The following is a 47,585-nucleotide window of genomic DNA, read 5'->3' on the forward strand; positions in this document are numbered from 1 at the left end:
CCACCATCCAGGATGCCCGCCGAAAGAGACCGCTTGAAGGCGAGCACCGACAGCATTCCCTCCTCGATGGTGCCCTTGGCAACGAAATTGACGATCTGCACCGGTCGCGTCTGGCCCATGCGGTGGATGCGCCCGATGCGCTGCTCCAGCAGCGCCGGGTTCCACGGCAGGTCCATGTTCACCAGCGTCGAGGCGTGTTGCAGGTTCAGTCCCGCCGCGCCCGCATCAGTGGAAAGGAAGACGCGGCAGTCCAGATCGTCACGAAAGCGGTCCACCAGTGCCGGGCGCCTTTCCGATGGGACGCCGCCATGGAAACTGACGTAGCCGATGCCGCGCTCTTCCAGCCTGCGGATGACGATATCGTGCGTGCGCGTCCACTGACTGAACACGACCGCCTTGGCGTCCGGCTGCACGAGAAGGCCGTCTAGCAACGCCGCCAGTTCGTCGGCCTTGACGCCGTGGTCGGTTTCCTGATCCAGCAGATAAGTGCTGTTGCAGGACATGCGCATGTTCTGCAGCGCGCAGGTTAGCCGCCGTTGGTCCGTGTCCGACAGAAACTTCATCCGCCGCCAGCGCGCGACGATCTTTGCCACGATGTCGGCGTTCTCCTGGTGATGCACCATCTGCAACTCGGTCATCGGCACCAGCAGGTTCTGATCGGTGCGCCTGGGCAGCTGCGTCAGGACCTCGGAACGACGCCGGCGGATCAGGATGGGCGCGAGCGTCTGGCCGATCTTTTCCAGCCCGGTGTAGCCGGTGACGCGGCCGAACTCGTCCTTGACCTGATGCTCGTGCAGCAGCTTCCAGGTAGGCCCCAGCCGGTACTGGTCGACGAACTGCACGATCGAGATCAGCTCCTCGAGCTTGTTCTCGAGCGGCGTACCGGTGAGCACAAGGGCGTACGGACTGTCGATGCGCTTCAATGCCCGCGCGGCGATCGTATTCCAGTTCTTGATGCGCTGCGCCTCGTCGACGATCACCAGTTCCGGCACCCACGCGGCGATCAGGTCGAGATCGGGCTTGAGCTTTTCGTAGTTGGTGATCTTGCAGAAGTCATCGGCGCTGAAATCCTTCTGCCGCTGCGCCCGACCGCCGGCCATGACCCGCGCCGCACGGCCAGAAAAGCGGCTGATCTCACTTTGCCACTGGTACTTGAGCGAAGTCGGGCACACCACCAGCACACGCGAGACGCCGAATTGCCGCGCCAGGATTTCCATCGCCGCGATGGCCTGGATGGTCTTGCCCAAGCCCATCTCGTCGCCGATCAGTGCGCGGCCGGCGCGCACAGCGAACAGGGCGCCTTCGGCCTGATAGGGATATAGAGGTGCCTGCAGCAGCTTCTTGAGCTTCCGGTCTGACGCGCCGCGCGGGAACAGGCTGTCGAGCACCTGCGCCCGGCGCGCCGCATCGCGACGGCCGGCGACGAAGTCGAGCGCATCGTCGCAGGCGCGCACTTCGTGGCCGCTCTTCGCCGCCGTCGCGAGGAAGCGCTCCAAGTCGCCGAAGCGGTCCGCCGGTAGCACGCCACCGCGCGAGGCGTCGAAAAGCCTCGAAGCCGCTTTCGAAACGGCCGACGGGCAATCCGATCCGGCGCGGAAGTACACCGCGCGCGCACCGTCATTCCGAAGATAGATCTCAGAAAACGCCGGCCGCCACCCTCGGGCAAACGCGGCCTTCGCCCCGCGCTTCTTTTCGAGCCGGGCGAGGACGAACTCGATGTGCTTGCAGGTGCCCAGTTCGTTGGTGGCGTAGTCCGGGCAGGAACAATAGTTGTCGCCGGCATTCAGACCACGTATCGTCACGCGGTAGCTGGCCTTCGACTGCGGGTTGGCAACGCGAAACTCGGAAAAGAACGGTTGGTCGCCCCGATTCTCCAACACGAACGTCTGGTCGCGCCCGAACTGGCGGCGCAGTGCGCGTTGCCAGTCTCCGGGGGCGAGGTGGACCGGCGGATGGGTGCGAGAGAGCCTCGGCTCCTTGACAGATCGGTCGGAAGCACGCTGCCGTCTCACTGTTGATTCCTCGTCTGAAATACGCGACTGAGCGGGAGTCCGGCCACGACGGTTCCTGCAGGATCCACTTCGGCACGAACCGAGTAGCCCATCGCCCGGTAGCCATGCTGGCGCTTGTCCCACATGCGAACCAAGGCCGGGTGCCCGGTGTCGACGAAGTCGATGATCCGCACCTCGGTCTTGCCGGCGTGCTCCCGATGCAACCGGCCGGCGTACTGTTGCAACGTTCCTCTCCACGAGATGGGCATCGCCAGTACCAGGGTATCGAGGGGTGGATGGTCGAATCCTTCGCCGACGAGCTTGCCGGTCGCCAGCAGAATGCGCGGCGCATCGGGTGGCAGCGCATCGAGTTCCGTGATGAGCACGGCGCGTTGTCTCCTGGACATGCGCCCGTGAAGAACGAACAGTGGCGAGCTGCCCGCGCCGAGGGCCGCCCCGATGGCGTCGAGGTGCTCAGTGCGCTCGGTCAGGACCAGCACCTTGCGGCCCTGATCGAACGCCTTCCTGACTTCTGCGGCGATTGCTTCCGTCCGTGATCGATCGCTGGCGAGGTGCCGAAACACCTCCTGAATCCCCGACTCCGGCGGCAGGTCGATCCGAGCAAAGCATGATCGCGGCAGTACCTCCAGGTCATGAGGAGCGTCGACAGGACTCGCCGCGGTGTGCCGGATCGACCCGCACTGCATGAAGATGATCGGCTGCTGCCCATCGCGGCGGATCGGCGTGGCGGTCAGGCCAAGCACGTACCTGGCCTTGCATCGCTTCAGGATGGCGTCGAACGACACCGCACCAACGTGATGGCACTCGTCCACGATGATGTGGCCGTAGTTCTCGACGAGGGCATTGACCTCGCCTTGGCGGGACAGCGACTGCATCACCGCGATGTCGATGTTGCCGGTCGGCTTCGCCTTGCCGCCGCCGATCGTGCCGACCACGGCCTCGCCGCCGCCGAGAAACGTCTGCAATCGCTCCTGCCACTGCCTGAGTAGCTCGGTTCGATGCACCAGCACCAGCGTGTTCACGCCCCGTCGGCCGATCATCGCGGCAGCGGTAACGGTCTTGCCGAATGCGGTCGGAGCACAGAGCACTCCGACGTCGTGCTGCAGCATCGCGGCAATGGCCGCCTCCTGATCAGCTCGAAGCGTTCCGACGAATTTCACATCGATCGACTCGCCGGCGTTGCGCTCGTCCCTCAGATCACATTGGATTGCGCTATCGCGCAGCAAGTCCTGCGCGGCATCGAGGCAGCCGCGCGGCAGTGCAATGTGACGGGGATAGTTCTCGGCGCAGCCGATCACCCGGGGCTTGTCCCACACCGACAACCGCATGGCCTGTGCCCGGTAGAACTCGGGGTTCTGAAACGCCGCGAGTCGGATCAGGCGGTTGGCTAAAGGCTGCGGAAGCTCCGCCTTTTCGAAGTAGACGAGACTCGCCAAGGTCACGATGAGCGACTTCGGCATCGTGCCAGGGATCTTCGCAAGCGGTGGCGAAGTGCGCTTCCACGGCGTCGCCAGATCCTCATCGTCGATAAAGGTGACGTCGAGGGGATGCACGCCGCCTGTGGCCCGAACGATCGTCGGCTCGATGTCGTGCGGCGACATTGGTTGGATCGATGCCAGGAGCTGCCACTGGTCCGGATGCGGCCGCAGATCGGAGTCGACGAACACGGTGCAGCCGTTCTCGCGAGGATTCTTCTGCAGCGGCAAGGCGATCAGATTGCCGAAGCCGCCCTTGGGCATCGTGTCCTGATTGGGAAACAGGCGGTCGTAGGAAGAGAGCTTCAGCTGCCGGGTTCGCGCGCAGGTGTGGCTGATGATGGCGGTGCCCAGCCGACGCGCATCCCGGGCCGATACGCGGTTGGCGAAGAAGATCCAGGCGTGCGCCCCGTTTCCCGAGCGGGAAGTCTCGATCGCAACCGGGACGCCGAGATCGGCGCACGAACCCGCGAAGGCGCGAACATCCTCTTTCCACTCGGCTTCGTCGAAATCAATCGCAAGGAAGCAGCAGCTATCGTCCTCCAGCAGCGGGTAGACACCGATCGTGTGGTCACCGGTCAGGTGGGCGTAGATGGCAGCGTCCGAAAGCGGGATCAAGGAGCGATTCCGGCAGTCTCCGCACTTGATACGCGGTTTCTCGCACACTCCGGCGCGCCACTCGTTCGCACAGGCGGGTGCGTAACCCGACTTGCCGGTCGTCTTGCTCTCCCAGCGCACGGGGTAGACATCCGTGCGACCCCGAAACCGCCGGCGAAAGAGTGTCACTTTCGTCTCGGTGGAGAGTCGCGACGATTCGGGTTGCGGAGGAGACGTTGCGGGTTCAGGCTGCAGACGCCAATCGATGCCGTTTGCCTCCAGGAGCGCGATCAGTCGCTCGTTCTCCGCCTGCAGCACGGCCAAGGATTCGGGCTCCGACGTCGATGGCTTGCTCGGCAGTGATTGCTCCGAAGCCGTCATTGCGGCTGTTTCCGATCTTGGGGCATCAGCAACGCCGGATAACGCGTTGCACGCAGTTCCTCGATGACCGCATCGGAGAGCTTCCATCTGTCTCCGCCGATTCGCGCGATCAGCTCGGTCCAGACGCGCTTGAATGCCTGGATCGCATCCGCATCGCTCCAGCGCACGCTCGCTGGCAGCATCGGCGCGACGTCCTCCGTCAGACTTCGCGTCAACTTTTCGAGCATGCGCTGCTCGGCCATCGCTCGCGTGATCGGCTTGCCTTCCAGGGCCAGATAGTGCTCGAAGCAGGCGATGACATTCTCCGGAGCCAGCGGCAGCTGTTCGATTCCCTGATGCAGATCGAACAGGTCACGGCTCCTGCGCCGCTGCAACAGTGCGCACAACTTCGTACCTAACAATTCCTCCGGCTCGAAGGAGGCGATCTCCGCCGCTCCGCGGTACCAGTCGTTTTCCACGGCGAACGGATAGTGTCGAACACCAAGCAAGCTCGCGTGCTCCCGAGTGTTGATCTCGACCTTCAGCTTGAGCGTCGCCTGCGCATCGATCTCGGGCGTGAACTTGAACACCAGGTGCATCGAGTGCCCGGCCTGCTCCCGGCTGCACTTCCCGAGCCACGACAGCGCCGCGCGAATCGCGTCGACCGTGCCACCGATGGGCTCGGGATGCGCCTGGACCAGGTCGATATCCTCCGAGTAGCGCAGCGGTTGCTTGAAGAGCAGCTTGTGGATCGCCGTACCACCGCGGAATGCGATCTTCCCCGTCAACGCCGGCGCATTGAACAGGTCGCACAGGGCGCGACAGATGATCAGGTCCTGCTTGACCTGCCGCAGGTCCGGCCAAGGCGCTTTCGTACTCCACGCCTGCAGAAGGGCAGCGGGAATCACTCCGCGATCTCCACCGCTTCATTGATCAGGAGCTTCCACCTTGAATTTCGCTCGCCGGCCTGTGCCAAAGCCTTCACGAACGGCCGGACGGCCGGATCGAGCGGCAGTGCTGTCCGGGCGCATTTCACGAACCCTTGCAGCGCGTCGGCTTGGCGCGCGTGTCCCGCCAGATCGAGCAGGTAGCCAAGTCGACGGACCGCCGAGTTCTCGTAGGCGTCGGCCGCCTTCCGCAGCAGGCGCGGGCTGGCCTTGGCGCCGATATCCTTGACGATCTGCGCGGCGCCGTTGATGCCGGCTGCCTTGTGGAAGTAGCGCACGCAATCGAGCAGCGTCAGTTCGACGCCAGCCACCGTGGCGAAGCCGGCGTCGCTCTTCATCTGGTCGACCAACGATGCCTGATTGACCTGACTGAACGCGTCCGGACCCTGATAAATGAACTGCAGGCGATGGCGACCCAGATCGAAGTTCCGCAACTGCCTCGGGACGACGACCTGGAAGACCATGCTGGCCTGGTGCGAAGCGCCGTGGAATGCCGCCGCGCGCAGCAGCGAAATGCGGTAGTCGATCGCCTGATACTTCATCAGCGGATCGATCCACTTGACGGGGTCCGGTGCGCCTGCGACCTGATCTTCAGGGCGCAGGATGAGATAGAAACCGTGCCTGGGGTTCGCCAGGCGACGCTTGTTGATTGCGCGGGTGATCGCCGCCGCCTGTGCCGACGGCTTCAGGCCAAGCGCAGCGGCTATCTCATCCCGGGAGAAGTAGGCGCGGCCGCGGGCGAGCAGACCGTCGAGGTAGGAGTCGATGGAAGGCATATAGAATTATACGCAAATCTCGACAGATATTCAAGAGTTTTGCATATGATTTAGGTCGCCCCCACTCAATCATCAACGAGCCCTCTAAGAGGGTGTTTACAAAATAGCGTATAATGACGGCACCGCCCGCAAACTGGAAGATTCCGTTCATGTCGACGCTGGGACGCCCTCTGAAGCTCTCTGATGAAGATCGTGCGATTCTTGTGGGCCTCGTGCAGGTCAATCCTCTCGCCACCAACGATGAGCTGATTGCATTGCTGGAGAGTCGAACCGGCATCAAGATCCACAGAGACACACTCCAGAGACACCTTCGTGCCGCCGGAGTTGAGCGCCGCCAGAATGCCGTGGCTGTCGAGGTCCAGAGAAATGAAGAAACGAAACGTCGCTACGGCTATACAGATGCGCATCGTCGTCTCGTGCCCGAGCAGACGTATCCAAGTTGCTTGACCGATGCGGAGTGGGCCTTGGTTCAAGATATCTTTGAAAACGACGGAGGGCGAGGCACGCCGGCACAATACCCCCGCCGCCTGCTTGTCGATGCGTGTTGTTATGTCGTTCGCACCGGGGGCTCCTGGCGCATGCTGCCGAAGGAATTTCCTGCGTGGCAGAACGTCTATCGCACGTTCCGTCGCTGGAGCGTTCGAGGAAAGTTCGAACAGATGCATGATCGTCTGCGCGCACAATGGCGCGAACGCCAGGGACGTGACGTGTCCCCGACAGCCGCGGTACTCGATGCGCAATCAACCCGCAGTTCTCCACAAGGCGGGGAAACGGGTTACGACGCTGGAAAGAAGATCAAAGGGCGCAAGCGCCACTTGGTGGTCGATACCTTGGGACTGGTGCTAGCGGTCAGTGTCAGCGCGGCCAGCGTTCAGGATCGTGACGGCGCTCACCCAGTGATAGCTGCCACAATGGCAAAGTACCCGAGCATAAAGACCTTGTTCGTCGACGGGGGCTACGCCGGGAAGTGCGCGCAGACAGTATCTCAGTGCCACAACGTCCACGTTGATGTGGTTCGCCATCCCGCTAACAAGAATGTGGGGCGTTGGACACAAGCGGATCAACCAGATCTATTCACCGTGCAGGCCGACGCCAAGGGCTTTGTAGTTCTCGCCAAAAGGTGGGTCGTTGAAAGGACTCATGCCTGGAACGAGCGAGCACGACGGCTCGTGATGCACCATGACCGGCTTGCTGGGGTGTCGGAGGCTTGGGTCTGGTTGACTGAGGCGCGGATGCTTTTAAGACGATTGACCACCTGATTTTGTAAACACCTTCTTACCGTCAATCTGTCAGGCGCCAGCATTGCGCGGGTTTCCGGGCGGTTCGGCGAAAAGTGACCTTGCGAGATCTATCGACATCTATCGACTGCCAGGACGGCTGTCAACGGCAATCGACGGACTTCCGTGTCGGTCCGCCAAGAGCCCGAAAGGCGCCGCCAACGAACGCCTTAATCTATTGTTGCAACTCACGTTTTCGCAGTTTTTTACCGTCACGATCCTGAAGCCAGCCCCGCCGTGCCTAACGGCCATTACCGCCTCTATCCAACCGACCGCGAGACTGCCTCGGCGATCGAGATCGACGACCCCGGCGTCGCCGCGCGCAGGCGCGAGTCTTCGGTCACCAGCGGCGCTGAGAGTCGGCGCGCGCAAGCGACGAACCGCGCGTCGTAGGCTGAGACCTGGCGATCGAGGGCCACGGCCAGCGCTTCTGCATGAGGGACTTCGACCCATGCCGCGACCTGCTGCGCGGCCGATTCGAGCAACGACTTCGCCTGCGCGGCCGAGAGCGCCTTGGCTCTCACCTGCGTCGCCAGCAGGTTGCTGAACTCGACCAGCAGGAACGGCTCGCTGCGCCAGTCGGGATCGGCCAGGCGAAGCGCCTGCGCGTCGGCGGTGCGGTCGCCCTCGATCAGCAGATAGGCGATGACGTTGGTGTCGACGACGATCATTCGCGGCCGGCGGCGATCGCGGCCTCGATCGCGTCGGCCGTCAGCGGCCCACCTCGCCGGCGCTTCACCGGTTTGGGCAACGCCGCGGCGGCACCGTCGTCGCGGCTGGCGCGAAGTCCGGCTTCGAGCAGTTGCGCCACCAAGTCCTTCAGCTTGCGATCGGATTGCGCGGCCTCGATCTTGATGCGCCGGACTAGTTCGTCGGGCAGGTCAAGTGTCGTCTTCATGGGCACATTTTGCCAGCAAACCAGCTTTACTGCAAAACAGAGCCTTTGCGTGCGCGCACGCCGACCACCCCGCTTGCCGCTGCGACCGCTGCCCACCGGATCGCGCGACGTACTCGCCGCGTGCTCGAGGACCCTGGCTGCCGCGAGGAACGTCGATTGGATCGACGAGGTCGAGGGGCGAATCCAGGCACTGATCGCCGGCCCGCGATCGACCACCAAGGACCTCATTGCCGCGTCGCTTGGGACACGAACGATCTCGTGACCTTCAAGCCGATACCGGTGAAGAGCGCGGTACGACGCGTGATCGCCGCAGCCATCCGCCTCACGGATAACGCGCTGATCGCACGACAACATCGCCTCCGTTGGCGTGCCGATGCAACTTCGTCGCCCGGCCTCGGGGCGGCGCTGCATCCGACATTCGACGAGATGGCGATATTTGCTGTTCAGTGAAGATCAGCCGACCAGAAGCCGACAAGCGACGGGGGCCTCAACCCGTCATGCCGCGATCCGACACTTTTCCTCAGGAGTCCGTATCTACAACCAAGGACCCGACGCGCGTCCCTGTACCCATCGCCAACCAGACCCGGGGACCTGAATCAAGGTGCTACTGAACACTTCGTGCGGCGCTTTGCCCGCGCGGCGCCCCTTCCCCATCTCGCGGCGTGCGCGCCGCCCGACGTGACGAGGCTTCATGACAGTCCCGACGGGCCGTCTCGCCCCCTCACTCCCACTCGATCGTCGCCGGCGGCTTGGAACTCACGTCGTAGGTCACGCGCGAGACTTCAGGCACTTCGTTGATGATGCGCCGCGAAACCCGCTCGAGCAGCTCCCAGGGCAGGCGCGCCGAACGCGCGGTCATGAAGTCGACAGTCTCGACGGCACGCAGGGCGATCACCCACTCGTAGCGGCGACCATCGCCGGTTACTCCAACCGATTTCACCGGCAGGAAGACGGCAAAGGCCTGGCTGACTTCATGGTAAAGCCCGGCGGTATGCAACTCCTCGATGAAGATCGCATCGGCACGGCGCAGCACGTCGGCGTAGGCCTTGCGCACCTCGCCAAGGATACGCACACCAAGTCCCGGCCCCGGGAACGGATGCCGGTAGACCATGTCATGCGGCAGCCCGAGTTCGAGTCCGATGCGGCGCACCTCGTCCTTGAACAGCTCCTTCAGTGGCTCGAGCAGTCCGAGCTTCATGCGCGCGGGCAAGCCGCCGACGTTGTGGTGCGACTTGATCAACTGCGCGTTGCCGTGCTTCGACGCTGCCGACTCGATCACGTCGGGATAGATGGTGCCCTGCGCCAGCCATTTCACACCGCGGATCTGCGCCGCCTTGCGCTCGAACACCTCGATGAAGGTGCGCCCGATGATCTTGCGCTTGCGCTCGGGATCGCTCACGCCCTTCAACTTGCGCAGGAACTCGCGTTCGGCACGCACACGGATCACGCGGATGCCCATGTTCCGTGCGAACATTTCCATCACGTGATCGCCCTCGTCGAGGCGCAGCAGGCCGTGGTCGACGAACACGCAGGTCAGTTGATCCCCAATCGCGCGCGAGAGCAGCGCCGCGACCACAGAGGAATCGACGCCACCGGAAAGCCCGAGCAATACCTTGTCGGAGCCCACCGTACGGCGCACCGTCGCGATCGCGTCCTCGATGATGGTGCCTGGCATCCACAATCCCTCGCAGCCACAGATCGTCTTCACGAAATGCTCGAGGATGCGTCCGCCCTGGCGAGTGTGCGTGACCTCGGGGTGGAACTGCACGCCGTAGAAACCGCGCGCCTCGTCCACCATCGCCGCAATCGGCGCGCTGTCGGTGGCGGCCAGCAGCTCGAAACCGCCGGGCAGCTCGACGACCTTGTCGCCGTGGCTCATCCAGACTTCGAGCTGCGCCACACCGTCGGCATCGATGTGGTCACTGATGCCGTCGAGCAGGCGGCTGGACGCGGTGACGCGCGCCTGCGCGTAACCGAACTCGCGCTGCGGCGCCGCTTCGACCTTGCCGCCAAGCTGCACCGCCATCGTCTGCATGCCGTAGCAGATACCGAACAGCGGGACGCCCATCTCGAACAGCGCCGGCGGAACACGCGGCGCTCCGCGTCCGGTCACCGATTGGGGGCCGCCGGACAGGATCACGCCACGCGGTGCAAAACGACGGATCGCGGCAATACCGGCGCGCCAGCTCTGGATCTCGCAGTAGACGCCGAGTTCGCGCACGCGCCGCGCAATCAATTGCGTGTACTGCGATCCGAAATCGATGATCAGGATGCGCTGGGAATGGATGTCGGTACTCATCGGCGAGGTGTTCTCCGTGCCCGGAAATGCGACGGGGCCCGCCGGGCCCCGCGTGTCGATCGCTGTGCCGGCGATTGCGCTGCGACCACGTCGCCCGCGTCCTTACCGGCCACACCGGTGCTCAGCGCACCGGGTAGTTCGGCGCTTCCTTGGTGATGCTGACGTCGTGGACGTGGCTCTCGTGGATGCCTGCCGAGGTGATGCGCACGAACTTCGGCCGTGTGCGCATGATTTCGATGTCCGGGCTACCGGTATAGCCCATCGCGGCGCGCAATCCGCCCATCAACTGGTGCACGATGCCCGATATCGGCCCCTTGAACGGAACGCGCCCTTCGATGCCTTCGGGCACGAGCTTCTCGACGCCTTCCGCAGCATTCTGGAAATAGCGGTCGCTGGAACCCTTGGCCATCGCACCCAACGAGCCCATGCCGCGATAAGCCTTGTAGCTGCGCCCCTGGTACAACTCGATCTCGCCGGGCGCCTCCTCGGTGCCGGCAAACATGCTGCCGACCATGATCACGTGCGCACCGGCAGCGACCGCCTTTGCCACGTCACCCGAGAAACGGATGCCACCGTCGGCGATCAGCGGGACTCCGGTTCCCTCGAGCGCTGCTGCAACATTGGCGATCGCGCTGATCTGCGGTACGCCGATTCCGGTCACGATACGCGTGGTGCAGATCGAACCGGGACCGATGCCGACCTTGACTGCATCGACGCCGGCATCGAGCAGATACATCGCTGCCTCTGCCGTGGCGATATTACCGGCGATGACCTGCACCGACGGATGCGCGGTCTTGATGCTGCGCACGGTGTTGCACACGTTGCGCGAGTGGCCGTGTGCCGTATCGACGACCAGCACGTCGACGCCGGCCTCGATCAGGCGCAGCACGCGCTCGTCATTGCCCGAACAGATACCGACCGCAGCGCCCACGCGCAGTTGCCCGTCGGCATCCTTGCACGCGTTCGGGAATCGCTCGGCCTTGAATATGTCCTTCGCGGTGATCATGCCGCGCAGATGGAAGCCGTCATCGACCACCAGCACCTTTTCGATACGGTGGCGATGCAGCAACTGCTTCACCTCGGCAAGATCGGTGCCTTCGCGCACGGTCACCAGATCGCGCTTGCGTGTCATGATCGAGGACACCGGCTGGTCGAGATCGGTCGCGAAGCGCACATCGCGACTCGTCACGATGCCTGCAAGCTCGCGTTTGCGATTCAGGACGGGTACTCCCGAGAAGTTCAGCTCCGAGGTCAGGCGGATCAGCTCGCGGATCGAACGCGAGGAATCGATGGTCACCGGCTCGCGCACCACACCGCTCTCGAAGCGCTTGACCGCACGAACCTCCTCGGCCTGCTCCTCGGCTGTCATGTTCTTGTGAACGATGCCAATGCCGCCTTCCTGTGCGATCCCGATCGCAAGACGCGCCTCGGTCACGGTGTCCATTGCAGCGGACATCAGCGGAATGTTCAGCGTGATCGCGCGCGTCAGCCAGGTCTGGAGACTGACGTCCTTGGCCACCACCTCGGACTCGCCGGGGACCAGCAGCACGTCATCGAAGGTAAGCGCTTCTTCCTGCACCCGCAGCATGGTGGCTCCGCAAGGGCTATCGAGGTGAAGGCGCGGCATTATACGGACGGCCCCGATCGCGGTAAACCGCAGTGTGAGCGCTCAACTCACCGCAGCATCGGGACAGGGCACACCGGTGCCACCGATGCCGCAGTAGCCATGCGGGTTCTTCGCGAGGTACTGCTGGTGGTAATCCTCCGCGTAATGGAACACACCGGCGGACACGATTCCGGTGGTGATCGCAGGGAAGCCCGCGCTGGCCAGCACGCGCGCATAGGCATCGCGCGAAGCCAGCGCCAGCGCCATCTGTTGCGACGAATGCGTGAAGATCATCGAGCGATACTGGGTTCCCACGTCATTACCCTGGCGCATGCCCTGGGTGGGGTCGTGGCTTTCCCAGAACACGCGCAGCAGTTGCCGATACCTGATGCGTGCCGGATCAAAGACCACACGCACGGCTTCGGCATGCCCGGTACGTCCCGTGCACACGTCCCGATACGAGGGCTGCGGCGTAACGCCGCCGGCATAACCCACCGCAGTGACGACCACACCAGGCTGCTGCCAGAACAGCCGCTCGGCTCCCCAGAAACATCCGAGTGCAAACTCGGTGATTTCAAGTCCATCGGCGAACGGCGGCATGATGCGCACCCCATTGAGAAAGTGCACGCTGGACTCACCTCCGGTTTCGCTGCAACCGGACGGAAATTCGTCGGAAATCATGCCTGCACCTCCACTGCTGTCGTGACCATCTGGCGTACCTTGCCGCACGGCAGCAAGGCATCGATACAAATCGCCAACTGACCGGTTTTTCTAGTATGAGCTTTCTAATCCCGATCCGTATGCTGCGCACCATCCCTGAACAAGAGAGTTCACGGACCCCGAATCAACGCCCACAGGAGGCAGACCATGGCAGAAGCAGCAAACGTCAACGAAGTGGTAGCAGTAGCAAAGCCGAAGGCCCGCCGCGCCGCACCGCAGCGCGCAGCAGCGAAGAAAGTCGAGCGCAAGCCGGCCGCAACGAAGGCAAAGGCAAAGGCGAAGACTGACGGCGCGCTGAAGAAAGTGCAGGAAACGGCGAAGGAAGTTCGCTTCGTGCAGCTTGGCATCGCCGGCCGCGTATACGATCGCCTGAACGAGCGTGTCAGCAAGGTCCGCAAGGAAGCTCCGAAGCAGTGGGACCAACTGGTCAAGCGCGGCGAGCAAGTTCAGCGCGACCTGGACAAGGCGCAGAAGGACATGGGCCGTGACCTGCGCAAGCGTGTCGACAACATCGAAATCCCCTCGCAACTCGAGGACGGCGTCGAGAAGTTCCGCAAGGCGGTACGCAAGCTGACCGACCGCGTACGCAAGGCAGCCTGATTCCGCACTCGTATTCAACCCGTTTCCAGCCACCCTCCAGGGTGGCTTTTTTTTTGCGTGCGATTCAGGGAATCACCACCGCCGCACCCGTGAAACGCCCGGCGCGCAGGTCGTCCAGCGCCTGATTGGCCGCCGGCAGCCCATAGATCTTCACTTCGGTCCTGACCGGCAGCTCGGCAGCCAGTGGCAGAAACTCCTCGCCATCGCGACGCGTCAGATTGGCAATCGACTGGATATGCCGCTCTCCCCACAGATCCGCGTACGGAAACGACGGGATATCGCTCATGTGGATACCGGCACAGATCACGCGCCCGCCGCGACGTACCGCCCGCAGCGCCAGCGGCACCAACGCACCGTCGGGAGCGAAGATGATCGCTGCATCGAGCTCCACCGGAGCAGCCTGGTCGCTACCCCCCGCCCAAGCGGCTCCGAGTCGGCGCGCGAAGTGCTGCGCCTCCACATCGCCCGGACGCGTGAACGCATAGACCTGCTGTTCATGGTGGCAGGCGATCTGCACCAGGATATGCGCCGCCGCACCAAAGCCGAAAAAGCCAAGACGCCGCGCCGAGCGCGCCGGACGATAGCTGCGGTAACCGATCAGGCCCGCGCAGAGCAGCGGCGCAGCCTGCCCGCTGTCGAGACGCGCATCGATCGGGAAGCAGTAACGCACATCGGCCAAACAGTACTCGGCGAGTCCGCCGTCGATCTGGTATCCGGTATAGCGCGCCTGCGCACACAGGTTCTCGTCACCAGCGAGGCAGAATTCGCAGCCCCCGCAACTGCCACCGAGCCACGGCACCCCGATGCGCGTACCACATTCGAACGCGGTAGCGAGCGTACCCGTCTCGACAACCTCCCCGATGATCTGATGTCCCGGCACCAACGGCAGAACGGACTCGGTCAGTTCACCATCGACCACGTGCAGGTCAGTGCGACAGATTCCGCAGGCATGCACGCGCAGCAACACCTGGTGCGTGCCCGGCCGCGGCACCGCACGGCGTTCCTCGATCAGGGGTTGCCCCGGCGCGTGCAACACCATCGCACGCATCGTGGAAGGCAGTCCGATGTTAGGCATGCGGCCTCCCGTGTCGTCGCTCGATTCCCGCACTGAATGGCAGTTGCCATGCATCTGCACCTGCGGTTACTGTAATTCGCAGCCGGTTTGCACACCAGGCACACACGAGGAGGACCGCACGTTCTGCAGGCCCACGGCGAATTGCCCGGATTCGGCACGATGCTGAATCCACACATCCTGCGGCTCGACGTCTCCGGCCAGCCGGTCGAATGGCTGAGCTGGCAGGAGGCCACTTGTCTTTACGCACGCGATCTGGTCGCCTGGACCCTTGGCGAACGCATCCGCACCGTGCGCGGCGGCATCTCGCGGCTCACCGGCATGCAGTCGACGATCGAACTGCACAGCATCATCGCCTGCTCCGGTTGCATGGTGCGAAAGGGCCGCCCGATACCGCCACTGACCAATCGCGCCCTGTTCCGCCGCGATCGCCACCTGTGCATGTACTGCGCGCTGAAGTTTCCGGAACGCGAGCTGACGCGTGACCACATCGTGCCGCGCTCGCGCGGCGGGCGAGACCAATGGACCAACGTAGTCAGCGCGTGCAAGCGCTGCAACCAGCGCAAGGGCAACCGGTTGCCGGAAGAATCCCGCATGGAAATGATCGCCATCCCCTACCAGCCGAACGTCGCCGAATGGCTCGCGCTGATCAACAGCGACCGTATCCGCGGCGATCAGATGGAGTTCCTGCGCAGCCAGTTCTCGCCGCACTCGCGCTGGAACTGACTGCGACCGCAAGTCGCTCGCCGCGGCGTGCTCTCAATGCAGGATCCGGTGCAGCTGGACCCACACGGTTTCGACCCGCACGCCCAGCATCACGATCTTGCCGCGGTAGCGTCGCTCACCGTCGCTGGTGAATTCGAATCCGAACGAGCGTCGGATCCGCAACTGCCCGTCGGCATCACGGGCCATGCCGATGCTCTGGCGGGCGACGGTTTCATCGAGCAGTTGCAGACCGGCCGCCTCGCAGTAGTCGCGTCCGGCACGCAGTGCAGCCTCGCGCACGCGCATTCCGTCGAAATACAGCCAGATGACCGTGACGGCTGCAGCCGCCAACAGCATCTGTGCCAGCGTCATCTTTGTGGATCCTGCATCACGATGCCGTCGCCCCGGAAACATTCGCACGCCGCGGCGCGATCTCGCCCTGCTCCATCAGCGTGAGCCGCTTCCACAAGGGACGCCGCAGATCCAGTCGCGCCTCGAGCCGGTACTGCAGCGGTTCGTCGGGCTGTTGCGCGAGGCGGCTCATCAGGCGCAGGCCACTCATCAGGCTGAGGCTGAGCGTCAGCTTCGCCTGCGCCTCCCCGTAGGCGGGCACGAACGGCAACTCCGACGTCGCCCCCTTCAACAGCGGCACGCCGTTCAGGCCGAGGCTGATCACCAACCCTTTGGCATGCAGATCGAAAGAGTTCGGGTTCAGCAGGCGCAGACCCACCTCGATGCGCTGCTCCACGCCATCGACCGGCAGCAGACGCAGCGAGGTGACGGTCACGCGCGGATTCTCGACCGGCCCGGTCAGGCCGGCGCATGCCGCGAGCATCACGGCCAGCAGCAGCAAGAACGGCCTCGAAACACGCACACGGGCCATCACCGGAACTCCTGATCGGGACACCCCCGCAGTGTAGGGGCTCGTGGTTCGGCGCGGCAACCGCATCAGGACACACCGCATCCGGGCGCGCCTGATCGCTTTATCCAGCACGCTTTGAGCCGCTTTCCCATTGCCGCCGTGATGATATGCGCCCGATGATGGCCCATCGCATGACACCGCTGGAGAAATTCATATGCGCACACCGATCTGCGAGCGACTCGGCATCGAGGTTCCGATCTTCGCGTTCACGCACTGCCGCGACGTGGTAGTCGCCGTCAGCAAGGCCGGCGGCCTCGGCGTGCTGGGAGCCGTCGGCTTCTCGCCGGAGCGTCTGCGCGAGGAGCTCGACTGGATCGACGCGCACATCGGCGACAGGCCCTACGCGGTCGACATCGTGATTCCGCAGAAGTACGAAGGCAGCGGCAACCTCGATCCTGCGGAACTCGAGAAGCAACTGGACGCCATGGTGCCGCAGGGACATCGCGATTTCGCCGAGCAGTTGCTGCGCGACCACGGCGTACCGGAGTGGCCCGACAAGGACGAGCACATGGGGTTGCTCGGCTGGACCGAGGCGACCGCCTCGCCGCTGCTTGACGAAGCACTCACGCGCCCGAACGTGAAGCTGATCGCGAACGCGCTGGGCACGCCACCGAAGGAGATCATCGACCGTATCCATGCCAGCGGACGCCTGGTCGCCGCGTTGTGCGGCAAGGTGAAGCAGGCACTGCAGCACAAGCGCAATGGAGTCGACATCATCGTCGCGCAGGGCAGCGAAGGCGGCGGACACACCGGCGAGGTCGGTTCAATCGTGCTCTGGCCACAGATCATCGACGCAGTCGCACCGCTGCCGGTGCTGGCAGCGGGCGGCATCGGCAACGGTCGCCAGGTGGCCGCCGCACTTGCCATGGGCGCCGAAGGCGTATGGTGCGGCTCGCTGTGGCTTGCCGTCGCCGAGGCATCCGCTGAACCCGAAGAAAAGGAGTGCTACTTCGCCGCCACCAGTGAAGACACCGTACGTTCGCCATCATGGACCGGCAAGCCGGCGCGGATGCTGCGCAACGACTGGACCGAAGCCTGGGCACAGCCGGGCAACCCCAAGCCGCTGGCGATGCCGCTGCAGGGTCTGGTCAGCGCCGACGCGATGCGCCGCACCTACCGCTATGTCGCCCGCAACGACACCCGCAAGGTTGCCTTCCATCCGGTCGGGCAGGTGGTCGGGCAGATCAAGCACATCGAGACCAGCCGCGCCGTGGTGCAGCGGTTGCTGCAGGAATATGCCGACACGATGGAGCGGATGAATCGTCTCAGCGAGCCGGACTGAAGCCGCCGGCAAGGAAATCGCGCACGCGCCCACGCTCGGCGAGCGCGTCGCGATATCCCATCTCCATCAGACGCTCGCAGAACTCGCCGTCGAACATCAGGTAGCTCGCAAAGCTCGCTCCCGCCCCGCGCGGCGTGATACCGAGCATGCGTTGCAACAACCTCAGCGTGCGCGGCTGACGATGCAGATGACGCGCGGCGATTTCGTTGAAATGCGCCGACGGCGTGATCACCAGCGTTTCGATCGGCTTCATGTCGAAGCGTTCGCGTTCGGACGGCTCCAGCGCAGCAGCGACCCGGTTGAAGCGTTGTCCAAACTCGATATCCATGCTCAGGTTGTCGATGAATTCGCGGTTCAGCAGGTGACCGGCCATCTGTCCGATCCCCGGGCGACGCCGGTCGCACATGGCATGGGACGGAGCAAACGGCGCCGACACACCGATCACGAACAGCCGTGTGGCGCCGCACTTCAGCGCCGGACTGATTGGATGCAGTTGCCGCAGCGCACCGTCGCCGAAGTAGCGTGTGCCGATCTGCTGCGCGGGGAACAGGATCGGGATCGCCGCCGATGCGATCACGTGATCGAGATTCAGCACGGTGCGCTCCCCACGCCGATACAGCCGCTCCCACGGCTCCACATCTCCACCCTCGAAGAACGCCACCGAGGTCCCGGTGCAATAGTCCATCGCGGTGATGCACAGTGTGCGCAACAATCCGGCCGCAACGTTGCGATGCAGCGCGTCGAAGTCCAGCCAGCCCGGCAGCATCTGCCGCAGCGGTGCATTGTCGAGCAACGCACGCGGCGCCCTTCGATCACCGATCCCGACCAGAGCCGTTGCAAAGCGCGCGAGGTTGCCGAGCATGGCGCGCCATCTGTGGTCGTAGACGTCCAACGGACGAACCCCGCGCCATGCTGCACAGAGTCGCGCGACTCCCGCCTGAGGATGATCCGCCGTGGCTGCCAGACAGGCGGCGTTGATCGCTCCGGCCGAAGTGCCGCACACGACGTCGAAAGGCAGTGTGTCGCGGGCGTGGATCTCCATCACGCCGCGCAACACGCCGGCCTGGTACGCTGCACGCGCACCACCACCGGAGAGAATCAGTGCGGTACTCATCGCAGCAGCGATGCCATCAACGCTCCAGGCGCCGGGCCGAAGCCAGATAGCGGTACGAAGCATGTTTCCGCCAGCATGGATGCCGTATCCTGCGTGGGATCCCGCGTTCCAGTGTAGCGTGCGCCGGCGAGGTACTCCTCATCCTCACCCTGCTCGTCATTCCGGTTGACTGCGGGCTGTACCGTTCGTAGCGTAAGCACAAGCAGACTGCCCCACACCCGCCAGACGCCGCAATGAGGAGATGACACCATGAATCGATTGGCCGGCAAGGTTGCGATCGTCACCGGAGCGGGGCGCATCGGCAATATCGGTGTCGCGGTCTGTGACGCGTTCCTGCGCGAGGGCGCCACCGCGGTGGTGGCAACCGATCTGCGGCACGACGATGCCGAAGCGATCACTGCACGCATGGAGCAAACACATGGAAAGGGACGCTTCCTGCTGCTCGCGCACGACGTGACCGACGAAGCAGCCTGGCGGCTGGTCCTTGCACGCACCCTCGATGCCTTCGGCACGCTCGACGTGCTGGTGAACAATGCCGGCATGTCGATTCACGGTGGCATCGAGAGCACATCGATCGCGGATCTGCGCAAGGTCATGGCCGTCAATCACGATGGCCTGTTCCTCGGCATCAAGACCTGTGTGCCGGCACTCGCCGAGGCACACACACGCCACGCGGGCGGTGGGGCAATCGTCAACAACCTGTCAATGGCCTCCTACATGTCGAACGCCGGCAACATCGGCTATCACGTCTCGAAGGCTGCAGGGCGGATGCTGACGCTGTGCGCCGCAAACGAATTCGGCCCGCGGCGTATCCGGGTCAATTCGATCCACCCCGGTGTCACGATGACGCCGCTGATCCGCGAAGGTCTGCGCGACTATGTGCAGGCAGGCCTGTGGCCAAGCGAGGACGAGGCCGAGAACGCGCTTGCCGCGATGAGCTGGCTGAAGACGACCAGCCAGCCCGAGGACACCGCCCACGCCTTCGTGTACCTCGCTTCCGAGGAAGCGCGTTTCGTGACCGGCGCCATGATCATGCACGACGGCGGTATCGGCAGCGTGTACTGAGTTGCTCGAGGCGCTTGCTTACTGCACCGCGGCAACGGTGGCACGCAACGCCTCGTCGAGATCGTCGAGCGCATAACCGAGCGCGCGCTGTGATGGTGCCGGATCGATGAACAGGCGCTCCATCTGCAGTTCGGCAAAGCGCGGCAGGTCGAGTCCGCTTTCCTTGCCCTGCAGGCGGTTCCACCAGTGCCCTGCCTGAAACCCGAATCGGGTCAGTCGCGCCGGCAGCGTGTGCACGCGAACCTGGCGCCCGTCGGCCAGTGCGAGACGCGTCAGCAGCTGGGTCCAGTCGAGGTTCTCCTGTCCGATCGGATAGCGGCGACCCGCCTTGCCGCGCTCGATCGCGGCGGCGATCGCCTCCCCCGCCACCGTGGCCGAAATGCAGGCGCTGCCACCGTCGGGGTAGTACAGCCTGTCGCTCTGGCGCAGGTAGCGCACCAGCGGAGCCCACAGGGGTTGCCAGCCCTCCACGGGCAGTGCACCGAACACATAAGGCAGTTGCACGACCATACCGGCCATCCCCGGCACCGCGCGCGCAACGCGCTCCTGCTCGAGGCGACTGCGGATGTAGGGATGGTGGGAACCCAGCTGCAGCTCGGACCAGCGACGCGCGAAATGCGCAAAATACGAACCGACCACGACTGCGCGCGTGCCACCTGCATCGCGCGCGAGCGTCAGCACCCGCTGCAGGTCGTCGACGTTCGCCTTGCGCAGTTTCGGGTAGACGGGACGCGGCGGCGTGCTGCGTTCATCCATTCCTGCAGCAAAGACGAGCGCATCGTGACCCCGCAACATGCTGCGCAGACGCACGTCGGACAGATCGTCCAGGTTGCCGGAAAACACCCTGACACCACGCGCAAACAGACCCTTCGGCGGCCCCGGCGGCAACCCCAGCACCGTCGCCTTCCAGCCTCGCGCGAGACACGAGCGCACGGTATGCCAGCCGAGAAATCCGGTTCCACCGACCACGAACACACGCATCTGAGATTCACCTGGATGACGAGCAGCCGTGCCAGATTGTAGTGAGTTGCGGCAGATTCCGCTGCGCGCGCCACCTGATCTGCGTTATGGTGCGGATCCAACAGCCGCGAGCCAGGTCCGTATCCGATGCCCACGACCGTCATGCCGGAATCGGCCGGCGACCCGATCACTCAGCGCCTGCAACCCGGTCTCTATCGTCACTACAAGGGTCGCGACTACGAGGTGCTGGGAACCGCCACCCACAGTGAAACCGGCGAACACCTCGTCGTCTATCGCCCGTGCTACGGCGAGCGTGGCCTGTGGGTGCGTCCACACTCGATGTTCTTCGAGACCGTCATCGTCGACGGAAGGCCGCTGCCCCGCTTCATGCCGCTGGGCGGCAGGGCACGCCCAGCCTGAGACACGGCGTGTACGGCGACACGGCATGAAACCGGCAGTTCGGGCAGCATTCGACCACGAGACATCGATACCACCGTGTTCTGCACGCTGTGCTGCACTGGCGCTGGCCGCACTGCTGGCAGCCTGCAGCGTGGGCCCTGACTACCGCCCGCCTGCAACGCCGGCACCGGCGAGCTGGAGTGCACCGATCCCCGATGCTGAAAGCAATGCGACGGACGATCCTGCCGCACTTGCAACGTGGTGGCGGCATTTCGACGATCCGCTGCTGGAGCACCTGATCGAACGCGCGCTCGCCGCCAACCCTGACGTGCATTCGGCACAGGCACGCGTGCGCGAGGCGCGCGCAGCGCGCGAGCAGGCGCTTGCAGCCTGGTATCCGACAGCGGGAATCAGCGTCTCCCGTTCCGACAGCCACGGACACGATACGAACGGTCGCGGGCAAACGAATCGCCTGTATCGCGCAGGCTTCGACGCCGGCTGGGAGATCGACCTGTTCGGCGGCACACGCCGCGCCAACGAAGCCGCACAGGCAGAACTGGAGGCAGTGCGCGCAGACCTGTACGCGCTGCGCATATCACTCGCAGCCGAGGTCGCGCTCGACTACACGGACCTGCGCCGGCTGCAGCAACAACTGGACATCGCACAGCGCAATCTCGACATGCAGACCGAAACCGCGCAGATCGCCGGGTGGCGCACCATGGCAGGGCTCGCCAGCGCGCTCGATGCGGAGCAGGCAATCGCAGCCCGCGAGCAGACCCGTGCGCGTATTCCCGCACTCACGACGGCACTGGCACAGACGCGTCACCGCCTGGGCACACTGCTCGCCGATCCTGCGGAGACCACCCTGGCAGATCTCGCTCGTCCGCAACCGATACCATTGCCGCAGTGGCAGCTTGCGGTAGGGATACCGGCAGATGCGCTACGCCGGCGACCCGATGTGCACGCTGCCGAGCGCCGGCTCGCGGCTGCGACGGCGCGCATCGGCGTCGCCACTGCGGCGCGCTACCCCTCGCTTTCGCTCAGCGGCACCCTCGGCTTGCAGGCACGCACGTTCAGCGGGCTCGATGCACACGACACCGGTTCGCGCTCACTGGGTTCCTCGCTTGCAGCCACGCTGTTCGACGCCGGTCGCCTGCGACGCGAGGTCGAGATCGGCAATGCACGCGAGCAACAGGCGCTCGCGGCCTGGGAGAGCACCGTTTTCAGCGCATTGGAGGAGACCGCCGACGCACTCGCGGCACTCGACGGCAGCCAGCGCGAGCATGCCGCACTCGGTGATGCGGCAGCTGCGGCCCGGACAGCCGCCACGCTGGCGCGCGCGCAATACGAGGCGGGCCTGATCGATTTCGCGACACTGCTGCTCGCCGAACGCACCCGGCTCGACGCCGAGAGCGCCGTGGCTGCTGCACGTGCCGATGCCGCCGGCGCGATGATCCGGCTCTACAAGTCGCTTGGCGGTGGCTGGGACCCTGCCACAGACACGAAGGATCGAGGATGAGAATCGACGACATCAACGACATCCTTCGCCCACACAGCGGCGGCCGGCGCTTCACTCCATGGCTCATCACGGCCGGCGTGCTCCTGTTGGGCTCGGTCGCATGGTGGCTGTACGCGCAGGGCAGCGACGGTGTCGAATACCGCACGGCGGAACTGCGTCGCGGCGATCTGCGCGTGACCGTCTCTGCCACCGGAAACCTGCAACCGACCACCCAGGTCGACGTCGGCAGTGAGCTCTCCGGCACCATCGCTGCGGTGTTCGTCGACGACAACGACACGGTCACGCAGGGCCAGGAACTGGCACGCCTCGACACCAGAAGGCTGCGCAATCAGCTCACCGAGGCACAGGCCTCGCTGGCTGCTGCCGAGGCGCAGGTGCTGCAGGCACGCGCGTCGGCCGCCGAGGCACACGCAAATCTCGAGCGCCTGCAGCACGTCGCCAGGCTGTCCGGCGGCAAGGTTCCCGCACCCGCGGAACTCGACGCCGCCGAAGCAACGCTGAAGCGCAACGAGGCCGCGACCGCCAGCGCCAGGGCGGCAGTGGAACAGTTGCGCGCTGCAGTGGGCGTGGTGGAAACCAATATCGGACTGTCCTCGATCCGCTCGCCGATCAACGGCATCGTGCTGGCCCGGCTGATCGAGCCGGGGCAGACCGTGGCCGCGCAGATGCAGGCACCGGTGCTGTTCACGCTCGCCGAGAATCTCACGCAAATGAAGCTCGAAGTGGCCGTCGACGAGGCCGATGTTGCGCAGGTCAAGGAAGGCCAGCCAGCCACCTTCACGGTCGATGCCTGGCCAGGCCGCGAATACCCTTCGCACATCACGCGCGTCGGCTTCGGATCGCAGGAACAGGAAGGCGTGATTTCGTACAAGACCGTACTGACGGTGGATAACGACGACCTCAGTCTGCGCCCCGGCATGACGGCGACCGCAGAGATCGAGACCGATCATCGTGACAACGTGTTGCTGGTCCCGAACGCCGCACTGCGCTACATACCGGCGCCCCAGGCTGGCGGATCGACGCCATCCGGTGGCCTGCTGGGCGCCCTGCTGCCACGCCATCCGGCATCCATGCAGCGCCCGGGATCGGGCAACGCCGGCAACGGCACGGAGCGTGTCTGGGTTCTGCAGGACCGGCAGCTACGTGCGGTCCCGGTACGTGTCGGCGCGAGCGACGGTTCGTTTACCGAGGTCGGTGGCGACGAGCTGCGCGAAGGCATGGCCGTGATCGTCGAGCGCATGGAGAAGCGTGCTTGAATGCGAGTACCGAACCGCTGATCCGTCTGTGCGATATCACGCGCAGCTACGGTAGCGGTGACGCGCGCGTGCAGGTGCTGCACGATGTGGAGCTCTCGATCGCAGTGGGCGAGTTCGTTGCCGTGATGGGGCCGAGCGGATCAGGCAAATCGACTGTCATGAACATCATCGGCTGCCTGGACTCGGCAAGCAGCGGCAGTTACGAATTCGGCGGTGTACGGGTCGAGACGCTGACACGCAACCAGCGCGCGCTGTTGCGCCGGCGCTACATCGGCTTCGTGTTCCAGGGCTTCAACCTGCTGGGGCGTACCTCGGCGCTGGAAAACGTCGAACTGCCCCTGATCTATCGTGGCGAACCGACCGCAAAACGCCACGCCATGGCGCGGGCCGCGCTCGCCGCCGTCGGACTCGCCGAGCGCGAACGGCATACGCCAGCCGAGCTGTCCGGCGGCCAGCAACAGCGCGTCGCCATCGCACGCGCGATAGTCACCGACCCGGTGGTCCTGCTCGCCGACGAGCCGACCGGCAACCTCGACACACGCACCACGCACGAGATCATGGAACTGCTGACGCGCCTGAACGGCGAACAGGGAATCACGATAGTGATGGTGACCCACGAAGCCGACGTGGCCGCATACGCAAGGCGCGTGATCCGTTTCCTCGACGGGCGCATCGTTGCCGACGCCCCGACCGCAGGACAGCACTGATGCTCGGCAACGCCATGCTGCTCGCGCTGCGTGCCATCGGTCGCAACCCGATGCGTTCGTTTCTGACCGTGCTCGGCATCGTGATCGGCGTTGCCGCCGTGATCACGATGGTCACGCTCGGCAACGGCGCGACGCGGTCGATCCAGGAACAGATCGGCAGTATGGGCAGCAATCTGCTCACCGTGCGTCCCGGCCGACGCATGGGGCCACCCGAAGGAGCCGCGAACTTCCGCAGCGCCGACGTCGAGGCGCTCGCGAGGGAGGTCCATGAAGCCGATGCCGTGGTTCCGGTCGCCAGCGCGAGCGTGACGGTGGTGCGCAACGCACGCAACTGGAGCACCAGCGTGACCGGCACCACGTCCGACTATCTGTTCGCGAACAAGTGGGCCCTTGCCGACGGTCGCAGCTTCACTGCGGCAGAACAGCGAGCCGGCACTGCGGTGTGCCTGCTCGGTGCAACGGTGCGCAGGGAGCTGTTCGGTTCGGCCGACCCGCTCGGGGAACATATCCGTGTCGGCAAGTTCGCCTGCCAGGTGATCGGCATGCTCGCCGCACGGGGCCAGTCGGCGATGGGGCGTGACCAGGACGACACCGTGCTGATGCCGTTGCGCACCGTGCAGCGGCGGCTGAACGGCACGCCGGACATCGGCTATATCCAGGTTGCCGTGCGCAACGTGAACTCGCTCGATACGGCCAAGAACCTGGTTACCGGCATCATGCGCGAGCGCCGCCGCATCGGCCGCAACCAGAATGACGATTTCATGGTGATGGACCCACGTCAGCTCATGGAAGCGTTGACCGGCACCACACGCACGATGACGACGCTGCTCGGTGCGGTCGCCGCGGTGAGCCTGCTGGTCGGTGGCGTCGGCATCATGAACATCATGCTGGTATCGGTCACCGAGCGCACGCGCGAGATCGGGATCCGTCTCGCGATCGGAGCACTCGAACGCGAGGTGCTGCTGCAGTTCCTGGTCGAGGCGGTAGTGCTCGCCACCCTCGGCGGGCTCGCAGGCATCGTGCTGGCTACCATCGTCTCGCTGTCGATTGCCCACGCGATGAACCTGCCATTCGTGTTCACGAGTGGCGTCTATCTGCTGTCCTTTGCGTTCTCGGCGCTGATCGGGGTGCTGTTCGGCTACTTCCCGGCACGCCGGGCAGCGCGCCTGGACCCGATCGACGCGCTGCGTCACGAATGACCCAATCCCGGGGCGTGCACCCCGGTCCGCACGCTGCATCCCTGCAGCGTGCGGCCGCTGTCACGAGCGGCGTCAGTTCATCCGGCCGAGAATCGCTCCGCCGGTAGGCACGCCGACACCGGAAGTCACCAACGCGTGGTTGATGGTCTTCTTCGGCTGGTTCACCGAAGTGCCACGCACCTGGCGTACCGCCTCGACGATGCCGTTGACGCCATGGATGTACGCCTCGGAGAGCTGACCGCCGTGGGTATTGGTCGGCAGGCGTCCACCGATGCGCAACGCCCCGTCCTTGATGAAATCCTGTGCCTCGCCGTACTTGCAGAAACCCCACGACTCGAGCTGCCACAGCACGATCGGCGAGAATGCGTCGTAGAGCACCGCCGCGTCGATGTCCTCAGCACTGAGGCCGCATTGCTCGTAGGCCTTCTTCGCCGCGATGTCCATCTCCGGCAGACAGCCGATCTCGGGACGATAGAACGAGGTCATTTCCTCCTGATCCTTCGCCGAGCACTGCGCAACACCGCGGATCAGCACACCGGGCTGCTTCAGGTCACGCGCCCGTTCCGGTGTCGTGACGATCACGGCCGAGCCACCATCGCTCTCCTGGCAGCAGTCGTAGATCTTCAGCGGCGAGCAGATCTTCTTGCCCGCATCGTACTCGGCGCGATCGAAAGGTCGCTTGTAGAAGAACGCTGCCGGATTGGTGACCGCGTACTCGCGTGCAGAGTGTGCGACTTCGAAGAACGCATCCTCCGTGCAGCCGGTCAGGTGCATGTAGCGCTGCGTGAACGTCGCCACCCATGAGGCCGGCGTCAGCAGGCCGAACGGCATGTACCAGCCGTAGTGGATCGCGCTGCCGGTGATCAGGTCACCGGAGACGCCCTTGGAGTAGCGATGCCCCGAGCGGCCGTTCAGCGCACGGTAGACGACCACGGTGTCGGCAATGCCGGTGGCGACCGCCATCGCGGCCTGCAGCACGCATCCGGTTGCCGCGCCGCCACCATAGGGAACGCGGCTGTAGAACGTGAGGTCGTTGCAGCCCACGGTACGTGCGACGTCGACTTCCTCGTTCTGGTCGATCGTGAACGTCACCATGCCGTCGACGTCGGAAGGCTTGAGCCCTGCGTCGTCGAGTGCTGCCTTCACCGCCTCGGCGGCCAGCGAGAGCTCCGAGCGCCCGGAATCCTTCGAAAACTCGGTTGAACCGATGCCGACGATGGCAGCGCGGTCCGAAATATTGCGTTCCATGAATCAGGCCTCCTTCGGCAACTCGATACGCACGACGCCCGACATGTGCGTGCCCCAGACGTTGTTTTCTCCCGTCACCGACACATCGACGGTACCCGCTGCATCGTCCTTTGCGACGACCTCGCCGGTGATCGTCATCACGACGCCGGGAACGTTCGGCGCACCGAGGCGCAGGTCGATGCTCTTGATCGTCGATTCCGGACCGGCCCAGTCGGTCACGAAACGTCCCATCAGACCGTTGCTGGTGAGGATGTTCATGAAGATGTCCGGCAAGCCGACGTCCTGCGCGGCCTTGGTCTCGTGGTGCACCGGCGTGAAGTCGCGCGAGGCGATCGCTCCGCCTGCAATCAGACCGGTCGTGATGTCGATCTTCTGTTCCGGCAGCCGGTCGCCTACCGCGACGCTGCCATGGTGCAATGTGTGCTTGTTCATCGTGATGTCTCGCTGCTCTCTGGATTCGTGTCAGACGGGGTAGAACTGCGGCAGCCAGGTCTTCTCGTCGACCTTTTCCACCTTGCCCTTCACCTTCATGCCGATGTGCACCGCACTCGGGTCGCAGCCGCAAATGCCGGCGACCAGACGCGTACCCTCGGCGAGCTGGATCACGCCGACCACCAGCGGGTACGGGTAACCCGGGAAACGCGGATACGAGATCTCGGTGAAGCTGAACACCTCGCCGTCGAGCGTCGATTCGATCGAATCCCACTCGATCGACTGGCACTCGCCGCACATCGGGCGCGGTGGGTGACGCAGCGTGCTGCAGGACTTGCAGCGCTGGATCAGCACCCTGCCCTGATCGACCGCCTCCCACCACCAGGCGTTGTCGTGTCCGCGCGGCGACGCGATACGCGTTGGAACCTCGACCGCAGCCTGCTGCCCACCCGATGCCTGAGCCGCCTCCTGTGGCGGCGGCACGAACTTCAGCACGCGAAACACCTGGCGGCCGATCGGCTCGTCGTTCTGGTCGGTGAAGTTGGTGACCGTCTCGATGAAATAACCGACACCGCGCCCGGTCTTCTTCGGGCCGACGATATTGTCGATGATGGTGTGATAGTTCACCTGGTCGCCGGGGCGCAGTTCACGGTAGAACTCGGTCTTGGTATTGGTACCGAGCGTTCCTGTGTAGCCGTAGGATTCGAACACGTTGTGCAGCTGGCGCTGCACGTCGACCTTCGGCGACTGGCACATCGGGTAGCCTTCCATGCTCCAGATCTGCAGCATGGAGGCCGGTGCGACAATGCCCTTCTTGCTGGAACGCGCGGCGTATTCCGCGTCGGTATAGACCGGGTTCTCATCGCCAAGGACTTCCGCCCAATGGCGAATCATCGTGACGTTGACATCGTCCTTGCCACGCTGGCGCGGCCCGTTCTCCCGGCCCACAAAGGCCCGGATCTTCGCTTCGAATTCGTTGACTTCTTCAGGCGTCATCTTGATTTTCCCCCATCGTATCGAGTCCGGAATCTGCTGCCCGGGTTGCGCACCGCAGGACGAAGTGCCAAGCATATTCGGTCCGGTGCGTTTCGCGAAACCCTGCGAGCCACCCTGCAAGCCATCGCGACCGGTGCAGGGCACGGGAACTCTCGAACCGATACCTCCAAGGGAATGGATGGCTATGGCTTGACGCCAGCCAGGCGGCTGACCAGTGCGATCGCCGCGTCGGTGTCGGCCGGATCCCAGCTTTCGATTGCAACCAGGTACTTGCCGTCGATCACGAAACTCGGGACGCTCTCGATCCGGTAGGCAAACGCAGCACCTTCACGATCACGCCATTTCGCGATGTTCTCGACGTAGCGAATCTCACGTGGCAGCTTCTTGCGCCAGGCGTCGACCTTGGGCCGCGCGTCCTGGCAGTGCGGACAGGTTTCTATATAGAAGTACATCACGTAGCGACCCGCCGGCGTCGAGGCGTGCCGCGGCGGCTGGTCGTATTCCCTGCACGTGAAGCCTTCGGTCACTTCAGGACAGCCAGCTTCGGCCAGCGTGGCCGCGGCGGCAAACATCAGCGCCGCGACAACGCGGCGCAGACAGGGCATCGATGTCACGTCGTTTCCTCACCAGGAAGCCGGGAATGGACCAATGACGCGGATTGTCGCCGACCGTGGTCACGCAGACCAGCGGCGGCGCGCGCTTCAGAGCGTCCCGGGCGGCGGGAATTCCTCGAACTGCGGCAGCGCATCGTGGATCGTGTACCACGGCGCCTTCGAAGCCACGAAGATGTGCGCCTGCGGGTGCAGGCCCGGATCGTCGTCGAGCGTGCCCATCGGCACCCCGACCAGACCGTCACCCTGGTCTGCCCGCGGCAGCCCCGAGCCACACACGGTGCAGAATGCATAACTGAAACGCGGGACGCCGGGCAAGGTGTAGCTCGCGAGTTTCTCCTGCCCGCACGTGTAGGCGACCGGCGCAAACAGGTTCGATGCGAATGCGGCCGAACGCGCGCGCCGGCAACGGCTGCAGTGGCAGTTCACGGCCCGCCGTGGTGCGCCGGCGAGGCGGTAACCGACCGCACCGCACAGGCAGCTGCCACGCGGATGGGGACCGGGCGGCTCGCGCACCCCCAAGTCCTCGAGCACCGCACCGCCGGCACCCGGCGGCCAGGCATCGAAGCACGGCAATCCGTCGTCGATGGTGTGCCACGGCGCCTTCGAGGCCACGAAGATGTGCCGGCCCGGCCGCACGCCCGGATCGGCGTGGAAGTTGCCGGCCGGCACGAAGATCCACTTGCCGACCGGCTCACCGGGTACCACGGCGGCGCAGCGCGTGCAGAAGCACCGTTCGCCTCCGGCCGAAGACGCGTAGCGCCCGATCGCGACGTCGGCGCGCAGCGAAAAACCGGCGGCGCGCGCACCCACGTAGGTGGCGAACGCCGAGCCGTGGGCCTTGCGGCAGCGCGCACAATGGCAATGCGTCATGGTGCCGAGCGGCTCCTCGACCGACCACTCGACCTCCCCGCACAGACAACTGGCTTCGATCATCCGGGCTTCCTCGTGGCCGGCTCCGACCGGCTGCTCGGAGTGCATTCTGCACCCGGCACGACACGGAAGCCATCGGCCTGAACGCTTTGTCACTTATCCCTAAGCAAAAGCGCATACACTGGCCCGCGGCGCCCGTGCGCGGCGCTGCGGCATGCACACACGAACGGGCGGGCGCCATGGCTCACGAGACATTCTTCGGCTTCACCAAGATCGTCGTCGACGATCTCGATCGCATCGCCGGTTTCTACCAGACAACGATGGGTTTGCGCGAATTCCAGCGCCTGAAGGGGGAGATCGCCGACGAAGCGTTCGAGGAAATCATCCTGATCCATGGCGAACGGATGGGAGAGAGTGTGCCGCTGATCGTGTGGAAGTTTCCGAATCGCAAGCCGCCGGCAGCAAGTGACTCGATCCTCGGCTTCCAGACCCGGGACGTCGACGCACTGGTGACCAGGATAGTGGCGGCCGGTGGCTCGGTGGTCCAGGCACCGAAAGACGATCCGGCGCACGGCGTACGCGTGGCGTTCACGATGGACCCCGACGGTCGCCTGCTCGAACTCGTGCAAATGCTGTAGGACCGTACCCCCCCGTTGCCGGACTCCGCCCCGTCGCGAGAATGACGCCATGGATATCGACGATTTCACACGTGATGTAGAGGTCATCGACGCGCACATCCACGTGCAGCGGTCTGCGGCTCACACACAGGAGCTCTACCACTACTTCCTGATGCGTGGTGCCACACGCAGCGGCCCGCCGAATCCGCCGGTGATCGGCACGCTTGAGCAGGTACAGGCAATGCTCGAACGCACCGGAGTCCGGCACGCGAACATCCTGATGTTCACGTGGTCCGGCATGTACTACCGTGACGGCCAGTTCACGCTGCCGGACGACCCGGCAGATCGCGCGCTCGCCGACCGTGAGCTGAGGGCACGGATCGCACAGCGTATCGTCGACAACAACGAGTGGGCACTGCAGACAGCGCTCGCCAGCCCGAACCTGAGCTGCTTCGTCGGTATCGACCCGATCGTGATGGACGAGCGCACGCTGCTCACCGAGATCGAGGACAAGATCCGCCGTGGCGCAAAGGGCGTGAAGTCGCAGTTCACCGACTGCGGGATCCTCGCCGACGACCGCCGGTTGTGGCCACTTTACGATCATCTGCAGGCCCGGGAGATCCCGCTGCAGATGGTCACGGCAGAATGGGCTCCCGGACTCAACCGCCCGTCGCACTGCGCTGCGGCGCTCGCGGAATTCCCGCAGCTGCGACTGATCTTCTCGCACATCGGGCACGGGCACCGCTTCGGGAAGGGCAGTGACGCGGAGTTCACCGAACTCGCGCGCAACTACCCGAACGTCTGTGGTGACCTGTCGCTGCGTCTGCCCGAAGTTGCCGATGGCCACATCGATCCGCATGCGATGGTCGCGCACCTCCGAAAGATCGGCACGGAGCGCATTTTCTATGGCAGCAACTTCAGCCTGAACGAGATGCTGCATCCGGGTCCGCCTCCTGCCGATGGCGAGTTCCAGTTCAGCGAAACACTGAAGGGCTTGCGGGCGCTTGCGACGCTGCCGCTGACCGACGACGAACGGGCCGGCATCGCTGGACGCAACTACCGCCAATGGATGAAACTCGATACCTGAACCACACCACCACGAACAGAATGAGCAGAGCCGTGACGATTCCCCGCGAACAGACCCAGCAGATCATCGACACCCATCGCACCGCAGCGGTTGCGATGCTGATGCGCACCGACTACCTGGTGCCGGATGCCTTCGAAGAACAGGCAGCACGCCTCGGTGAGCGCACCGCGCTGATCTACGAGGACGAAGTCGTCTCGTGGCGGGAACTCGAGGCACGTTCGGCGCATTACGCGCGCATCGCGCTCGCGAGCGGGCTGCGCCCGGGTGACGTCGGCGCGGTGATGATCGAGAACCGTCCGGAATTCTTCTACGCCTGGCTGGGATTGACACGCATCGGCGTGATCGCCGGGCTGCTGAATACCAGCGCGCTTGGCATCGCGCTGGCGCACGCACTGCGCGCGACGTCGGCGAAGGTACTGTTCATCGGTGACGAATGCATGGCGCAGCTCTGCGACACCGAAGACCTGCCGCTGGATGCACTGACGATCGTACGCATCCCGGATGCGGCAACTCCCGACGCACCAGGACATCCGCAAGCCCGCGACGTGGACGGCATCGATACATCCGCCGTGACGGCGAACGATCTGCGCCCCCTGCGTGCGGGCATCGACAACCGTCGTCCGTGCTTCTACATCTTCACGTCGGGAACCACCGGGCTGCCCAAGGCGGCACTGATCAACCACGGCCGCTTCCTGTCGGTCGGCGCCGGCTGGTGCAGCGTGGTCGAACTGTCGCAGCAGGACGTCCTGTACTGTGCGCTGCCGCTGTTTCACGGCTCTGCGCTGATGTCGCTCTACAGCACGGCGCTGCATGCCGGGGCCGCGATGCTGGTGCGCCGGCGCTTCAGCGTCTCGCGCTTCTGGCCCGATGTGAAGCGCTGGAACGTCACGGCATTCCAGTACGTCGGCGAGGTGGTGCGCTACCTGGTGAACGTGGCGCCGGTTCCCGAAGAGCGGGGCCACGGTCTGCGCGTGATCATGGGCTCGGGAATCGGCATCGACGTGTGGCAGCGGTTCAAGCAACGCTTCGGCGAACACGTGCTGATCCTCGAGGGCTGGGGAGCGACCGAGTCCAACGCGAACATGACCAACTTCGACCAGAAACCGGGCAGTTGCGGACGCATTCCCTTTCCCGAGCGCAGCCACATCCGCCTGCTGCGCTACGACCAGGGCAGCGACGAGCTGATGCGTGATGCCGAGGGACGCTACATCCTGTGCCGGCCCGGTGAGGTCGGCGAGCTGTACGGGCAGATCCGGCGTGGCAACGGCGAGCCGGTTGCACCTTTCGACGGCTACACCACGGTTGCCGATACGGAAGCCAAGATCCGTCGTGATGTGTTCGAACCCGGCGATGCGTGGTGGCGCTCCGGCGACCTGTTCCGCTTCGACGAAGACGGTTATTTCTACTTCGTCGACCGCATCGGTGACACGTTCCGCTGGAAGGGCGAAAACGTCTCGACCACCGAGGTTGCGCAGCAGTTGTCGGTCTACGGCGACGCGGAGACCACCAACGTCTACGGCGTGAAGATCCCGGGACACGAGGGCCGCGCGTGCATGGTTGCACTGGAACTCACGCCGGGGCACAAATTCGACCCGCAAGCGTTCCATCGCTGTGCGGTCGAAAATCTGCCCGTGTACGCACAGCCGCTGTTCGTACGCATCCTGCCGCAGGCAGAGGTCACGGTGAACTACAAGCTGCGCAAGGTGCGGTTGCGCGACGAAGGTTTCGACCGGAAGGTGGTGGCCGATCCGCTGTACGGGCTCGATCGCGAACGCGGCACCTACGCGCCGCTCGACGCGGCGCTGCTTGCGCGGCTTACCACCAGCTGAAGCGTCAGCAGCGCATCACGCGGCAGGGACCGGAAAGAAGCGGCTGATCGTATCCGCGACGCAGGCCGGACGATCGCTGCCTTCGATCTCCACGCTGACGCGCACGATCACCTGCACGGCGCCCTTCACTTCCTCCACGGCGACGATTTCGCCGCGTCCGCGAATGCGCGAATCGACCGGTACCGGCGCCGGGAAGCGTACCTTGTCGACGCCGTAGTTGACGCCCATCGACACATTGTCGACGCGCATCAGTTGCGGCAGGAACAGGTTCACCAGCGCGAGCGTGAGGTAGCCGTGCGCGATGCATTTGCCGTACGGACCGCCTGCAGCCTTGACCGGATCGACGTGAATCCACTGATGGTCACCGGTCGCGTCGGCGAACTGGTCGATACGCTGCTGGTTCACGGTCAGCCAGTCGGTGATGCCGAGTTGTGTTCCTTCCCTGCCGATAAGGTCCGCGGGACGATCGAAAACTGTGCTCATGTGCTGCTCCGAAAGCCAATGACGCCTGCATCTGCACTGCCCGCCGCTGGCGGAGCGCGTGCGTGGGCGCACAGTGTAGCCGTGTGCCGACGCCGCGCGCCACGGCGTCGGTGGTGACCGCGTCGATGGCAGCATCGCGAGGCGCTGCCTATACTCCAGCCGATACCAGGCGCCGCCAGAGGTGGAATTCATGACCCCGACCCCGTTGTTCGCCGCATGGCGCATGCTGATGCTCTGTGCAGCACTGCTTGCCACCGGCGCCGTACACGCGCTCAGCCTTGGCGATGCGAGCCTGCAGTCACGCGTCGGCGAGCCGTTGCGTGTCTCGATTCCGCTGGGACACCTCGGCACGGTCGACCGCAACAGCATCATCGTCGGTCATGCCCCCGATGCCGACTACGACCGTTTCGACATGGAGCACCGCAGCGGATCCGCCCGCACGCTCCACTTCCAGCTCGAAGTCGACCGTAACGACCGCGCGAGCATCGAGGTACGGACTGCCCAGCCTGTCAGCGAACCCTATGTGGACATGGTCGTGCAGGTACGCTGGCCATCCGGCCGTCTCGTGAGGGCGTACACACTGCTGCTCGACCTGCCGCCACAACGCTGAATCCCTCCCGACCCAGACCCCACGCAGAGCGCAACGATGCCGATCAGTGCCATCCAGGACATCATCGACGACATGCGCGCCGGGCGCATGGTCGTTCTGATGGACGACGAAGATCGCGAGAACGAGGGAGACCTGATCATCGCCGCCGAAGCGGTGACCGCCGAGCACATCAACTTCTTCGCGTCACAGGCCTGCGGGCTGATCTGCCTGCCGATCACCGAAGCACGCGCCCAGCGTCTTGCGCTGCCCTTGATGGTGCAGAAGAACCTCTCGCAGCACGAGACGAATTTCACGGTGTCGATCGACGCTGCCCGCCTGAGCGTCCCGGGAATCACCGCTGCCGGTCGCACCGCCACCGTGCACGCCGCGATCGCCCGCGACGCCGGCCCTACCGACATCGTCCAGCCCGGCCACATCTTTCCGCTGGTCGCGAAGCCCGGCGGAGTGCTGACACGCGCCGGGCACACCGAGGCGGGCTGCGACCTCGCACGGCTGGCCGGTTTCGAACCGGCGGCAGTCATCGTGGAGATCATGAACGAAGATGGCACGATGGCGCGTCGACCCGAGCTGGAGCAGTTTGCCGCACGGCACGAACTGCGCATCGGAACGATCGCCGATCTGATCGCGTACCGGGCGCTGCACGACCAGACCGTGGCGCGGCGCCACGAAAGCGTGATCGACACCGCTTACGGCCGGATGCGGCTGCTGAGCTACGTCGACCTGATCGACGGCAGTGCGCACTTCGCGCTGATCCGGGGCGAGATCAGCGCGGATCATCCGACGCTGGTGCGCGTACACGCACTCGACATGCTGCGCGACCTGTTCCGCGCCGAACCGCCCGGAGTGAAGCGGAGCTGGTCGCTCGACTCGGCGCTGCAGCGCATCGCAGCCGAGGAACACGGGGTGCTGGTACTGGTCTCGCGCAACCGGAACACAGCGGAACTGCTGCAGCAGATCGAAAGCTACCCCGAGAGGCCGCAACCGCAGGGCAGCAGCAGCGAAAAAGGCCAGCGTTTCTGGCGTGTGAACGGCACCGGCTCGCAGATCCTGAAGGACATCGGCGTGCAGCGCATGCGCGTCATGAATTCCCCGACCCGCTACAGCGCGATATCCGGATTCAATCTCGAGATCGTCGAATTCATCGAACATGCCTGAGTCGTGGGGTGCAGACCATGGCGCCGCCGAACTTGCACGATCGTAATGCCACCGCCGGCACGGCGAGGTTGACCGGATTCCGCCCGGCTGGCTAGGCTGCACGCCAGCAAACCACAGTGGAGTACCACCGCATGCGCGCAGCCGTACTGGAAGCCCCGGGCCAGCCACTCGTCATCCGCGATGACGTCGAAATCATCGCGCCGCGCGTTGGCGAGGTGCGCGTGCGCGTGCGCTACTGCGGCCTGTGCCACTCCGATTACAGCATGATTTCCGGTGCGTTTCCGTTCGGTGAACCGATCATCGTGGGTCACGAGGCCGCTGGAGTGGTCGAGTCGGTGGGTCCGGGTGTCACCCATCTCGCACCCGGCGATCCGGTCGTCATGACCGCAACACCACCGTGCGGACGTTGTTACTACTGCCTGCGCGGCCAGCACAGCCTGTGCGTCGACGGAATCGGCATTGCGACAATGACTCTGCCAGACGGCAGCACCGGGCTGTCCCGCGGCGGGAAGCGCGTGCTGCGCGGCGTCGGCCTGGGTGCACTCGCCGAATACGTGATCACACCGGCGAACGGCGCCATCAAGGTTCCGGCCGACGTACCGCTCGACGTGGCCTGCGTGATCGGCTGCGCGGTGCAGACCGGTGTGGGCGCGGTACTGAACACGGCACGCGTCGAGCCGGGAGCTACCGTGCTGATCCAGGGCCTGGGCGGCATCGGACTGTCGACGGTACAGGGAACGAGAATTGCCGGCGCGGCTCGGGTCATCGTCTCCGATCCCGTAGCGGCACGCCGCGACGCAGCCATTGCGATGGGTGCCACGCACGCCGTCGACCCCTTGAACGACGATCTGGGCGCACGGGTCATGGAACTCACGGATTCGATCGGCGTCGACTACGCGTTCGAGACGGCGGGGGTTGCTGCCCTGATCGAAAGCTGCCTTGCGCTGACCCGCAGGGGAGGCATGACCGTCTGCGTCGGTGCACCACCGTTCGATCAGGGCGTGACGATCGAGAACGTGGTGATGTTCGCATCATCGGCGAAGCGGCTGTGTGGCTGCCTGCTCGGGAGCTGCAATTCGCTGCGAGAAATCCCGCGCCTGATCGCTCTGTGGCGTGCCGGCAAGCTCGACCTCGAAGGGCTGATCACCGCGCGCCGACCGCTTGCCGAAGTCAACGAAGGCTTCGCCGACATGGCGGCAGGACGCGGCATCCGGACCGTGATCGAGATCTGATCCCGATGTCGCAGGTAGCGAGGGAGCTCGTGGCCAGGGTCCGCGATCTGGTGAGCCTGCCCGAAGCCTATCTCGGAATCCGTTCGCTGATGGACGATCCGCAGAGCACGATCGAGGACTTTGCGCGCGCCGTGCAACTCGATCCGGCGTTGACCGCACGCCTGCTGCGCGTGGCCAACAGCGCCTTCTTCGGCGTCAGCCGGAAAATCGAAACGATCTCGCTGGCGGTCAACCTGATGGGCATCTCGCGCCTGCACGATCTGGTGCTCACGACTTCCGTGATCGGAACCTTCGAGCAACTCGCCCTGGCGGATCTGGATCTGGGGAACTTCTGGCGCCACAGCCTGCATACCGGCATCATCGCGCGCATGCTGGCCGCAAGCAGCAGGACGTTCGACAGCGAGCGCCTGTTCGTCGGCGGCCTGCTGCACGGCATCGGCGAATTGGTGATGTGCCTTGTCGCGCCCGTGCAGTACACCGCAGCGCTCGAGCGCTCGCGCTCCACCGGTGCCACACTGGAAGACAGCGAACGCGAGCTCATCGGTTGCGACCACGTGGAGCTCGGTGCCGAACTGATGCGCGCCTGGCAGTTCCCGCCAGTGCTGGTCGCCATGTGCGCCTGCCAGTCCGAGCCATGGCGCAGCGAGGAGCATGCGCGTGAATGCGCGCTGGTGCATGTGGCGCGCGGCATCGCGCGTACCCTGGAGGCAGATCCCGCGAGCAACGACCCGCTCATCGCCTGCAATCCACGCGCAATCGAACTCGCCCGGCTCGATGGTGTTGCCCTGGACACCATCATCACCGAATCGCTGCAGCATCTGGCAGACGTTGCCGAGGTACTGCTGCAGCGTCACCAGGCTGCCTGAATCAGTCGAACAGCGGCACGAACACCAGCACGCCGATCACGGTGGCAGCGAGCGACGCGAGCAATACTGCAGCAGCAGCGACGTCCTTCGCGTGCTTGATCAGAGCATGGTGATCCGGAACGGCCGCATCGGCGAGAAACTCGATCGCCGTGTTCAACCCTTCTGCCACCCAGACCAGCGTCATGGCCACCACGAGCAGGGCCCAGTCACTGGCCGCCGCTTCCAGCCACCAGGCCGCCAGGACGACCAGCACGGTGGCAACAGCGTGGATCCACGCATTCGGCTGCGTGCGCAACAGCACGGCCAGCCCCTCGAACGCGTAGCCGAAACTCGCGATCCGGCTGCGGATCATGCGGCTGCATACCCGGCCGCGATCGTCACAGCGGCACGCAGGCACTGCACAGCGCGTACTGTGCGCCCGGAGTGCGCAGCGCCGTTGCAAGCGCGCGCGCAGGCTCATCGAGTGCGATGCCGGCAGCCATGCCACCTGCGAGCCGGGCGAGCAGCGACTGCGGTGTCAGCGACAACCTCGCCAGCAGTTGGGCGGCCAGCGAACGCGGCTCCTCGATCCAGCGCGTACGCCATGTATCGAGCGTCGCCAGGCGGGCTGCGGCCGCGATCGCATCGTCGAGGTTGCCGAGGTGATCGACGAGTCCGTTGGCCTCGGCCTGAGCGCCCGTCCAGACCCGGCCCTCGGCGAGCTCCGCCACCCGCTCGACCGGCATTCCTCGCCCCTCGGCGACGATCTCCATGAAACGGCGATAGGTGTACGCGTTCGCGAGCTCCATCACCTTGCGCATCTGTGGCGACAGCTCGCGCGAAGGATCGAGACCACCGGCGCTGCGCGTGGTCGCAACGCCATCGTTGTGGATGCCGAGCTCACCCAGTGCACGCGCAAAGCTCGGAAACGCACTCAGCACACCGATCGAACCCGTGATCGTGGTCGGCGCGGCCCAGATCTCGTCGGCCGGCGCCGCAATCCAGTAGCCGCCCGAAGCCGCCACGCTGCCCATCGAGACCACCAGCGGCTTGCCGGTGGCACGGAATTCGAGCAGCGCCTCACGAATGATCTCCGATGCGAACGCACTGCCTCCGGGTGAGTCGACCCGCAGCACCAGGGCTGCCACCTGGGCGTCGGTTGCCGCACCGTCGATCAGGCGAGCCAGCGTCTCTCCTCCGACCGTACCTGCCGGTTGCTCGCCGTCGAGGATCATCCCGCTGGCGACGATCACGCCAACCGCCGGTTGCTTGCGTTCCTGCGCAAGATCGAACGAGGGTCGCACCGCAGCGAGATAGTCACGGAAGCCGAGCGAGTTCACGTTGCCGTCGCGATCCGCACCGACCATCTCCTTCAGCGCCTTGTCGATGGCTGCACGCGATTTCAGCGCATCGATGAAGCCGTATTCCAGCGCTGCGGCACCGGCGTCGCCCGCATGACGCTCGAGAATCGTGTCGATACGGTTCGCGTACTGGTCTGCGGCCTCGGGAGGCAGGTGGCGGCGGTCGGTGACGATGGCGGTGAAAGCGCTCCATACCTCGCGCAGCAGCTCACCCGTTGCCAGACGGTCTGCATCGGACATGTCGCTGCGCTCGAGAAACTCGAACGCGGATTTGAAGGTGCCCGCGCGAAACACGTGCAGATCGATGCGCAGCTTTTGCAGCACGCCAGCATAGTAGTTGCGATACGACGCATAACCACTGAGTTCGACCGACCCCAGCGGATGCATCCAGATCTCGTCGGCCTGTGTGGCGAGCAGGTACTGCTCCTGCGTGAATGCATCACCGACAGCGACCACCTTGCGGCCGGTGGCACGGAACGCATCCAGCTCCGCCGCCATGTCCGCGATCTTCGTGATGCCGGCACCGGCCAGCGCATCGGTAGCCAGCACGATCATCGCGATACGCCGATCGTCCTTCGCGTGGCGCACCGCCTCGACCAGATCGCGCAGCAGGGTTTCACGCTCACCCTGCTGTCCTCTGCCGAACAGATTCGCCAACGGATCGACAAAGCTGAGCTGCTCGACGACCGCTCCCGACGGATCGATGACCAGCGCCGCGCCATCAGGCACCTGCGGCAGGCGCTCGGAAAACAGCGTGAAGAACACTACGACGAGCAGCAGCAGAAAGACCAGGTTGGACAGCGATACCCGCAACCAGCCGACGCAAGCCCACAGCCATGCAAACGCGCGGCGCAGCAGACCTCTGTGCCTTTGCCCCATCGGATCCTCTCCTCGCTCAGGCGCCATGTCCGGCGAGCTCCCGTTGCCGCCAGCGCGCGTAGAACATCGCCGACGTGAATACCAGGCACACGAGCACGAGCTGCAGCCATTCGCCGGCCGCGTTCGGTGGTGCGGCAAGACCCGATACGGTCCCCATGAAGTAGACGAGCAACACGAAACACAGCCAGATGTAGGATTTCCAGGTTCCGCGCAGCAGCCCGGGCAGGAATACCACCAGAGGCCCGACCCAGATCACCCACAGAAAACCGCGGGTCGCGGGCTCCACCGTCGCGATGCCGAATACCTGCAGCGAGAGCACCGCGAGCAGCAGCACGTAACCGCCGAGGGTGACCCGACGCGCCAGCTCCGTCATCGAATCGCTCATGCAAGCACGTCGGCAGCGCGCTCTGCAGGGCGCGCGATCACCCCGTGCTCGCCGCACAGGACCAGCGGACGCTGCAGCAGACGTGGTTCCTCGCAGATTGCACGCAGCAGCGACGTCTCGGACAACGCGGCGTCCGCAAGTCCGCGCTCGCGGTAGGCACTCTCGCTGCTGCGCAGCAACTCGCGCGCTCCGATGCCGAGCCTCTGCAGCAACCCGCGTACTTCAGCCACTTCGAGTCCCTGCTCCATGTACAGCACGACTCGCGGCTCGATGCCACGCTCACGCAGCCAGGCGAGCGCCTCACGCGATTTGGAACAACGCGGGTTGTGGTAGATCACGACCTCGTTCATGACGCCTTCCGCAGCTTTCTGATTTAATGCCGGCCACCCGTTCGCGGCAGTATAGCCCACGACCACCGTGTACCGATCACAGCGACCACCCAGGACAGAAGACACCGGCATCCGTGCCATCGCGGCCGATGTGAACGGATTCGTGCGCTACCTGCTCACGCGCATGAACGAGAATCGCACCAGCCACAGCGCCTCGGCGCTGACCTTCGTGTCACTGTTCGCGCTGGTGCCGCTGCTGACGGTGTTCTATGCGATCCTGTCGCTGGTGCCGACGTTTTCCGCGCTGGATCAGCAGATCCAGGATTTCGTATTCCGCCACTTCGTGCCATCGACCGGCATCGAGGTGCAGGAGTACCTGCGCAGTTTCGCCGAGCAGGCACGCCGGCTGACCGCCGCCGGTTCGGTGCTGCTGGTGGTGTCCGCCTACCTGATGCTGCGCAACGTCGAGACCCAGTTCAACGTGATCTGGCGAGTACGACGGGACCGCCGTGGACTGGCGAGCTTTCTCAGCTACTGGGCCGTGCTCAGCCTGGGCCCACTGCTGCTCGGCGCCGGGCTCGCGATCAGCACCTACCTGTTTTCGCTGTCGGTTCTCGGCAGTGCGCCACGCACCCAGTGGCTGCTGGATTCGGTACTCGGCGTGTTGCCACAGTTCTTTTCGTTCGCGACGTTCACGCTGATGTATCGCGTGGTGCCGAACTGCCATGTGCCACTGCGCCACGCCGCACTCGGCGGACTGCTCGCGACGCTGGCCTTCGAAGCGGGCAAATCGCTGTTCGGCCTCTTCGTGGGCAGAGGCAACTACGCACTGATCTACGGCACCTTCGCAGCGCTGCCGCTGTTCCTGCTCTGGCTGCACATCTCGTGGCAGATCCTGCTCGGCGGTGCGGAGTTCGTGCACGCACTATCGACGTGGCGCAGCCGGCGGATCCAGCCGTTGCCGGATCTGTTGCTGATGCTGGGCGTGCTGGAGCGACTGTACCGCCTGCACCGCGAGGGCGCGGCGCTGCCCGAGCGCGATATCCTGCGCCAGGACTGGCTGTTCGGTGCGTTCAGCACCGATCCCGTGCAGTGGCAACGCGTGCGCGACACATTGCTCGATGCCCGACTGATCGTCGCAACGCAGCCGGAGGTCTACATGCTCGGCACCGATGCGGCCTGCATCACGTTGTGCTCGCTGCAGCGCCTTGCCGGATGCCTGCAGGATCTTCCCGATGCGGCGCTGCGCCAGCAGTTGCCACCATGGTGCACCATCGTCCTCGAGCGCCTGGAGCAGGCCAGCACGAGAACGCAGGAAATCCTGGCACCGAATCTCGAGGAACTCTTCAACGAGCAACCACCCGGGGAACGCGATGCTGCCCATACCTGATCGACGCAGCCTGCAGGCCGGCATGATCGTGCTGGCGCTGTGCGTACTGAACCTCGGAGCATGTTCACGCAGCGAAGCGCCGATCGGCAGCCAGACGTCGCTTGCCGCGCCGGGGCAGTGGCTGCTCGTCAATTACTGGGCGGAGTGGTGCCGGCCGTGCATCGAGGAAATTCCTGAACTGGCCGCCTTTGCCGCAGCGAACACGGAGCGCGCGCGTGTACTGCTGGTGAATTTCGACGATGTGAAGGAACCGGAACTGAGCGCGCAGGCGACACGTCTCGGCATACCGACCGCACTGCTGCTGGAGCACGATCCGGCGCGCGAGCTCGGGCTCGAACGCCCGCAGGTGTTGCCATCGACTTTCGTGATCGCCCCCGACGGCACCCTGCGCGCGACGCTGCGCGGTGCTCAGACTGTCGCGAAGCTCACGGCTGCAATCGGAGGGTCTTGACCATGTGCCTGCTCGTTCGCGTCAGCGGTACCGTACAGGGTGTCGGCTACCGTGCCTTTGCCCGATCCGCAGCCCGCGAGCTGGGAATTCACGGCCACGCCCACAACCTGCCCGACGGCAGCGTCGAGGTGCTCGCCTGCGGTAGCGAGGCAGCGTTGCAGGACTTGCTGGCGCGGTTACGCACCGGACCCCGCTGGTCGCGGGTCACGGACGTGGTGACGGAGCGGGTGGAGTGCGCGAAACCCGCAGATTTCCGCACTGGCTGACGACGATCCGCTGCCAACCGGTCCGCGTCATGGCGTGACTGCACCCGGGCGCTGCTGCGCAGCGTCGAGATAGAGACGCAAGGGCTTGCTCTCGTTGCGTCCGAGATAGATCACCAGGCCGTAGTAGCCATGATCGTAGTCACGCACGAATTCGTGCGGCTTGAGCTGCAGCACCGTCTCGCCGGTACGCCGCCGCGCAGTCACGATCAGCTCGTCGATCGGCTGCTCGCGCTGCGGTATCGCGAGATGCACCGCCTGCATGTCCTGCTCCGGCAGCACGACGATGTCCTCGACCTTGATTCCGCTGTCGGGATCGACGTAGCCGGGGCGCAGTTCCACGTCCGCCGTTTCGGCAAACGCGTGCAGCGCAATCATGAAACACAGCGACAGCCATGGCGCACGGCGGCCCAGGTCGGCAATCATGGTGAAACCTCCCTTCATGTCGTTGCAGAACCCGGCCTACGAAGGATCGTACAAGGCCATGATTTCCGCGGGCGGAGTTTCGCAGACGTCGGCCAGCAGCGCCACACGCAACTGGATCGTCGCCGGTGCGCCCGGCAGTTCGAGCGCAGACACACCCACGCCGAGCCACACGCTGAGCATGGCCTGGCACGGAAACGACGCGCGACCGGGTGCATACGGCAGCACGCGATCCAGACTGATCCGCACCACTCCCGGCAGATTCGCGATCGCGTTCGCCCAGTCGGAGATCGCCGTTGCGAAAACCCCATCGTCGATCCCCGCTGCAGGATCCAGCAGCAACAACTGTCGCCGCGTGCCAGGCGCTGCAACGTCGCGTGGCGGACCAAAAAGGATCGTTTCCTCGGCGCGCGCCGGCCTGATCAGGCGCTGCTCCATGAAGCTGCGTTCGTCGGCGTCCAGGATCTCACCCGCGGCGGTCTGCTTCGGATCGACGCTCAGTCGGCCATCCTCGATATAGAACTCCGACACGCAGTCGAAATCGATGTCCTGCGCGGATTCCACGACGTGATTGCGCAGATACTTCGCGAACGGGTAGTACTTCATCCCGAGCCGGCAATGACGGGTTTCGTAATAGTCCCGAAATGCCGCCCGGGCAGTCCCTGCGCGACGCGTAAGCAAGCAGACGGACTTCATGTCGTGGAACCTCCGGTTTCAATCCGCGATACGGATCCGTGCGACGACGCGTCGCGCCGCCGTGTGCGGGTCGATGCGACACGCCTGCACACTGTCGAACAATGCTGCCATGTCCGCAAGGTCCTGCACCGCATCGACGACCCGCTGCGCCGCCGCGTCACGCAGCAGTTTCAGGAACACCGCGCGTGCACGCAGCCCGCTCTGCGCAGCGAATCTGCCGGTAGTACGCAACAGAGCGGCGTGCCGATCGAGCGCATCGACGATCGCCTCGCCTCCTTCGTCACGCGTTGCCACCGCCTGCAACGCAGGTGGCTGCCACCCATCTCCTGCAGGCGAACGCGCACGCAGGCGCAGCGCGGTTTCCAGCTCGGCGAGCGCTTGCAGCGCACCGTCGCGGTCTGCCTTGTTCAGTACGAATAGATCACCCGCCTCCATCAGTCCGGCCTTGATCGCCTGGATCTGGTCGCCGAGCCCTGGCGCCGTGACGACCAGCGTGGAATGCGCGAGTGCGGCGATCTCGATCTCGTCCTGACCGACGCCGACCGTCTCGATGAAGATCACCTCGTAGCCCATCGCGTCGAGCACCATCGATGCATCGAAGCTGCTGCGCGCAAGGCCGCCAAGTTGCCCGCGCGTACCCATGGAGCGGATGAACACCGCGTCATCGAGCGCGTGACGCTGCATGCGCACGCGGTCACCGAGCACGGCACCGCCGCTGAACGGACTGCTGGGATCGACTGCGATCACACCGACGCGCCGCCCGCGCCGGCGCTGCTCGGCTATCAGCATGTCGACCAGCGTCGACTTGCCGACACCACCGGCTCCGGTCACACCGACCAGATGCGCGCGACCCGTGTGCGGATGGATCGCAGCGAACGCATCACGCCCGCGCGGATCCTCGTCTTCGAGCCAGCGGATCAGGCGTGCGCCGGCACCGATGCGCCCCGCGAGTACACCGGCGACCAGATCGTTCATGCTGCCGGCGTCTGCTCGCGCCCGGCGTGCCACGCCTGCAGGTAATCTACGATCTCGCGCGTAGCGGTACCCATCGTGAAGATCCGCGCCACACCGGCGTCACGCAGCACCGGCTGGTCCTCCACGGGAATCACGCCACCGACGATCAGCAGCTTGTCGCCCGCATCCTGCGCCTGCAGCAGCTCGGCGAGGCGCGGGATCGAACGCAGGTGTCCGGCCGACAGCGAAGAGACACCGACCACGTCGACGTCTTCCTGGATCGCCGCAGCGACGACCATCTCCGGTGTCTGCTTGAGACCCGTGAAGATCACCTCCATACCGGCATCGCGCAATGCATGCGCGATCACCGTGATGCCGACCGTGTGGGTATCGAGCCCCAGCTTGGCGAGCAATATCCGCAGCGGCGCTCCGGGCATGTTCAGACTCCCGCCGTCTGGCTGTCCGGGTGATGGACGCCGAAGACATCACGCATCGCGTCGCAGATCTCGCCGTGTGTCGCGTACACGCGCACTGCCGCCAGGCACGGTTCGACGAGGTTCTCACCGCTGCGAGCAGCTTCGCGCACACGCTCGAGCGCCTTCTGCACCGCCGGCGTATCCCGCCGCGCGCGCAGTGCGCGCAACTTCGCGATCTGCTGTTCCTCCATGTCGTGCTCGAGCCGCCAGATCCCGATCTCGCGCTGCTCCTGTTCGACGACGAGGTGGTTCACGCCGACCTGCTTGCGGCTGCCGTCCTCGAGCGCACGCTGGCGCCGGAACTGCTCGTTGCCCAGCTCGCGCTGGAAATGGCCCTGCTCGATCGCGCGCAGTGCCCCGCCCAGCGCGAGGATGTGCCTGATCTCCGCGAATGACTCGTCCTCGATGCGCCGCGTCAGCGATTCGACGTAATACGACCCGGCCAGCGGGTCGATGGTGTCCGCGACTCCGGTCTCGTGCGCGACCAGATGCTGGATCGCCGCGCCGACGCGGATCGCCTCCTCGCTTGGCAGTGCGTGTGCCTCGTCGTGCAGTGGCGTGGTCATCGTCTCGCCGGCCCCACCGAGTGCGGCGGCCGTGGCCATGATCGCGAGCCGCCCGATGTTGTTCAGCGGTTGCTGCAGCGTCAGCGAAGCGGTACTCGGCGAGGTCATCACGCGCAGCTTCAGCGCCTCGAGGCACGTCGCGCCGTAGTGCTCCTTCATCAGCCGTGCCCAGACCTTGCGGAACGCGCGCAGCTTGCAGATCCCCTCGAAGAAGTCCATGTCGACGTTGATCACGAAATGGAAGTACGGAGCGACCGTGTCGATGTCGAAGCCGCGTGCCAGCATCGCGTCGATGTACGCCATCGCGATGGTCACCGAGAACGCGAGCTCCTGCACCACGTTGGCGCGCGCGGGCTGCAGTTGCGCAGCGATGATCGAGATCGGCTGCCAGTGCGGATGGTGGCGCACGATGTACTCGAAACAGTCGGTCGCGATGCGCAGCCCGTGTTGCGGCGGATAGATGTAGCGCCCCACACAGGTGTACTCGATCAGGATGCCGTTCACGATATGCAACGCGAGGCCGTCTGGATCGACGCCTCTCTTCTCCAGCGCCGCGATGATCATCGCGAGATTCACCGGCTGCGGCGCGTTGCACACGCTCATCAGGTATTTCAGCCTGTCGAACGGAAGATCGAAGGCCTCCTGCATGTCCTCGAGGCTGTCGAGCGCCATGCCGGCACGCCCGACCTCGCCGGCGACCAGCGGGTTATCGCTGTCGTAGCCGTTGGTGGTCGGCAGATCGTATTCGAGGATCAGGCCCTGCAGCCCCTGATCGAGCATGTAGCGTGCGCGCTCGGCCCACGCCATGCCCTTGCCGAAGCCGGTGACCTGCGCCATGGTCCAGAGCCGCGAACGATTGCCGTTGGGGTCCACGCCGCGCGTGAACGGGTACTCGCCGGGAAAGCCGAGGTCACGCAGGTAATCGAAGCCGCAGCGCTCGAGGTCGAGCGGCGTGGCAAGCGGCGGCACTTCCCAGTCCATCGTCTGGGTGCGAAACGACGGCTGGCGCTCACCGGTCGCCGCGACGGCCGGTGCACGCGTCTCGCGCTGCCAGCGTGCCTCGGCTTCGGCACAGCGCCCGGGCTCATCGTCGCAGTGACGCAACGGATCATGCGGGACGTTCATGCCGTACCTCCCCCACGGGCGCAACCGGATTCAATTGTGCACGCCACCGTCCATCTTGACGACTTCACCGGTCATGTGGGCGCCATCCTCGGAGGCGAGCATGGCGATCACGCCGGCGACACTCTCCGGGCCGCCAAAGGCACGATCGGGGCGCGACAGATGGGCAAACAGGCTCAGATCCAGCCCGCCCATGCGCTCGCCCTGCTCCTTCGTCATTGGCGTTGTAATGCCGCCAGGCGCGACCGCATTGACCCGCACCCCGCGGGTCAGCAACTCCCAGGCGAGCGAGTGGGTCAAGGCGTACACACCGCCCTTGCTGGCCGCGTAGGCGGTCATGTACGGATGCCCGTACAGCGACGACGTCGAGGCCGCGTTGACGATGTTGCCCTTCGTGGCCAGCAGCGCCGGCACGGCTTCGCGACAGAACAGGAAGGTGCCCACCAGGTTCACCTCGAGCACTTGCCGGAACAGTTCGAGCGTGGTGCTGGTCACCGGTTCGGAG

51 protein-coding genes (1 of these 51 only partly in view) are annotated in these 47,585 nt (G+C 65.0%); 21 read left to right on the forward strand and 30 right to left on the reverse strand.

Annotated elements, in window-relative coordinates:
- The 4 genes in view from H7A12_09020 to H7A12_09035 are tightly spaced (each overlapping or abutting the next) and all read right to left on the reverse strand, a layout consistent with a single transcriptional unit that may run on beyond the window.
- Window positions 1-2,012, reverse strand: the 5' portion of a protein-coding gene (locus tag H7A12_09020) for a DEAD/DEAH box helicase (GenBank protein MCP5320947.1). 475 nt of this gene lie to the left of the window's left edge; only the first 2,012 of its 2,487 coding nucleotides appear in the window; it begins with the start codon at window positions 2,010-2,012; its stop codon lies off the left edge, out of view.
- Window positions 2,009-4,465: a DEAD/DEAH box helicase family protein gene (locus tag H7A12_09025; GenBank protein ID MCP5320948.1), complete on the reverse strand. Its 2,457-nt coding sequence runs from the start codon at window positions 4,463-4,465 to the stop codon at window positions 2,009-2,011. The genes H7A12_09020 and H7A12_09025 overlap by 4 nt, the downstream gene beginning before the upstream one ends.
- A complete protein-coding gene (locus H7A12_09030) occupies window positions 4,462-5,352 on the reverse strand; it encodes a nucleotidyl transferase AbiEii/AbiGii toxin family protein (protein MCP5320949.1) in 891 nt (296 codons plus the stop codon). The genes H7A12_09025 and H7A12_09030 overlap by 4 nt, the downstream gene beginning before the upstream one ends.
- Window positions 5,349-6,167, reverse strand: coding sequence for a type IV toxin-antitoxin system AbiEi family antitoxin domain-containing protein (locus H7A12_09035; GenBank protein ID MCP5320950.1), 819 nt, complete (start codon window positions 6,165-6,167; stop codon window positions 5,349-5,351). The genes H7A12_09030 and H7A12_09035 overlap by 4 nt, the downstream gene beginning before the upstream one ends.
- Before the next feature lie 149 nt (window positions 6,168-6,316).
- Between H7A12_09035 and H7A12_09040 the strand changes: the two genes are divergently transcribed.
- Window positions 6,317-7,426 (forward strand): IS5 family transposase, encoded by a 1,110-nt coding sequence (locus H7A12_09040; GenBank protein MCP5320951.1) that lies wholly within the window; start codon window positions 6,317-6,319, stop codon window positions 7,424-7,426.
- Between the two features lie 278 nt (window positions 7,427-7,704).
- On the opposite strand, the gene H7A12_09045 is transcribed toward H7A12_09040, so the two are convergent.
- Both H7A12_09045 and H7A12_09050 read right to left on the reverse strand, forming a co-directional pair.
- Window positions 7,705-8,115, reverse strand: a complete 411-nt coding sequence (locus H7A12_09045; protein ID MCP5320952.1) for a type II toxin-antitoxin system VapC family toxin — start codon at window positions 8,113-8,115, stop codon at window positions 7,705-7,707.
- Complete coding sequence (locus tag H7A12_09050; GenBank protein ID MCP5320953.1) at window positions 8,112-8,561, reverse strand: hypothetical protein; 450 nt, start codon at window positions 8,559-8,561, stop codon at window positions 8,112-8,114. Before H7A12_09050 ends, H7A12_09045 begins: the two co-directional genes overlap by 4 nt.
- Before the next feature lie 39 nt (window positions 8,562-8,600).
- On the opposite strand from H7A12_09050, the gene H7A12_09055 reads away from it, so the two are divergent.
- Entirely contained in the window at window positions 8,601-8,792 is a 192-nt protein-coding gene (locus tag H7A12_09055; GenBank protein ID MCP5320954.1) for a hypothetical protein, read from the forward strand.
- Between the two features lie 271 nt (window positions 8,793-9,063).
- Here the strand turns inward: H7A12_09055 and guaA are convergent, their stop codons facing one another.
- From guaA to msrA, 3 genes are all read right to left on the reverse strand, one after another.
- Window positions 9,064-10,641, reverse strand: coding sequence for a glutamine-hydrolyzing GMP synthase (guaA, locus tag H7A12_09060; GenBank protein MCP5320955.1), 1,578 nt, complete (start codon window positions 10,639-10,641; stop codon window positions 9,064-9,066).
- Window positions 10,642-10,762: 121 nt separating this feature from the next.
- Window positions 10,763-12,229: an IMP dehydrogenase gene (guaB, locus tag H7A12_09065; GenBank protein ID MCP5320956.1), complete on the reverse strand. Its 1,467-nt coding sequence runs from the start codon at window positions 12,227-12,229 to the stop codon at window positions 10,763-10,765.
- A gap of 81 nt (window positions 12,230-12,310) precedes the next feature.
- The gene (gene msrA / locus H7A12_09070; GenBank protein MCP5320957.1) at window positions 12,311-12,928 is read right to left on the reverse strand and encodes a peptide-methionine (S)-S-oxide reductase MsrA; all 618 of its coding nucleotides are present in this window, start codon (window positions 12,926-12,928) and stop codon (window positions 12,311-12,313) included.
- A gap of 186 nt (window positions 12,929-13,114) precedes the next feature.
- Here msrA and H7A12_09075 point away from each other — a divergent pair, with 186 nt between their 5' ends.
- Window positions 13,115-13,567, forward strand: a complete 453-nt coding sequence (locus H7A12_09075; protein MCP5320958.1) for a hypothetical protein — start codon at window positions 13,115-13,117, stop codon at window positions 13,565-13,567.
- Between the two features lie 64 nt (window positions 13,568-13,631).
- Here H7A12_09075 and H7A12_09080 read toward each other — a convergent pair whose 3' ends face one another.
- A complete protein-coding gene (locus H7A12_09080; protein ID MCP5320959.1) occupies window positions 13,632-14,615 on the reverse strand; it encodes a zinc-dependent alcohol dehydrogenase family protein in 984 nt (327 codons plus the stop codon).
- Window positions 14,616-14,804: 189 nt separating this feature from the next.
- Between H7A12_09080 and H7A12_09085 the strand changes: the two genes are divergently transcribed.
- On the forward strand, window positions 14,805-15,365 hold the full coding sequence (locus H7A12_09085; protein MCP5320960.1) for an HNH endonuclease: 561 nt from the start codon (window positions 14,805-14,807) through the stop codon (window positions 15,363-15,365).
- A 33-nt stretch (window positions 15,366-15,398) separates the two neighbouring features.
- Here H7A12_09085 and H7A12_09090 read toward each other — a convergent pair whose 3' ends face one another.
- Window positions 15,399-15,716 carry a DUF3301 domain-containing protein gene (locus H7A12_09090; protein MCP5320961.1) on the reverse strand — a complete coding sequence of 106 codons (318 nt, stop codon included), beginning with the start codon at window positions 15,714-15,716 and terminating at the stop codon, window positions 15,399-15,401.
- A 16-nt stretch (window positions 15,717-15,732) separates the two neighbouring features.
- Window positions 15,733-16,227 (reverse strand): LEA type 2 family protein, encoded by a 495-nt coding sequence (locus H7A12_09095; protein MCP5320962.1) that lies wholly within the window; start codon window positions 16,225-16,227, stop codon window positions 15,733-15,735.
- Between the two features lie 193 nt (window positions 16,228-16,420).
- Here H7A12_09095 and H7A12_09100 point away from each other — a divergent pair, with 193 nt between their 5' ends.
- Entirely contained in the window at window positions 16,421-17,548 is a 1,128-nt protein-coding gene (locus tag H7A12_09100; protein MCP5320963.1) for a nitronate monooxygenase, read from the forward strand.
- Here the strand turns inward: H7A12_09100 and H7A12_09105 are convergent.
- On the reverse strand, window positions 17,532-18,662 hold the full coding sequence (locus H7A12_09105; GenBank protein MCP5320964.1) for a patatin-like phospholipase family protein: 1,131 nt from the start codon (window positions 18,660-18,662) through the stop codon (window positions 17,532-17,534). The two genes, H7A12_09100 and H7A12_09105, sit on opposite strands and share 17 nt — an antisense overlap.
- Window positions 18,663-18,911: 249 nt before the next feature.
- Between H7A12_09105 and H7A12_09110 the strand changes: the two genes are divergently transcribed.
- Window positions 18,912-19,727 (forward strand): SDR family oxidoreductase, encoded by an 816-nt coding sequence (locus H7A12_09110; GenBank protein ID MCP5320965.1) that lies wholly within the window; start codon window positions 18,912-18,914, stop codon window positions 19,725-19,727.
- Window positions 19,728-19,745: 18 nt separating this feature from the next.
- On the opposite strand, the gene H7A12_09115 is transcribed toward H7A12_09110, so the two are convergent.
- Entirely contained in the window at window positions 19,746-20,708 is a 963-nt protein-coding gene (locus tag H7A12_09115) for an NAD(P)H-binding protein (GenBank protein ID MCP5320966.1), read from the reverse strand.
- Between the two features lie 141 nt (window positions 20,709-20,849).
- On the opposite strand from H7A12_09115, the gene H7A12_09120 reads away from it, so the two are divergent.
- Genes H7A12_09120 through H7A12_09140 form a run of 5 tightly spaced genes read left to right on the forward strand, consistent with a single transcriptional unit; the run spans window position 20,850 to window position 25,767 of the window.
- Window positions 20,850-21,107 carry a DUF1653 domain-containing protein gene (locus H7A12_09120; GenBank protein MCP5320967.1) on the forward strand — a complete coding sequence of 86 codons (258 nt, stop codon included), beginning with the start codon at window positions 20,850-20,852 and terminating at the stop codon, window positions 21,105-21,107.
- Window positions 21,108-21,132: 25 nt separating this feature from the next.
- Complete coding sequence (locus H7A12_09125) at window positions 21,133-22,605, forward strand: efflux transporter outer membrane subunit (GenBank protein MCP5320968.1); 1,473 nt, start codon at window positions 21,133-21,135, stop codon at window positions 22,603-22,605.
- A complete protein-coding gene (locus tag H7A12_09130) occupies window positions 22,602-23,861 on the forward strand; it encodes an efflux RND transporter periplasmic adaptor subunit (GenBank protein MCP5320969.1) in 1,260 nt (419 codons plus the stop codon). The genes H7A12_09125 and H7A12_09130 overlap by 4 nt, the downstream gene beginning before the upstream one ends.
- Window positions 23,858-24,568, forward strand: coding sequence for an ABC transporter ATP-binding protein (locus H7A12_09135; protein ID MCP5320970.1), 711 nt, complete (start codon window positions 23,858-23,860; stop codon window positions 24,566-24,568). Before H7A12_09130 ends, H7A12_09135 begins: the two co-directional genes overlap by 4 nt.
- Window positions 24,568-25,767: an ABC transporter permease gene (locus H7A12_09140; protein ID MCP5320971.1), complete on the forward strand. Its 1,200-nt coding sequence runs from the start codon at window positions 24,568-24,570 to the stop codon at window positions 25,765-25,767. The genes H7A12_09135 and H7A12_09140 overlap by 1 nt, the downstream gene beginning before the upstream one ends.
- 72 nt (window positions 25,768-25,839) lie before the next feature.
- Here H7A12_09140 and H7A12_09145 read toward each other — a convergent pair whose 3' ends face one another.
- The 5 genes from H7A12_09145 to H7A12_09165 all read right to left on the reverse strand — a co-directional run bounded on the left by H7A12_09145 (window position 25,840) and on the right by H7A12_09165 (window position 29,990).
- Window positions 25,840-27,015 (reverse strand): lipid-transfer protein, encoded by a 1,176-nt coding sequence (locus H7A12_09145; protein MCP5320972.1) that lies wholly within the window; start codon window positions 27,013-27,015, stop codon window positions 25,840-25,842.
- A gap of 3 nt (window positions 27,016-27,018) precedes the next feature.
- Window positions 27,019-27,447, reverse strand: a complete 429-nt coding sequence (locus tag H7A12_09150) for an acyl dehydratase (protein ID MCP5320973.1) — start codon at window positions 27,445-27,447, stop codon at window positions 27,019-27,021.
- Between the two features lie 30 nt (window positions 27,448-27,477).
- Entirely contained in the window at window positions 27,478-28,443 is a 966-nt protein-coding gene (locus H7A12_09155) for a MaoC family dehydratase N-terminal domain-containing protein (GenBank protein MCP5320974.1), read from the reverse strand.
- Window positions 28,444-28,625: 182 nt separating this feature from the next.
- Entirely contained in the window at window positions 28,626-29,057 is a 432-nt protein-coding gene (locus H7A12_09160; protein ID MCP5320975.1) for a thioredoxin family protein, read from the reverse strand.
- Window positions 29,058-29,144: 87 nt separating this feature from the next.
- Entirely contained in the window at window positions 29,145-29,990 is an 846-nt protein-coding gene (locus H7A12_09165) for a GFA family protein (protein ID MCP5320976.1), read from the reverse strand.
- 176 nt (window positions 29,991-30,166) lie between these two features.
- On the opposite strand from H7A12_09165, the gene H7A12_09170 reads away from it, so the two are divergent.
- The 3 genes from H7A12_09170 to H7A12_09180 are packed head-to-tail and all read left to right on the forward strand — an operon-like array spanning window position 30,167 to window position 33,460.
- Complete coding sequence (locus tag H7A12_09170; protein ID MCP5320977.1) at window positions 30,167-30,565, forward strand: VOC family protein; 399 nt, start codon at window positions 30,167-30,169, stop codon at window positions 30,563-30,565.
- A 49-nt stretch (window positions 30,566-30,614) separates the two neighbouring features.
- Window positions 30,615-31,631, forward strand: a complete 1,017-nt coding sequence (locus tag H7A12_09175) for an amidohydrolase family protein (protein ID MCP5320978.1) — start codon at window positions 30,615-30,617, stop codon at window positions 31,629-31,631.
- A gap of 32 nt (window positions 31,632-31,663) precedes the next feature.
- Window positions 31,664-33,460, forward strand: a complete 1,797-nt coding sequence (locus H7A12_09180) for a long-chain-acyl-CoA synthetase (GenBank protein MCP5320979.1) — start codon at window positions 31,664-31,666, stop codon at window positions 33,458-33,460.
- 15 nt (window positions 33,461-33,475) lie between these two features.
- On the opposite strand, the gene H7A12_09185 is transcribed toward H7A12_09180, so the two are convergent.
- A complete protein-coding gene (locus H7A12_09185; protein MCP5320980.1) occupies window positions 33,476-33,943 on the reverse strand; it encodes a MaoC family dehydratase in 468 nt (155 codons plus the stop codon).
- Window positions 33,944-34,133: 190 nt separating this feature from the next.
- Here H7A12_09185 and H7A12_09190 point away from each other — a divergent pair, with 190 nt between their 5' ends.
- From H7A12_09190 to H7A12_09205, 4 genes are all read left to right on the forward strand, one after another.
- Window positions 34,134-34,553 carry a hypothetical protein gene (locus H7A12_09190; protein ID MCP5320981.1) on the forward strand — a complete coding sequence of 140 codons (420 nt, stop codon included), beginning with the start codon at window positions 34,134-34,136 and terminating at the stop codon, window positions 34,551-34,553.
- A 36-nt stretch (window positions 34,554-34,589) separates the two neighbouring features.
- On the forward strand, window positions 34,590-35,708 hold the full coding sequence (gene ribB, locus H7A12_09195; GenBank protein ID MCP5320982.1) for a 3,4-dihydroxy-2-butanone-4-phosphate synthase: 1,119 nt from the start codon (window positions 34,590-34,592) through the stop codon (window positions 35,706-35,708).
- A gap of 131 nt (window positions 35,709-35,839) precedes the next feature.
- Complete coding sequence (locus H7A12_09200) at window positions 35,840-36,940, forward strand: Zn-dependent alcohol dehydrogenase (protein ID MCP5320983.1); 1,101 nt, start codon at window positions 35,840-35,842, stop codon at window positions 36,938-36,940.
- Between the two features lie 29 nt (window positions 36,941-36,969).
- The gene (locus H7A12_09205; protein MCP5320984.1) at window positions 36,970-37,806 is read left to right on the forward strand and encodes an HDOD domain-containing protein; all 837 of its coding nucleotides are present in this window, start codon (window positions 36,970-36,972) and stop codon (window positions 37,804-37,806) included.
- A gap of 1 nt (window position 37,807) precedes the next feature.
- Here the strand turns inward: H7A12_09205 and H7A12_09210 are convergent, their stop codons facing one another.
- Genes H7A12_09210 through arsC form a run of 4 tightly spaced genes read right to left on the reverse strand, consistent with a single transcriptional unit; the run spans window position 37,808 to window position 40,760 of the window.
- The gene (locus H7A12_09210) at window positions 37,808-38,158 is read right to left on the reverse strand and encodes a diacylglycerol kinase family protein (GenBank protein MCP5320985.1); all 351 of its coding nucleotides are present in this window, start codon (window positions 38,156-38,158) and stop codon (window positions 37,808-37,810) included.
- Between the two features lie 25 nt (window positions 38,159-38,183).
- Window positions 38,184-40,025, reverse strand: coding sequence for a signal peptide peptidase SppA (gene sppA / locus H7A12_09215; GenBank protein MCP5320986.1), 1,842 nt, complete (start codon window positions 40,023-40,025; stop codon window positions 38,184-38,186).
- A gap of 16 nt (window positions 40,026-40,041) precedes the next feature.
- The gene (locus H7A12_09220) at window positions 40,042-40,410 is read right to left on the reverse strand and encodes a DUF2069 domain-containing protein (protein MCP5320987.1); all 369 of its coding nucleotides are present in this window, start codon (window positions 40,408-40,410) and stop codon (window positions 40,042-40,044) included.
- Complete coding sequence (gene arsC / locus H7A12_09225; GenBank protein ID MCP5320988.1) at window positions 40,407-40,760, reverse strand: arsenate reductase (glutaredoxin); 354 nt, start codon at window positions 40,758-40,760, stop codon at window positions 40,407-40,409. The genes H7A12_09220 and arsC overlap by 4 nt, the downstream gene beginning before the upstream one ends.
- Window positions 40,761-40,890: 130 nt before the next feature.
- On the opposite strand from arsC, the gene H7A12_09230 reads away from it, so the two are divergent.
- From H7A12_09230 to H7A12_09240, 3 genes are read left to right on the forward strand one after another with little or no spacing between them, the layout of a single operon-like run.
- Complete coding sequence (locus H7A12_09230; protein ID MCP5320989.1) at window positions 40,891-42,129, forward strand: YihY family inner membrane protein; 1,239 nt, start codon at window positions 40,891-40,893, stop codon at window positions 42,127-42,129.
- 22 nt (window positions 42,130-42,151) lie between these two features.
- The gene (locus H7A12_09235; protein MCP5320990.1) at window positions 42,152-42,580 is read left to right on the forward strand and encodes a TlpA family protein disulfide reductase; all 429 of its coding nucleotides are present in this window, start codon (window positions 42,152-42,154) and stop codon (window positions 42,578-42,580) included.
- A gap of 2 nt (window positions 42,581-42,582) precedes the next feature.
- A complete protein-coding gene (locus tag H7A12_09240) occupies window positions 42,583-42,846 on the forward strand; it encodes an acylphosphatase (GenBank protein MCP5320991.1) in 264 nt (87 codons plus the stop codon).
- Window positions 42,847-42,873: 27 nt separating this feature from the next.
- On the opposite strand, the gene H7A12_09245 is transcribed toward H7A12_09240, so the two are convergent.
- The 6 genes from H7A12_09245 to H7A12_09270 all read right to left on the reverse strand — a co-directional run.
- Window positions 42,874-43,269 (reverse strand): hypothetical protein, encoded by a 396-nt coding sequence (locus H7A12_09245; protein ID MCP5320992.1) that lies wholly within the window; start codon window positions 43,267-43,269, stop codon window positions 42,874-42,876.
- A gap of 36 nt (window positions 43,270-43,305) precedes the next feature.
- Window positions 43,306-43,962: an EthD domain-containing protein gene (locus H7A12_09250; GenBank protein ID MCP5320993.1), complete on the reverse strand. Its 657-nt coding sequence runs from the start codon at window positions 43,960-43,962 to the stop codon at window positions 43,306-43,308.
- Between the two features lie 18 nt (window positions 43,963-43,980).
- On the reverse strand, window positions 43,981-44,937 hold the full coding sequence (meaB, locus tag H7A12_09255) for a methylmalonyl Co-A mutase-associated GTPase MeaB (GenBank protein MCP5320994.1): 957 nt from the start codon (window positions 44,935-44,937) through the stop codon (window positions 43,981-43,983).
- Window positions 44,934-45,353 carry a cobalamin B12-binding domain-containing protein gene (locus H7A12_09260; protein MCP5320995.1) on the reverse strand — a complete coding sequence of 140 codons (420 nt, stop codon included), beginning with the start codon at window positions 45,351-45,353 and terminating at the stop codon, window positions 44,934-44,936. Before H7A12_09260 ends, meaB begins: the two co-directional genes overlap by 4 nt.
- A 2-nt stretch (window positions 45,354-45,355) precedes the next feature.
- Entirely contained in the window at window positions 45,356-47,083 is a 1,728-nt protein-coding gene (locus tag H7A12_09265) for a methylmalonyl-CoA mutase (GenBank protein MCP5320996.1), read from the reverse strand.
- 30 nt (window positions 47,084-47,113) lie between these two features.
- A partial coding sequence (locus tag H7A12_09270) for an SDR family oxidoreductase (protein MCP5320997.1) occupies window positions 47,114-47,585 on the reverse strand: 472 nt, incomplete at its 5' end.

It is taken from the genome of Pseudomonadales bacterium (assembly GCA_024234165.1).
Lineage (GTDB): Bacteria > Pseudomonadota > Gammaproteobacteria > Pseudomonadales > UBA5518 > UBA5518.

Excerpts from the sequence above, each read along its gene's own strand:
- H7A12_09025 (MCP5320948.1), bottom strand. The coding sequence starts at position 4,465 with ATGACGGCTTCGGAGCAATCACTGCCGAGCAAGCCATCGACGTCGGAG.
- H7A12_09035 (MCP5320950.1), bottom strand. The coding sequence starts at position 6,167 with ATGCCTTCCATCGACTCCTACCTCGACGGTCTGCTCGCCCGCGGCCGC.
- H7A12_09040 (MCP5320951.1), top strand. The coding sequence starts at position 6,317 with ATGTCGACGCTGGGACGCCCTCTGAAGCTCTCTGATGAAGATCGTGCG.
- H7A12_09045 (MCP5320952.1), bottom strand. The coding sequence starts at position 8,115 with ATGATCGTCGTCGACACCAACGTCATCGCCTATCTGCTGATCGAGGGC.
- guaA (MCP5320955.1), bottom strand. The coding sequence starts at position 10,641 with ATGAGTACCGACATCCATTCCCAGCGCATCCTGATCATCGATTTCGGA.
- guaB (MCP5320956.1), bottom strand. The coding sequence starts at position 12,229 with ATGCTGCGGGTGCAGGAAGAAGCGCTTACCTTCGATGACGTGCTGCTG.
- msrA (MCP5320957.1), bottom strand. The coding sequence starts at position 12,928 with ATGATTTCCGACGAATTTCCGTCCGGTTGCAGCGAAACCGGAGGTGAG.
- H7A12_09075 (MCP5320958.1), top strand. The coding sequence starts at position 13,115 with ATGGCAGAAGCAGCAAACGTCAACGAAGTGGTAGCAGTAGCAAAGCCG.
- H7A12_09080 (MCP5320959.1), bottom strand. The coding sequence starts at position 14,615 with ATGCGTGCGATGGTGTTGCACGCGCCGGGGCAACCCCTGATCGAGGAA.
- H7A12_09090 (MCP5320961.1), bottom strand. The coding sequence starts at position 15,716 with ATGACGCTGGCACAGATGCTGTTGGCGGCTGCAGCCGTCACGGTCATC.
- H7A12_09095 (MCP5320962.1), bottom strand. The coding sequence starts at position 16,227 with ATGGCCCGTGTGCGTGTTTCGAGGCCGTTCTTGCTGCTGCTGGCCGTG.
- H7A12_09100 (MCP5320963.1), top strand. The coding sequence starts at position 16,421 with ATGCGCACACCGATCTGCGAGCGACTCGGCATCGAGGTTCCGATCTTC.
- H7A12_09105 (MCP5320964.1), bottom strand. The coding sequence starts at position 18,662 with ATGAGTACCGCACTGATTCTCTCCGGTGGTGGTGCGCGTGCAGCGTAC.
- H7A12_09110 (MCP5320965.1), top strand. The coding sequence starts at position 18,912 with ATGAATCGATTGGCCGGCAAGGTTGCGATCGTCACCGGAGCGGGGCGC.
- H7A12_09115 (MCP5320966.1), bottom strand. The coding sequence starts at position 20,708 with ATGCGTGTGTTCGTGGTCGGTGGAACCGGATTTCTCGGCTGGCATACC.
- H7A12_09120 (MCP5320967.1), top strand. The coding sequence starts at position 20,850 with ATGCCGGAATCGGCCGGCGACCCGATCACTCAGCGCCTGCAACCCGGT.
- H7A12_09125 (MCP5320968.1), top strand. The coding sequence starts at position 21,133 with ATGAAACCGGCAGTTCGGGCAGCATTCGACCACGAGACATCGATACCA.
- H7A12_09130 (MCP5320969.1), top strand. The coding sequence starts at position 22,602 with ATGAGAATCGACGACATCAACGACATCCTTCGCCCACACAGCGGCGGC.
- H7A12_09140 (MCP5320971.1), top strand. The coding sequence starts at position 24,568 with ATGCTCGGCAACGCCATGCTGCTCGCGCTGCGTGCCATCGGTCGCAAC.
- H7A12_09145 (MCP5320972.1), bottom strand. The coding sequence starts at position 27,015 with ATGGAACGCAATATTTCGGACCGCGCTGCCATCGTCGGCATCGGTTCA.
- H7A12_09150 (MCP5320973.1), bottom strand. The coding sequence starts at position 27,447 with ATGAACAAGCACACATTGCACCATGGCAGCGTCGCGGTAGGCGACCGG.
- H7A12_09155 (MCP5320974.1), bottom strand. The coding sequence starts at position 28,443 with ATGACGCCTGAAGAAGTCAACGAATTCGAAGCGAAGATCCGGGCCTTT.
- H7A12_09165 (MCP5320976.1), bottom strand. The coding sequence starts at position 29,990 with ATGATCGAAGCCAGTTGTCTGTGCGGGGAGGTCGAGTGGTCGGTCGAG.
- H7A12_09170 (MCP5320977.1), top strand. The coding sequence starts at position 30,167 with ATGGCTCACGAGACATTCTTCGGCTTCACCAAGATCGTCGTCGACGAT.
- H7A12_09175 (MCP5320978.1), top strand. The coding sequence starts at position 30,615 with ATGGATATCGACGATTTCACACGTGATGTAGAGGTCATCGACGCGCAC.
- H7A12_09185 (MCP5320980.1), bottom strand. The coding sequence starts at position 33,943 with ATGAGCACAGTTTTCGATCGTCCCGCGGACCTTATCGGCAGGGAAGGA.
- H7A12_09190 (MCP5320981.1), top strand. The coding sequence starts at position 34,134 with ATGACCCCGACCCCGTTGTTCGCCGCATGGCGCATGCTGATGCTCTGT.
- ribB (MCP5320982.1), top strand. The coding sequence starts at position 34,590 with ATGCCGATCAGTGCCATCCAGGACATCATCGACGACATGCGCGCCGGG.
- H7A12_09200 (MCP5320983.1), top strand. The coding sequence starts at position 35,840 with ATGCGCGCAGCCGTACTGGAAGCCCCGGGCCAGCCACTCGTCATCCGC.
- H7A12_09210 (MCP5320985.1), bottom strand. The coding sequence starts at position 38,158 with ATGATCCGCAGCCGGATCGCGAGTTTCGGCTACGCGTTCGAGGGGCTG.
- sppA (MCP5320986.1), bottom strand. The coding sequence starts at position 40,025 with ATGGGGCAAAGGCACAGAGGTCTGCTGCGCCGCGCGTTTGCATGGCTG.
- H7A12_09220 (MCP5320987.1), bottom strand. The coding sequence starts at position 40,410 with ATGAGCGATTCGATGACGGAGCTGGCGCGTCGGGTCACCCTCGGCGGT.
- arsC (MCP5320988.1), bottom strand. The coding sequence starts at position 40,760 with ATGAACGAGGTCGTGATCTACCACAACCCGCGTTGTTCCAAATCGCGT.
- H7A12_09235 (MCP5320990.1), top strand. The coding sequence starts at position 42,152 with ATGATCGTGCTGGCGCTGTGCGTACTGAACCTCGGAGCATGTTCACGC.
- H7A12_09240 (MCP5320991.1), top strand. The coding sequence starts at position 42,583 with ATGTGCCTGCTCGTTCGCGTCAGCGGTACCGTACAGGGTGTCGGCTAC.
- H7A12_09245 (MCP5320992.1), bottom strand. The coding sequence starts at position 43,269 with ATGATTGCCGACCTGGGCCGCCGTGCGCCATGGCTGTCGCTGTGTTTC.
- H7A12_09250 (MCP5320993.1), bottom strand. The coding sequence starts at position 43,962 with ATGAAGTCCGTCTGCTTGCTTACGCGTCGCGCAGGGACTGCCCGGGCG.
- meaB (MCP5320994.1), bottom strand. The coding sequence starts at position 44,937 with ATGAACGATCTGGTCGCCGGTGTACTCGCGGGGCGCATCGGTGCCGGC.
- H7A12_09260 (MCP5320995.1), bottom strand. The coding sequence starts at position 45,353 with ATGCCCGGAGCGCCGCTGCGGATATTGCTCGCCAAGCTGGGGCTCGAT.
- H7A12_09265 (MCP5320996.1), bottom strand. The coding sequence starts at position 47,083 with ATGAACGTCCCGCATGATCCGTTGCGTCACTGCGACGATGAGCCCGGG.